The organism is Vibrio sp. 661, assembly GCF_033339315.1.
GTDB lineage: Bacteria > Pseudomonadota > Gammaproteobacteria > Enterobacterales > Vibrionaceae > Vibrio > Vibrio alginolyticus.
Window position 1 is genome coordinate 1 of record NZ_JAWOUJ010000018.1, and the last position, 57,671, is coordinate 57,671.

The 57,671-nt window shown below is 46.6% G+C and carries 61 protein-coding genes (1 of these 61 running past the window's edge); 24 read left to right on the forward strand and 37 right to left on the reverse strand.

Annotated features, from left to right (window positions below; all coding sequences use genetic code 11):
* Positions 1–161: 161 nt before the first annotated feature.
* On the forward strand, positions 162–710 hold the full coding sequence (locus R7P69_RS20880) for a gamma carbonic anhydrase family protein (RefSeq protein ID WP_005379096.1): 549 nt from the start codon (positions 162–164) through the stop codon (positions 708–710).
* Positions 711–717: 7 nt separating this feature from the next.
* On the opposite strand, the gene R7P69_RS20885 is transcribed toward R7P69_RS20880, so the two are convergent.
* From R7P69_RS20885 to R7P69_RS20900, 4 genes are all read right to left on the reverse strand, one after another.
* Entirely contained in the window at positions 718–981 is a 264-nt protein-coding gene (locus tag R7P69_RS20885; protein ID WP_005379090.1) for a DUF1488 domain-containing protein, read from the reverse strand.
* Between the two features lie 3 nt (positions 982–984).
* Complete coding sequence (gene aroE / locus R7P69_RS20890) at positions 985–1,818, reverse strand: shikimate dehydrogenase (protein ID WP_025768913.1); 834 nt, start codon at positions 1,816–1,818, stop codon at positions 985–987.
* 101 nt (positions 1,819–1,919) lie between these two features.
* Positions 1,920–2,837: an oxygen-dependent coproporphyrinogen oxidase gene (gene hemF, locus R7P69_RS20895; protein ID WP_053350839.1), complete on the reverse strand. Its 918-nt coding sequence runs from the start codon at positions 2,835–2,837 to the stop codon at positions 1,920–1,922.
* A 47-nt stretch (positions 2,838–2,884) separates the two neighbouring features.
* The gene (locus R7P69_RS20900) at positions 2,885–3,442 is read right to left on the reverse strand and encodes an L-threonylcarbamoyladenylate synthase (protein ID WP_005379084.1); all 558 of its coding nucleotides are present in this window, start codon (positions 3,440–3,442) and stop codon (positions 2,885–2,887) included.
* Positions 3,443–3,641: 199 nt separating this feature from the next.
* Between R7P69_RS20900 and purE the strand changes: the two genes are divergently transcribed.
* On the forward strand, positions 3,642–4,127 hold the full coding sequence (gene purE / locus R7P69_RS20905) for a 5-(carboxyamino)imidazole ribonucleotide mutase (RefSeq protein WP_005379082.1): 486 nt from the start codon (positions 3,642–3,644) through the stop codon (positions 4,125–4,127).
* 4 nt (positions 4,128–4,131) lie between these two features.
* The gene (locus R7P69_RS20910; protein WP_085570044.1) at positions 4,132–5,265 is read left to right on the forward strand and encodes a 5-(carboxyamino)imidazole ribonucleotide synthase; all 1,134 of its coding nucleotides are present in this window, start codon (positions 4,132–4,134) and stop codon (positions 5,263–5,265) included.
* A gap of 56 nt (positions 5,266–5,321) precedes the next feature.
* Here R7P69_RS20910 and R7P69_RS20915 read toward each other — a convergent pair whose 3' ends face one another.
* The 4 genes from R7P69_RS20915 to R7P69_RS20930 all read right to left on the reverse strand — a co-directional run bounded on the left by R7P69_RS20915 (position 5,322) and on the right by R7P69_RS20930 (position 8,637).
* Entirely contained in the window at positions 5,322–5,891 is a 570-nt protein-coding gene (locus tag R7P69_RS20915) for a type I DNA topoisomerase (protein WP_085570045.1), read from the reverse strand.
* Positions 5,892–5,967: 76 nt separating this feature from the next.
* The gene (locus tag R7P69_RS20920) at positions 5,968–6,447 is read right to left on the reverse strand and encodes a DUF494 family protein (RefSeq protein WP_005379074.1); all 480 of its coding nucleotides are present in this window, start codon (positions 6,445–6,447) and stop codon (positions 5,968–5,970) included.
* A gap of 2 nt (positions 6,448–6,449) precedes the next feature.
* The gene (gene dprA / locus R7P69_RS20925; protein WP_085570046.1) at positions 6,450–7,559 is read right to left on the reverse strand and encodes a DNA-processing protein DprA; all 1,110 of its coding nucleotides are present in this window, start codon (positions 7,557–7,559) and stop codon (positions 6,450–6,452) included.
* Entirely contained in the window at positions 7,543–8,637 is a 1,095-nt protein-coding gene (locus R7P69_RS20930) for a LysM peptidoglycan-binding domain-containing protein (protein ID WP_017821578.1), read from the reverse strand. The genes dprA and R7P69_RS20930 overlap by 17 nt, the downstream gene beginning before the upstream one ends.
* Before the next feature lie 138 nt (positions 8,638–8,775).
* Here R7P69_RS20930 and def point away from each other — a divergent pair, with 138 nt between their 5' ends.
* From def to R7P69_RS20960, 6 genes are all read left to right on the forward strand, one after another.
* Positions 8,776–9,294: a peptide deformylase gene (def, locus tag R7P69_RS20935; RefSeq protein ID WP_005379068.1), complete on the forward strand. Its 519-nt coding sequence runs from the start codon at positions 8,776–8,778 to the stop codon at positions 9,292–9,294.
* Positions 9,295–9,327: 33 nt separating this feature from the next.
* Positions 9,328–10,275, forward strand: coding sequence for a methionyl-tRNA formyltransferase (gene fmt, locus R7P69_RS20940; protein ID WP_005461453.1), 948 nt, complete (start codon positions 9,328–9,330; stop codon positions 10,273–10,275).
* A gap of 80 nt (positions 10,276–10,355) precedes the next feature.
* A complete protein-coding gene (gene rsmB / locus R7P69_RS20945; RefSeq protein WP_017821576.1) occupies positions 10,356–11,639 on the forward strand; it encodes a 16S rRNA (cytosine(967)-C(5))-methyltransferase RsmB in 1,284 nt (427 codons plus the stop codon).
* Between the two features lie 63 nt (positions 11,640–11,702).
* Entirely contained in the window at positions 11,703–13,079 is a 1,377-nt protein-coding gene (trkA, locus tag R7P69_RS20950; protein ID WP_005379062.1) for a Trk system potassium transporter TrkA, read from the forward strand.
* Between the two features lie 9 nt (positions 13,080–13,088).
* Positions 13,089–14,534: a TrkH family potassium uptake protein gene (locus R7P69_RS20955; protein ID WP_017821575.1), complete on the forward strand. Its 1,446-nt coding sequence runs from the start codon at positions 13,089–13,091 to the stop codon at positions 14,532–14,534.
* 26 nt (positions 14,535–14,560) lie between these two features.
* On the forward strand, positions 14,561–15,145 hold the full coding sequence (locus R7P69_RS20960; protein ID WP_005379050.1) for a DUF3157 family protein: 585 nt from the start codon (positions 14,561–14,563) through the stop codon (positions 15,143–15,145).
* A gap of 33 nt (positions 15,146–15,178) precedes the next feature.
* Here the strand turns inward: R7P69_RS20960 and trhA are convergent, their stop codons facing one another.
* Positions 15,179–15,832: a PAQR family membrane homeostasis protein TrhA gene (gene trhA / locus R7P69_RS20965; RefSeq protein WP_025768918.1), complete on the reverse strand. Its 654-nt coding sequence runs from the start codon at positions 15,830–15,832 to the stop codon at positions 15,179–15,181.
* Positions 15,833–15,902: 70 nt separating this feature from the next.
* Positions 15,903–16,709: a sporulation protein gene (locus R7P69_RS20970; protein WP_005379045.1), complete on the reverse strand. Its 807-nt coding sequence runs from the start codon at positions 16,707–16,709 to the stop codon at positions 15,903–15,905.
* A 296-nt stretch (positions 16,710–17,005) separates the two neighbouring features.
* Here R7P69_RS20970 and R7P69_RS20975 point away from each other — a divergent pair, with 296 nt between their 5' ends.
* The 5 genes from R7P69_RS20975 to R7P69_RS20995 all read left to right on the forward strand — a co-directional run bounded on the left by R7P69_RS20975 (position 17,006) and on the right by R7P69_RS20995 (position 21,013).
* Complete coding sequence (locus R7P69_RS20975; protein WP_005379043.1) at positions 17,006–17,173, forward strand: hypothetical protein; 168 nt, start codon at positions 17,006–17,008, stop codon at positions 17,171–17,173.
* Positions 17,174–17,339: 166 nt separating this feature from the next.
* Entirely contained in the window at positions 17,340–17,606 is a 267-nt protein-coding gene (locus R7P69_RS20980; protein WP_033906580.1) for a YihD family protein, read from the forward strand.
* A 308-nt stretch (positions 17,607–17,914) separates the two neighbouring features.
* Positions 17,915–19,336, forward strand: a complete 1,422-nt coding sequence (ccoG, locus tag R7P69_RS20985) for a cytochrome c oxidase accessory protein CcoG (protein WP_017821570.1) — start codon at positions 17,915–17,917, stop codon at positions 19,334–19,336.
* A 53-nt stretch (positions 19,337–19,389) separates the two neighbouring features.
* Complete coding sequence (locus R7P69_RS20990) at positions 19,390–20,376, forward strand: serine/threonine protein kinase (RefSeq protein WP_005379037.1); 987 nt, start codon at positions 19,390–19,392, stop codon at positions 20,374–20,376.
* Positions 20,377–20,410: 34 nt separating this feature from the next.
* The gene (locus R7P69_RS20995) at positions 20,411–21,013 is read left to right on the forward strand and encodes a thiol:disulfide interchange protein DsbA/DsbL (protein ID WP_005379036.1); all 603 of its coding nucleotides are present in this window, start codon (positions 20,411–20,413) and stop codon (positions 21,011–21,013) included.
* A 46-nt stretch (positions 21,014–21,059) separates the two neighbouring features.
* On the opposite strand, the gene R7P69_RS21000 is transcribed toward R7P69_RS20995, so the two are convergent.
* Entirely contained in the window at positions 21,060–21,938 is an 879-nt protein-coding gene (locus R7P69_RS21000; protein WP_017821568.1) for an acyltransferase, read from the reverse strand.
* A gap of 149 nt (positions 21,939–22,087) precedes the next feature.
* Here R7P69_RS21000 and R7P69_RS21005 point away from each other — a divergent pair, with 149 nt between their 5' ends.
* Positions 22,088–23,044 (forward strand): DUF2860 domain-containing protein, encoded by a 957-nt coding sequence (locus tag R7P69_RS21005; protein WP_238952159.1) that lies wholly within the window; start codon positions 22,088–22,090, stop codon positions 23,042–23,044.
* Positions 23,045–23,099: 55 nt separating this feature from the next.
* Here the strand turns inward: R7P69_RS21005 and R7P69_RS21010 are convergent, their stop codons facing one another.
* Positions 23,100–24,623 carry a YifB family Mg chelatase-like AAA ATPase gene (locus R7P69_RS21010; protein WP_238952160.1) on the reverse strand — a complete coding sequence of 508 codons (1,524 nt, stop codon included), beginning with the start codon at positions 24,621–24,623 and terminating at the stop codon, positions 23,100–23,102.
* A gap of 466 nt (positions 24,624–25,089) precedes the next feature.
* Here R7P69_RS21010 and ilvG point away from each other — a divergent pair, with 466 nt between their 5' ends.
* Genes ilvG through ilvA form a run of 5 tightly spaced genes read left to right on the forward strand, consistent with a single transcriptional unit; the run spans position 25,090 to position 31,388 of the window.
* Complete coding sequence (ilvG, locus tag R7P69_RS21015) at positions 25,090–26,736, forward strand: acetolactate synthase 2 catalytic subunit (protein ID WP_005378960.1); 1,647 nt, start codon at positions 25,090–25,092, stop codon at positions 26,734–26,736.
* A gap of 11 nt (positions 26,737–26,747) precedes the next feature.
* Positions 26,748–27,032: an acetolactate synthase 2 small subunit gene (gene ilvM, locus R7P69_RS21020; protein ID WP_005378958.1), complete on the forward strand. Its 285-nt coding sequence runs from the start codon at positions 26,748–26,750 to the stop codon at positions 27,030–27,032.
* A gap of 12 nt (positions 27,033–27,044) precedes the next feature.
* Entirely contained in the window at positions 27,045–27,983 is a 939-nt protein-coding gene (ilvE, locus tag R7P69_RS21025) for a branched-chain-amino-acid transaminase (protein WP_005378953.1), read from the forward strand.
* Between the two features lie 13 nt (positions 27,984–27,996).
* The gene (gene ilvD, locus R7P69_RS21030) at positions 27,997–29,838 is read left to right on the forward strand and encodes a dihydroxy-acid dehydratase (RefSeq protein WP_017635601.1); all 1,842 of its coding nucleotides are present in this window, start codon (positions 27,997–27,999) and stop codon (positions 29,836–29,838) included.
* A 2-nt stretch (positions 29,839–29,840) separates the two neighbouring features.
* Positions 29,841–31,388, forward strand: a complete 1,548-nt coding sequence (ilvA, locus tag R7P69_RS21035) for a threonine ammonia-lyase, biosynthetic (protein WP_017635600.1) — start codon at positions 29,841–29,843, stop codon at positions 31,386–31,388.
* 54 nt (positions 31,389–31,442) lie between these two features.
* Here ilvA and punR read toward each other — a convergent pair whose 3' ends face one another.
* Complete coding sequence (punR, locus tag R7P69_RS21040) at positions 31,443–32,345, reverse strand: DNA-binding transcriptional activator PunR (RefSeq protein WP_238952161.1); 903 nt, start codon at positions 32,343–32,345, stop codon at positions 31,443–31,445.
* Between the two features lie 152 nt (positions 32,346–32,497).
* Between punR and punC the strand changes: the two genes are divergently transcribed.
* Entirely contained in the window at positions 32,498–33,703 is a 1,206-nt protein-coding gene (gene punC, locus R7P69_RS21045; RefSeq protein ID WP_238952162.1) for a purine nucleoside transporter PunC, read from the forward strand.
* A gap of 44 nt (positions 33,704–33,747) precedes the next feature.
* Here the strand turns inward: punC and R7P69_RS21050 are convergent, their stop codons facing one another.
* A complete protein-coding gene (locus R7P69_RS21050; protein ID WP_005378944.1) occupies positions 33,748–34,524 on the reverse strand; it encodes a transporter substrate-binding domain-containing protein in 777 nt (258 codons plus the stop codon).
* A 115-nt stretch (positions 34,525–34,639) separates the two neighbouring features.
* Between R7P69_RS21050 and R7P69_RS21055 the strand changes: the two genes are divergently transcribed.
* Positions 34,640–35,380 (forward strand): amino acid ABC transporter permease, encoded by a 741-nt coding sequence (locus tag R7P69_RS21055; RefSeq protein WP_005383852.1) that lies wholly within the window; start codon positions 34,640–34,642, stop codon positions 35,378–35,380.
* Positions 35,381–35,460: 80 nt separating this feature from the next.
* Here the strand turns inward: R7P69_RS21055 and glmU are convergent, their stop codons facing one another.
* The 23 genes from glmU to R7P69_RS21170 all read right to left on the reverse strand — a co-directional run bounded on the left by glmU (position 35,461) and on the right by R7P69_RS21170 (position 55,710).
* Complete coding sequence (gene glmU / locus R7P69_RS21060) at positions 35,461–36,822, reverse strand: bifunctional UDP-N-acetylglucosamine diphosphorylase/glucosamine-1-phosphate N-acetyltransferase GlmU (protein WP_238952163.1); 1,362 nt, start codon at positions 36,820–36,822, stop codon at positions 35,461–35,463.
* Between the two features lie 149 nt (positions 36,823–36,971).
* Positions 36,972–37,394 carry a F0F1 ATP synthase subunit epsilon gene (locus R7P69_RS21065; protein WP_005378937.1) on the reverse strand — a complete coding sequence of 141 codons (423 nt, stop codon included), beginning with the start codon at positions 37,392–37,394 and terminating at the stop codon, positions 36,972–36,974.
* An 18-nt stretch (positions 37,395–37,412) separates the two neighbouring features.
* Positions 37,413–38,816 carry a F0F1 ATP synthase subunit beta gene (atpD, locus tag R7P69_RS21070; RefSeq protein ID WP_005383849.1) on the reverse strand — a complete coding sequence of 468 codons (1,404 nt, stop codon included), beginning with the start codon at positions 38,814–38,816 and terminating at the stop codon, positions 37,413–37,415.
* Positions 38,817–38,851: 35 nt separating this feature from the next.
* Positions 38,852–39,718, reverse strand: coding sequence for a F0F1 ATP synthase subunit gamma (gene atpG / locus R7P69_RS21075; RefSeq protein ID WP_005378932.1), 867 nt, complete (start codon positions 39,716–39,718; stop codon positions 38,852–38,854).
* A gap of 44 nt (positions 39,719–39,762) precedes the next feature.
* Positions 39,763–41,304 (reverse strand): F0F1 ATP synthase subunit alpha, encoded by a 1,542-nt coding sequence (atpA, locus tag R7P69_RS21080; RefSeq protein ID WP_005378931.1) that lies wholly within the window; start codon positions 41,302–41,304, stop codon positions 39,763–39,765.
* Between the two features lie 13 nt (positions 41,305–41,317).
* The gene (gene atpH / locus R7P69_RS21085; protein ID WP_053350671.1) at positions 41,318–41,851 is read right to left on the reverse strand and encodes a F0F1 ATP synthase subunit delta; all 534 of its coding nucleotides are present in this window, start codon (positions 41,849–41,851) and stop codon (positions 41,318–41,320) included.
* 14 nt (positions 41,852–41,865) lie between these two features.
* Entirely contained in the window at positions 41,866–42,336 is a 471-nt protein-coding gene (gene atpF, locus R7P69_RS21090; protein ID WP_005378929.1) for a F0F1 ATP synthase subunit B, read from the reverse strand.
* A gap of 74 nt (positions 42,337–42,410) precedes the next feature.
* Positions 42,411–42,665 (reverse strand): F0F1 ATP synthase subunit C, encoded by a 255-nt coding sequence (gene atpE, locus R7P69_RS21095; protein ID WP_002540812.1) that lies wholly within the window; start codon positions 42,663–42,665, stop codon positions 42,411–42,413.
* A gap of 57 nt (positions 42,666–42,722) precedes the next feature.
* Positions 42,723–43,535: a F0F1 ATP synthase subunit A gene (atpB, locus tag R7P69_RS21100; RefSeq protein ID WP_005378922.1), complete on the reverse strand. Its 813-nt coding sequence runs from the start codon at positions 43,533–43,535 to the stop codon at positions 42,723–42,725.
* A gap of 8 nt (positions 43,536–43,543) precedes the next feature.
* Positions 43,544–43,933, reverse strand: coding sequence for a F0F1 ATP synthase subunit I (locus tag R7P69_RS21105; protein ID WP_005378921.1), 390 nt, complete (start codon positions 43,931–43,933; stop codon positions 43,544–43,546).
* 189 nt (positions 43,934–44,122) lie between these two features.
* Complete coding sequence (locus R7P69_RS21110; protein ID WP_005383840.1) at positions 44,123–45,004, reverse strand: ParB/RepB/Spo0J family partition protein; 882 nt, start codon at positions 45,002–45,004, stop codon at positions 44,123–44,125.
* A gap of 24 nt (positions 45,005–45,028) precedes the next feature.
* Complete coding sequence (locus tag R7P69_RS21115) at positions 45,029–45,802, reverse strand: ParA family protein (RefSeq protein WP_005383838.1); 774 nt, start codon at positions 45,800–45,802, stop codon at positions 45,029–45,031.
* A gap of 10 nt (positions 45,803–45,812) precedes the next feature.
* Entirely contained in the window at positions 45,813–46,448 is a 636-nt protein-coding gene (gene rsmG / locus R7P69_RS21120; RefSeq protein WP_086047112.1) for a 16S rRNA (guanine(527)-N(7))-methyltransferase RsmG, read from the reverse strand.
* A complete protein-coding gene (gene mnmG, locus R7P69_RS21125) occupies positions 46,448–48,343 on the reverse strand; it encodes a tRNA uridine-5-carboxymethylaminomethyl(34) synthesis enzyme MnmG (RefSeq protein WP_005378901.1) in 1,896 nt (631 codons plus the stop codon). Before mnmG ends, rsmG begins: the two co-directional genes overlap by 1 nt.
* Before the next feature lie 477 nt (positions 48,344–48,820).
* On the reverse strand, positions 48,821–49,255 hold the full coding sequence (mioC, locus tag R7P69_RS21130; RefSeq protein WP_005378900.1) for an FMN-binding protein MioC: 435 nt from the start codon (positions 49,253–49,255) through the stop codon (positions 48,821–48,823).
* A gap of 100 nt (positions 49,256–49,355) precedes the next feature.
* Positions 49,356–50,717, reverse strand: coding sequence for a tRNA uridine-5-carboxymethylaminomethyl(34) synthesis GTPase MnmE (mnmE, locus tag R7P69_RS21135; RefSeq protein WP_005383836.1), 1,362 nt, complete (start codon positions 50,715–50,717; stop codon positions 49,356–49,358).
* A 130-nt stretch (positions 50,718–50,847) separates the two neighbouring features.
* A complete protein-coding gene (gene yidC / locus R7P69_RS21140; RefSeq protein ID WP_005383834.1) occupies positions 50,848–52,470 on the reverse strand; it encodes a membrane protein insertase YidC in 1,623 nt (540 codons plus the stop codon).
* 2 nt (positions 52,471–52,472) lie between these two features.
* Positions 52,473–52,730, reverse strand: coding sequence for a membrane protein insertion efficiency factor YidD (gene yidD, locus R7P69_RS21145; protein ID WP_005378822.1), 258 nt, complete (start codon positions 52,728–52,730; stop codon positions 52,473–52,475).
* On the reverse strand, positions 52,697–53,020 hold the full coding sequence (gene rnpA / locus R7P69_RS21150) for a ribonuclease P protein component (protein ID WP_005394102.1): 324 nt from the start codon (positions 53,018–53,020) through the stop codon (positions 52,697–52,699). Before rnpA ends, yidD begins: the two co-directional genes overlap by 34 nt.
* A 46-nt stretch (positions 53,021–53,066) precedes the next feature.
* Positions 53,067–53,201: a 50S ribosomal protein L34 gene (gene rpmH, locus R7P69_RS21155; RefSeq protein WP_301613575.1), complete on the reverse strand. Its 135-nt coding sequence runs from the start codon at positions 53,199–53,201 to the stop codon at positions 53,067–53,069.
* A 242-nt stretch (positions 53,202–53,443) separates the two neighbouring features.
* The gene (locus tag R7P69_RS21160) at positions 53,444–54,181 is read right to left on the reverse strand and encodes an amino acid ABC transporter ATP-binding protein (protein WP_005378827.1); all 738 of its coding nucleotides are present in this window, start codon (positions 54,179–54,181) and stop codon (positions 53,444–53,446) included.
* Positions 54,178–54,849, reverse strand: a complete 672-nt coding sequence (locus R7P69_RS21165; RefSeq protein ID WP_005378829.1) for an amino acid ABC transporter permease — start codon at positions 54,847–54,849, stop codon at positions 54,178–54,180. Before R7P69_RS21165 ends, R7P69_RS21160 begins: the two co-directional genes overlap by 4 nt.
* A gap of 114 nt (positions 54,850–54,963) precedes the next feature.
* Entirely contained in the window at positions 54,964–55,710 is a 747-nt protein-coding gene (locus tag R7P69_RS21170; RefSeq protein ID WP_005378831.1) for an amino acid ABC transporter substrate-binding protein, read from the reverse strand.
* A gap of 412 nt (positions 55,711–56,122) precedes the next feature.
* Between R7P69_RS21170 and dnaA the strand changes: the two genes are divergently transcribed.
* Both dnaA and dnaN read left to right on the forward strand, forming a co-directional pair.
* Positions 56,123–57,529: a chromosomal replication initiator protein DnaA gene (gene dnaA, locus R7P69_RS21175; RefSeq protein WP_005378835.1), complete on the forward strand. Its 1,407-nt coding sequence runs from the start codon at positions 56,123–56,125 to the stop codon at positions 57,527–57,529.
* Positions 57,530–57,592: 63 nt separating this feature from the next.
* A protein-coding gene (gene dnaN, locus R7P69_RS21180) for a DNA polymerase III subunit beta (RefSeq protein ID WP_005394106.1) crosses the window boundary here: on the forward strand, positions 57,593–57,671 show its 5' portion. The gene runs 1,022 nt beyond the window's last position; only the first 79 of its 1,101 coding nucleotides appear in the window; its start codon is at positions 57,593–57,595; its stop codon lies beyond the right edge, outside the window.

Below are 57,671 nucleotides of genomic sequence, written 5' to 3' on the forward strand. Positions count from 1 at the left end.
TCAGCGAGGTGGCATTATAGAGATTGCGATCACATTGGCAAGCCCTTTTTCTCGTTTTTTTTGATTTTTTTATCGTTTGGGTGTTTTTTATTCTAAAAGGCGAGTTTTCACTACTATTCTACCTCCATACACCCTGTAATCGCCCTGAATAAGGAAAAAAGATGAGCTCAATGAGAAGCTACAAAGGTATAAAGCCTGAACTTGGTGAGCGTGTTTACGTTGACCCAACCTCTGTTTTAGTCGGTGATATCCGAATTGGCGATGATTCTAGCATTTGGCCATTGGTAGCAGCGCGAGGCGATGTAAACCACATTCACATTGGTGATCGAACGAATATTCAAGATGGCAGTGTTTTGCATGTCACCCATAAGAACGCCGAAAACCCAAACGGCTACCCATTGATTATTGGTAATGACGTTACGATTGGCCACAAAGTGATGCTGCACGGTTGTGAGATCCACGATCGTGTTTTGGTTGGTATGGGAGCTATTGTTTTAGATGCTGTTGTAATTGAGTCAGAGGTGATGATCGGAGCAGGCAGTTTAGTGCCACCTGGGAAAGTATTAGAAAGTGGCTACTTATATGTTGGAAGCCCAGTAAAACAAGCTCGCCCTCTATCAGAAAAAGAACGAGCTTTCTTGCAAAAGTCTGCCAACAACTATGTGCAGAACAAAAACGACTACTTAAATGAAGTAAAAGACTTGAACTAAAGCCCTGTTAACCGATGATGATATGGCCTTCTTCGTTGAAGGCTTCATCTTCTATTAGCTCTTCAGCCATTTCTTCTAGGTCGAATCGGTAATCAGTAAAAACTTTAATTGCCGCTTGCTCAGTTTCAATCAGTGAACCACTGAGCTTTTCTAGCTTTTGTTTCGTCACAAAGCACTCTATTAGTGCGCCTGATTGTTGCGCCGAAAAGTTTACCGATTGTGATACTTCATCCCATGATTGAATATCTGGGAATAAGATGGATTGATTCATCGCTTATTGGCCTTCAAGGTTCTTTCTTAGTTCTCTGAGAATTTGTTTGGCACCAGGACGTAAGCCACGCCAGAGCATAAAGCTTTCCGCAGCCTGCCCAACTAACATTCCAAGACCGTCATACGCATGAGCGGCACCATTCTCTTTTGCCCATAAGTTAAAGCTCGTCACCCCTTTGCCATAAATCATGTCATAGCTTGTACTGTTAGCGGCAAAGATGGAGGATGAAATAGTCGGCAGTTCACCACTAAGAGAAGCGGATGTGGAGTTAATGATGACATCATACTCTTTATCAATACTTGCTATCTCTTTGGCGAGGATAGGACCGTGAGAGACAAACAGCTCTGCAAGCTCCTGTGCTTTACTAAAGGTACGGTTGGTAATGGTTAAAGAGGTCGGCTTTTGATCAAGTAGTGGCTTAATAACACCACGAGCTGCACCACCAGCGCCAATAATTAGGATTCGCGCGCCTTCCAATACAACCTGATGCTGAAGCAGATCTTGCACTAAACCTGCACCATCAGTGTTGTCACCGATGATTTCACCATCGTCTAACTTCTTGAGGGTATTTACCGCGCCTGCTAACTGAGCCCGTTCTGTCAATCGACTAGCAAATTGATAAGCATCTTCTTTAAATGGCATAGTGATGTTACACCCCTTGCCACCTTCAGCAAAAAACACCTTCGCCGCGTCAATAAAACCATCAACAGGTGCACTTTCTGCGGTGTACACCAAAGATTGATTAGTTTGACGAGCAAACAAGGTGTGAATGAATGGCGACTTACTGTGTCCGATAGGATTACCAAACACGGCATAGCGATCGATTTGCTGGGTCATTTCCTTACCTTTGTTCCTTACTTAGATATAGAGAAAACAGGGCCACCTGATTACAGATGACCCTATCACTATCTATCTATATAGAAAAGGAGATTCCGTGCTTACCACTCTCGTGGCGTTAGGTATCGCTCGTAAAGTTCAGCTTCTGGCGATCCCGCTTCTGGCTCGTAGCAGTACTCCCAGCGAGCGAGCGGCGGCATTGACATCAGAATCGACTCAGTACGCCCACCACTTTGTAAACCAAATAAGGTACCACGGTCATACACTAAGTTGAACTCTACGTAACGGCCGCGACGATATAGTTGGAATTCACGCTCACGCTCACCATACTCGATCTCTTTACGACGAGAAACGATCGGCAAGTAAGCCTGGCAATAGCCTTCACCGACTGCTTTGATGTAAGCAAAACACTTATCAAATTCCCACTGGTTTAGATCATCAAAGAACAAACCGCCAACACCGCGAGTTTCATTACGATGTGGTAGGAAGAAGTATTTGTCACACCATGCTTTATGCTCTTGGTAAACATCGTCACCAAATGGCGCACAAAGCAGTTTTGCAGTGTCGTGCCATGATTGGCAATCTTCTTCAAATGGATAGAACGGCGTTAGGTCAAAACCACCACCAAACCACCAAATTGGGTCTTCGCCATCTTTTTCTGCAATAAAGAAGCGGACATTGGCGTGTGAAGTCGGTACATAAGGGTTTTTAGGGTGAATAACCAAAGAAACACCCATCGCTTCAAAACGACGACCCGCTAGCTCTGGACGATGCGCTGTCGCAGATGCTGGCATTTCTTTCCCTTCCACATGCGAGAAGTTCACGCCTCCCTGCTCGAAAACAAGGCCATCACGCATAACACGTGAGCGCCCACCGCCACCAAGACGTTCGCCCGGTTCACGATGCCATGCATCCTCGACAAAGACGGCCTTTCCATCTTCTTGTTCTAACTGCTGACAAATGGAGTCCTGAAGTGACATCAAGAACTGCTTTACGGCGTGCTTATCGATCGCTGACATACGTTATTACCTATTACGTGAAACCTAATGATGGCTGGCTAGCAGGGTTAACCCTGTCTTAATATTTGTGAAGTTTTGGCGTCACGAATCTCGCTGGGTTTATCACGACCGCTGGTCTCGCCACGAAGAATGGCGACCAGCTTATCACCCAACTGTTCTTCGACTTCTTCCGTGGTCATACACGGTGGTAAGCCGGAAAGATTCGCGCTGGTAGAGGTTAACGGCTTTCCGAATGCATTACACATTTTTTGCACCAAAGGATGATCAGTCACACGAACCGCAATTGAATCAAACTGCCCTGAAACCCAGTTGGATACTTTATCGCTCGCTGGCATGATCCAAGTGTATGGGCCTGGCCAAGTGGCATGAACAGTCTGTAATTGTTCTTCAGTCAACTGAGATTCATCAATATAAGGCAAGAGCTGATCGTAACTTGCCGCGATGAGAATCAGCCCTTTTTCTACCGGACGCTGCTTGAGCTCTAATAGCTTTTGAATTGCTTCTGGGTTATCTGGATCACATCCGACACCAAAAACCCCTTCTGTTGGATAGGCAATCACTTCGCCTTGCTTGAGTGCGTTGAGCACTTGTTCAAAGTTATCCACCGATTACTTCCTATTTGTTTGACTGTGTTGTTTTCACTAAGTGTACAAATATTCATTCTCAGACACTAAAGCAATTTTTTTATAAAATGTATCAATAGCGCCAACAACAAGACGCAAACGTTTGCTTGAGATAAAAATCCCCGTATAATGCGCACAAATTTATAGCTCACCTAATTTTTGCAGCTTAAAGGAGTTTGAGATGAAAGTCGGTATCATCATGGGTTCTAAATCCGATTGGCCAACCATGAAACTAGCAGCGGACATGCTAGATCAATTTGGCGTGCCTTACGAAACAAAAGTCGTGTCAGCACACCGAACTCCTCAATTACTGGCTGACTACGCCAGTGGCGCAAAAGAACGCGGCATCAAAGTTATCATCGCAGGCGCAGGTGGTGCAGCCCACCTACCAGGTATGGCGGCGGCGTTTACTAGTTTGCCAGTGCTTGGGGTTCCCGTTCAGTCTCGTGCACTGAAAGGTATGGATTCACTACTTTCTATTGTACAGATGCCAAAGGGAATTGCGGTTGGTACATTGGCGATTGGCGAAGCGGGCGCAGCAAACGCCGGTATCCTAGCTGCGCAAATCCTAGGCACTCATGATGAAAACATCATGGCGAAGGTAGAAGCATTCCGTAATGAGCAAACGGAAACAGTTCTCGCAAATCCAAACCCTGCAGAGGATTAATCAGATGCATGTACTGGTTCTTGGTGCGGGTCAGTTGGCTCGTATGATGTCTCTGGCTGGTGCGCCACTGAATATTCAAATTTCAGCTTACGATGTCAGCAGCGGTGATGTCGTTCACCCTTTAACTCAACAGGTACTTGGCCATGGCTTGGAAAATGCGATTACGCAAGTTGATGTGATTACTGCCGAGTTCGAGCATATTCCACATGACGTGCTCAAGGTTTGCGAAGCGAGCGGCAAGTTCCTACCAAGTACGCAAGCCATCAAAGCAGGTGGTGATCGCCGTATTGAAAAAGCACTGCTTGATGATGCTGGCGTGCGCAACGCGAAATACTACGTCATTGAAACTCGTGAAGACTTTGAGCGCGCAATTGAACACGTTGGTATGCCAATGGTTCTGAAAAGTGCATTGGGTGGCTACGATGGTAAAGGCCAATGGCGCTTAAAAGAAGCTTCTCAAGTCGACGACATTTGGACTGAGATGGCAGAGTGCATCGCGGCAACACCAACTCAAGCGATTGTTGCTGAAGAGTTTGTTCCTTTTAACCGCGAAGTATCACTAGTTGGTGCTCGAAGCAAAGATGGAAATGTGGAAGTGTACCCTCTGGCAGAGAATGTTCACACCAACGGTGTATTGAGTCTTTCTACTGCGATTGATGCGCCAGGGTTACAGGAACAAGCAAAGCAAATGTTCACGGCAGTCGCAGATAGCCTAGATTACGTTGGCGTATTAGCGCTTGAGTTCTTTGATGTCGATGGGGCACTTTTAGTGAATGAGATTGCTCCACGCGTGCACAACTCTGGTCACTGGACACAGCAAGGTGCAGAAACGTGTCAGTTTGAAAACCATCTGCGCGCAGTGTGCGGCTTACCATTAGGTAGTACGAAATTGGTTCGTGAAACCTCAATGATCAATATTCTTGGTGAAGACACACTACCAGATGCATTGTTATCAATGGATGGTTGCCACCTTCATTGGTATGGCAAAGAGAAACGTGCAGGTCGCAAGATGGGACACATCAACGTGTGTGGCGACTACCCAGGAGAATTGCACCGTAGGTTGTGCGCCCTGGCAGACATCTTAGACCCAATAGCTTTCCCAGCCGTGCAAGCGTTCGCTAAACAGTCTCAACACTAACGTTTGGCAGCAAAAAAACAAAAAAGGGTCGCACGATGCGACCCTTTTCAATTCATTTAACCTTGCTGGGTGTGCTGACACTTACGATTAGCACATTGCAATTTCACACCACTGGCAAGTTTCTTCTCCACCAACAGAGTAAAACCACACTCTTCGCATCGCCCCTTGACCGGAGCAAGGTTCACAGCAAATTTGCATTTAGGGTAGTTATCACACGCGTAGAATGTTTTGCCAAATCGGGTTTTACGCTCAACCAAATGTCCTTTGCCACATTCAGGGCAAGCGTGTTGTTCTTGTGACTGCGCCTCTGGCTCTGGTTGATTAATCGACTCAATATGATGACAAGCCGGGTAGTTACTACAACCGACAAACATGCCGTAGCGCCCTTGGCGGAGTACCAACTCATTGCCACACTCAGGACAAGGCACACCCAACTCTTTCACGATGTGCCCATCATTGCTGTGTAGCGGTTTAATGTAATCACAGCTTGGGTAATGGTTACAGCCGAGAAATGGGCCATGTTTTCCGTGCTTGAGAGCTAGCTCACCACCACATTTTGGACACGGCTCGTGTTCCAAAGCGTGTTCATGGGCAGAGAAAAGGGTGTTGTCGATTTTACTACTCATACTTACCGTTTCGTGAAAAACACACAAAAAGACAAGCTCGCGTTTATTCTAGCTAAACTCGAGCTTGCCCAGATGGTTAGTGAAGAATCCCTTGTTCCTTGGTGTACAACAGCTCTTCCATTAGCGTGTAAGCGTTTTCGTTACCAGGCACATTGAACAGCACCATCAGAATGATCCATTTGAGGTCTTCAAGCTCAAACTCACTCGTTTCTAATCCCATCACTCGGTCAATCACCATTTCGCGAGTTTCTGTGGTTAACACATTTATTTGCTCGAGAAACAATAGAAACCCTCGGCATTCCAAATCTAAACGCTGCATCTCTTTCGCTGTGTAGATACGAGTTGATGACGAAGCCATGCAAGTCGAGATTGCAGAAGAGGTGTCACTTTGCTGCAATGCGGCAAGCTCTTCTAACCAGACAAGGGCTTTGTAGATATCTTTTTGTTGGAAGCCTGCACGGAGCAATTCTTCTTCCAACTCGTCTTGTTCGACCTGTAACTCTGCATCGCTATGGATGTAGGTTTCGAATAGATACATCAGTATATCCATCATCATAGCTAGCCCCTCCCCTTTCGAATATAGCCACCTGAAACCGCAACGACATGCCCAGAGAGTTCTAACTCTAAGAGCTGCATCATGACTTCTTGGACAGGTATATTGGTCCTGTTTGCAAGAATATCAACCGGTGTAGCTTCACTTCCTACGTTAGCTAACAGCTGAGGAAATGGCAATTCTTCTTCATCATTTAACGTAGAAAATAAATCGGTACTCTGATTAATAGACCAATCAAGCAAGGACTGTATTTCATCTAAGACATCTTTCGTCTTTTCTACTAGGCAAGCGCCATGACGTATCAACTGGTTTCCACCGCAGGCATTGGGGGCATTGATTGACGCTGGCAGCGCAAATACTTCTCGACCTTGCTCAAGCGCGTAACGAGCTGTAATTAACGAGCCACTCTTTTTCGCCGCCTCGACGACCAGCACACCAAGCGATAATCCACTAATAATACGATTACGACGCGGGAAGTTTTCTGGGCGCGGCTTGGCATTAGGCCGAAACTCAGACACCAAAGCCCCATGTTCAATAACACGTTGCGCTAAACCACGATGACGTGCCGGATAAATATTTTCTAAGCCAGATCCTAGCACCGCAATCGTCTTACCACCCGCTTGCAACGCACCATCATGCGCATGACCATCAATGCCTAAAGCGAGACCACTGGTGACAATAAAATCGTGCTGAACAAACTCTGCAGCAAACTGACGTGCATGCTGTAATCCATCAATACTCGCATTTCGACTGCCAACCATCGCGATTTGTGGCTGAGAGAGACAAGTAGGGTTTCCTTGAACAAAAAGTAGAGGTGGCGGTGCAACGATTTGTTTGAGTTGAGGTGGATAACGCGGGTCAGTCAGTGTCAGGATATGATGATTTGTAGAAGCCTCAAGCCAGCTTAAACAAGCATCGACTTCTTTATCTGTTGAAGCCCAAGCTTGAATTTGCTTAGTTGTTAACCCAAGTTGTTGTAGCTGTTCGGGAGAGAAGTTTACGATGTTACGCGGCGTGTCTCTTGCCAGTAGCTTATTCATTTTGACGCCGCCAATGCCTGGCAAACAACTCAGTTTTAACCAGGCAGCGAGATCATCGTTATTTCGTAGATTCATCGATGGTTAATTCGTCCGCCAACGGTGACACCACCGAAATATCTTGGTTAATGGGTTTCGTACTGTTAGTGATCAGTGCCAAGCTAAAGTACTCATAAGGACGAATGACCAGCAACTCACCAACTTTGCTTTGAGGCAAAGTAATTTTCTTATCAAGCACGCCAAACTCTTTCTTGAACTCATCGCCGTCTTTGTAAACTGGGTGCGCGTCTTCTTTTAAATCAAACACACTGCCTTGCTTGAGATTGTCTGACGTGCCTTTATCAATCACCACGACTTGGTTAGTTGAACTAAAGCGAATACCTTCGATATTACCTAGCAACTTTGCAGAACTGCCTTGTGGCGACGGCAGCGGATAGAACGTAGTCGTGAAGTCAGTATTCTCAACCGATTGATTTGGCAACGCGATATCGTTACGTAGGATTTCTTGCATTTGCGATGTAAGCTTCAAACCTGAATAATCACTCGAAGCTTCAACGAGCTCGCCTTTGGCAATCAAACGCAGCGCGGTAATCTCTTCGGACACATCGTCACGCGAAAAGGTAGCTACTGGTCGGTAAATAGCCCAACCTGTCGCGGTCTGATTGCCATTGATATACAGCACATCTTCTGCAGTCAGATACTTACTGCCTTTGCTGCTACCCATCACTTTTGCTGCTCTGTTCAACGAATCTTTATCTAGCAACCGATCCGATTTAAGGTAAGGCATCACCAAACCTTCCGCGACCGTTGGTACGGCTTTCTTTTCTGTGATGCGAGCTTTCGGGCTCAGCTTCTTAACCGGTTTTAGGCTCAACACGGGCTGACCGTTAATCCACACCAAAGACAGCTTGTCACCGGGATAAATTAAATGAGGGTTATCGATTTCCGGGTTTACTTGCCATAAACGAGGCCACAACCACGGGCTATCTAAGTACATGGCCGAAATATCCCATAGCGTATCGCCCTTCACAACTACATATGTTTGTGGCGCATCATCTTTAACAGTCAGTGGGTTCGCATCCACATTTGCTACAGCGTTGAAAGAGAAAAGTAACGGCAACGTAACACTGGCAACGTTGCGGAAAATTCGATTCATGACCCTCGTCCTTGGTCTATTAAGCAGGAACCAGAATGGAAATTGGTGCAAGGATGCTGTCATTTAGGCTATAAAATGTCTAGAATTGAGCCAACAAGGTTTGTGCTGTTTCGGCACAGTTCAATATTTCGAGTGAATATGTCTGTATTACAAGTATTAACATTCCCGGATGATCGCCTGCGCACAGTCGCAAAGCCTGTTGAAGCGGTGACACCTGAGATTCAAAAAATCGTCGATGACATGATTGAAACCATGTACGACGAAGAAGGTATTGGCCTTGCTGCAACGCAGGTTGATATCCACAAACGTATCGTAGTGATTGATATTTCAGAAACTCGCGATGAGCCGATGGTGCTAATCAACCCTGAGATTCTGGAAAAGCGTGGCGAAGATGGCATCGAAGAAGGCTGTCTGTCGGTACCAGGTGCGCGCGCACTTGTGCCTCGCGCTGCAGAAGTTACCGTTAAAGCACTGGATCGTGATGGCAAAGAGTTCACCTTTGAAGCCGACGACCTGCTAGCGATTTGTGTTCAACACGAGCTTGATCACCTACAAGGTAAGCTGTTCGTGGATTACCTATCACCACTGAAACGCAAACGCATTCAGGACAAGCTAGCGAAAATCAAACGCTTTAACGAGAAGCAGCAAAACGCTTAATCTCGAACCATACCAATTAGAAGGAAGTCTACCTTGAGTCAGTCTTTACGAATTGTCTTTGCAGGTACTCCGGATTTCGCCGCCCGTCACTTGGCGGCGTTGTTGTCTTCGGAGCATGAAGTCATCGCGGTTTACACAAACCCAGATCGTCCAGCGGGTCGTGGCAAAAAATTGGCTGCGCCACCGGTAAAACAACTGGCGCTAGAACACAATATCCCGGTTTACCAACCTGAAAGCTTTAAGTCCGACGAAGCGAAACAAGAACTTGCCGATCTGAACGCCGACCTCATGGTTGTCGTGGCGTACGGTATGCTGCTGCCACAAGCGGTTCTTGATACCCCTAAACTGGGTTGTATCAACGTACATGGTTCTATCCTACCTCGTTGGCGTGGTGCGGCTCCAATCCAACGCTCTATTTGGGCGGGCGATGCAGAAACTGGCGTGACCATCATGCAGATGGACATCGGTCTCGACACTGGTGATATGCTGAAGATTGCAACTCTGCCAATCGAAGCGACAGATACCAGCGCTTCAATGTACGAAAAATTGGCTGAGCTTGGTCCAGAAGCCCTGATTGACTGCCTAGCAGACATTGCTGCGGGTAAAGCAGTGCCAGTGAAGCAAGACGATGAGCTAGCGAACTATGCGAAAAAACTCAGCAAAGAAGAAGCACGCATCAACTGGAACGACGATGCGGCGCACATTGAGCGCTGCGTTCGTGCATTTAACCCATGGCCAATGAGCCACTTTGAGGCGGCAGAAAACAGCATCAAAGTATGGCAAAGCCGTGTGGCAGAGCAAACCAGTGACAAGCCAGCCGGCACCATCGTGCAAGCAGATAAAACCGGTATTTATGTTGCGACAGGCAACGGCGTACTGGTGCTAGAGCAACTGCAAGTTCCTGGCAAAAAAGCCATGTCAGTTCAGGATATTCTGAATTCGCGTGCGGCTTGGTTTGAAGTTGGCACTCTGCTGGTTTAAGCCATACTAGGGGTTATTATCCCCGATTATACGAACTTTTAGAGGGCAGAGATGCCCTCCTTTACTTTAAGGTACTCATCATGAATGTTCGCGCTGCGGCTGCTAACGTCCTGTATCTTGTCGTCGACAAGGGCCACTCACTTTCAAGCGCTCTTCCAGCGGCTCAACAAACGGTACGACCTCGTGACCACGCTCTGTTACAAGAGATCTGTTACGGTGCGCTACGTTACCTACCTCGCCTAGAAATGATCGCAAACCAATTGATGGATAAGCCGCTAAAAGGCAAACAACGTGTATTCCATCACTTAATTCTGGTTGGTATTTACCAACTGAGCTTCATGCGCATTCCTGCGCACGCAGCTGTCGGTGAAACGGTTGAAGGCACTAAAGAGCTGAAAGGTCCTCGTCTGCGTGGTTTGATTAACGCGGTATTGCGTAACTACCAGCGCAACCAAGAAGAACTCGACCAAATGGCCGTCAGCAACAACGCTGGCAAGTACGGTCACCCAAGCTGGTTACTAAAACTGCTGCAAGAGGCCTACCCACAGCAATGGGAAAGCATTGTTGAAGCGAACAACCAAAAAGCACCAATGTGGCTGCGTGTGAACCATCAACACCACACTCGTGATGAATACCTTGCGCTGCTCAAAAATGAAAACATTGATAGCACGCCACACACAGAAGCAATGGACGCCATAAAATTGGCCGCACCATGTGACGTGATGAAGCTACCTGGTTTTGAAAAAGGTTGGGTTTCGGTCCAAGATGCGGCGGCGCAGCTTTCGATCAACTACCTAAAACCACAAGACGGCGAACTGATTTTAGATTGCTGTGCAGCGCCAGGTGGCAAGACGGCGCACATTCTAGAGCGCACGTCAGGCAGTGAAGTGGTCGCGATTGACTGCGACGACACACGCTTGAAACGTGTGCATGAAAACCTGAAGCGTCTCAACCTTCAGGCAAAAGTGGTTTGCGGTGATGCGCGTAATCCACAAGAATGGTGGCAAGGCGAGCAATTTGATCGCATTTTGCTGGATGCCCCATGTTCTGCGACTGGCGTGATTCGTCGTCACCCAGACATCAAATGGCTACGTCGTGCAGACGACATCACCGCATTAGCAGAGCTGCAAAGTGAAATTTTTGATGCCATGTGGACGCAACTGAAGCCCGGCGGCACCATGGTTTACGCGACTTGTTCAATCACACCGCAAGAAAACGTGGAGCAAGTAAAAGCGTTTTTAGCACGTACCGCGGATGCGCAACTGCTGGATTCTGATCCCGACCAGCCTGGTCGTCAAATTCTACCAGGCGAAGAAGATATGGATGGTTTCTACTACGCAGTGCTAACTAAAACACACGCGTAACAGCATGCTAAATAGGGCGATTGAAGTGATTTCAATCGCCTTTTTCAGATACGAGAAAAGAGTATGAAGATCATTATTCTTGGTGCAGGTCAGGTTGGCGGCACACTGGCAGAAAACCTAGTGGGTGAAAACAACGACATCACCATCGTCGACAATAATGCCGACCGACTGCGTGAATTGCAGGACAAATACGACCTACGTGTGGTCAATGGCCATGCGAGCCATCCAGACGTGCTACACGAAGCTGGCGCGCAAGACGCCGATATGCTCGTCGCAGTAACCAACACTGATGAAACCAACATGGCCGCCTGTCAGGTCGCGTTCACTCTATTCAATACCCCAAACCGCGTTGCGCGTATTCGCTCTCCAGAATATCTAGCCGAAAAAGAAGCCCTGTTTAAATCTGGTGCTATTCCTGTTGATCACCTTATCGCACCAGAAGAACTCGTTACGAGCTACATCGAACGTCTGATCCAATACCCAGGCGCGCTGCAAGTGGTGAGCTTTGCTGAACAGAAAGTCAGCCTAGTGGCGGTAAAAGCCTACTACGGTGGCCCGTTGGTGGGTAACGCGCTGTCTGCTTTACGTGAGCACATGCCGCACATCGATACCCGTGTGGCAGCGATTTTCCGTCAAGGCCGTCCGATTCGCCCACAAGGTACCACCATTATTGAAGCCGACGATGAAGTGTTCTTCGTTGCAGCAAGTAATCATATTCGCTCAGTGATGAGTGAGCTTCAGCGCCTAGAAAAACCGTACCGCCGCATCATGATTGTTGGAGGGGGTAACATTGGCGCAAGCTTGGCAAAACGCCTAGAGCAAACTTACAGCGTGAAGCTGATTGAGCGTAACTACCAGCGTGCAGAAAAGCTCTCTGAGCAACTAGAAAACACCATCGTGTTCTGCGGTGATGCGGCAGACCAAGAGCTTCTCTCGGAAGAGAACATCGACCAAGTCGACGTCTTCATCGCGCTGACCAACGAAGATGAAACCAACATCATGTCTGCAATGTTGGCAAAACGCATGGGCGCTAAAAAAGTGATGGTGCTGATCCAACGTGGCGCTTATGTAGACCTGGTACAAGGCGGCGTAATTGATGTAGCAATCTCACCTCAGCAAGCCACTATTTCAGCCTTGCTAACGCACGTTCGTCGCGCTGATATCGTAAACGTGTCCTCACTTCGCCGCGGCGCTGCGGAAGCGATTGAAGCCGTCGCTCACGGTGATGAAAGTACATCTAAAGTGGTTGGACGTGCGATTGGAGATATAAAACTTCCACCTGGGACCACCATTGGTGCTATCGTTCGTGGCGAAGAAGTCCTTATTGCCCACGACCGTACGGTCATCGAGCAGGATGACCATGTTGTGATGTTCCTCGTCAACAAAAAATACGTATCAGACGTCGAAGCGCTATTCCAGCCGAGTCCATTCTTCCTCTAGGATTTTCCTATGGTCAACTTACGTCCCGTACTGTTTGTTATCGGGCTAGTTTTATCCAAACTGGCCCTGTTTATGTACGTGCCGACTTTGGTCGCTTTCTTTACCGGTACGGGGGGATTCCTCGATTTCGCCCAAGCCGTTGTGATCACGCACCTTGCCGCCTTCATCTGCCTGACGATAGGTCGAACCGCCAAGTTCAAACTCAGCGTACGCGATATGTTCCTCATCACCAGTTTGGTTTGGACCATCGCGAGTGCGTTTGCCGCTTTGCCATTTGTGTTTATCAACCACATCAGCTTCACCGACGCCTACTTCGAAACGATGTCGGGTATCACCACGACGGGCTCAACGGTGCTCAGTGGCCTAGACAACATGGCGCCGAGCATATTGTTGTGGCGCTCTATTTTACAGTGGCTTGGTGGCATTGGTTTTATCGTGATGGCGGTAGCAGTGCTACCTATGCTGAATGTCGGTGGTATGAAGCTATTCCAAACCGAATCATCAGATTGGTCGGATAAAAGTAGTCCAAGAGCGAAAACGGTCGCCAAAAACATCGTAGCGGTATATTTAATGCTAACGGGCCTATGTATTTTGGGCTACTTGATCACCGGCATGAACCTGTTCGAAGCAATCAACCATGCCTTTACTACGCTATCGACGGGTGGATACTCTACATCTGATGGGTCAATGAACCACTTCTCTAATGGCGCACATTGGGTGGCCACTACCTTTATGTTCTTAGGTGGTTTGCCGTTTTTGCTCTTTATCGCCGCGTTACGTAAACGCCGTATTGATGTGTTGGTTAACGACGCTCAAGTTAGAGGATTTGCGTACCTGTTCGTATTCTCAAGCTTAGTGATTTCAGCTTGGTTAGTGATTCGAGATGGGTACACCATTTTGGATGCCCTGCGAGTGTCGATGTTTAATATTGTCTCTGTCGTCACCACAACTGGCTTTGGCTTAGAAGACTTCACCGCATGGGGCGCATTACCCACCACTCTTTTCGCATTCTTAATGATGGCGGGGGCATGCTCAGGATCAACGTCTGGCGGGATCAAAATCTTCCGCTTCCAAATTGCGATGACGCTGCTAAACAAACAAATGATGAAGTTGATTCACCCTTCAGGGGTGTTTGTACAGCGTTATAACCAGCGACCGGTGAATGATGATATTGTTCGCTCAGTGGTGGCATTTGGCTTGATGTTTTTTATCACCATTATCTTTATCGCGGGTTGTTTAAGTGCACTTGGCCTCGACCCTGTGACCAGTATTTCTGGCTCAATCACCGCCGTTGCCAATGTTGGCCCAGGTATGGGCAGTGTGATTGGCCCGACAGGCAACTTCGCGCCTCTGCCCGATACTGCCAAATGGCTCTTAAGCTTTGGGATGTTAATGGGCCGCTTGGAAATTCTGACTATTCTTGTACTGTTCTTTCCTGCGTTTTGGCGCCGCTAAGCAGACTCTAATTAAAAGGTATAACAATGAAAACATGGATTACTCTGGCGACCCTACTTGCCGCCTCATCCACATACGCCGCCGAGGTCATCACTTTAGCCGATGGTCGAGAAGTGAAGTTGAACGATGACTTTACCTGGGAATACGTCATGAAAAAACCGGCGCAGCAAGCGACGGAGACACAAACAACAGCAAGCGTAGTTGAAACAATCGCAGCTCCTGCGATTGCGACAATTCCAGTGGTAACGAAAACCGTTGGCACGACCGTGGTGGTAAACGCCAAAAAGCCAACCATGCAGCTATCAGATTCAGGTGTGGATGTATTGATTGGTTCAGCAAGCTATCAAAGCGGTGAGCTTATTTTGCCTACATCAATCACTAACCAAAGCTCTCAATCTGTCATTCAAGTGGAAGTTGAGGTGCAAGTGTTTGATATGTCTGGTCAGCAACTGGCAAAAGAAAACGTGACGGTTTGGCAATCCATCAAGCGCATGGCGGATACCTACCTGCGACCACAGCAAGCGGAACAAGGTAAGAGCATTAAATTGGCTGTACCGCAATCACAGCAATACCAGTTTTCTGCCAAAGTGCTAGAGGTAAAAACTCGCTAATACGTGTTTAATATTCTTTGTTGAGCCTATCGGCTAGATAGGCTCAACAAAGTAATAAATCGCAAAGAAATGGCACACGCAGCCAGCCAAAACAAAGCCGTGCCAAATCGCATGGTTAAAGGGAATGCGCTTCGCAACGTAGAAAATCACGCCCAGTGAATACACAACTCCACCAGCAGCAAGCAGTGTAAGTCCGCCGACATCCAAGTTAATAGCTAATTGATAAATCACAATCAGCGATAACCATCCCATCACCAAATACGTCATCAAAGAAAGCTTTTTAAATCGATAGACGAATGCAACTTTCATGATGATGCCAATCAACGCAATGCTCCAAATAACGATCATCAACCCAAATGCTAGAGGTGTTCTTAAGCTGACTAACAAGAAAGGGGTATAGCTGCCTGCTATCAAAAGATAAATAGCACAATGGTCGAAGGTTTTTAGCCAACGTTTCGCTTTGGGATGAGGGATCGCATGATAGAGCGTCGAGGCCAAAAATAGCACGATAATACTCGCTCCATAAATCGCCATACTGGTAAGCGTTAAAGTGTCAGCTTGATGGTCTATGGCTTTAACTAACAGCAGTATCAAGCCAACAATACCAAAAATCATCCCTATACCGTGGGTGATGGTATTGGCCAGTTCTTCACGTTGACTGTATTGAGGTTTCTGCAGCTCGGACATCAATGCGCCTATACTAGAGTTTGAAATTTGCTCTAGTATGGCACATTAGGCTTACACGTGTAAGCTTAAATTAAGACTCATGAACGGCAGTAGTTTGATCGAGATAATTGAGTACCAGTTCGCCAACTTGATCTGGCTTAGTCGTGGCAGGAATGGTCAGCTCTCGCTTGAGTTTGCCACTACCCAGTAAGCTCGCGAGCATGCCACCTTGCCCCTTGCGTGTGCGGTCAACTTCAAACCACAACTTGAGCTCTTGCTCACTGCGGTGGGCAACAAATTCTAATTCGCGCCACACGCCGTGGTAAGGTCCGTCGGTTGGCACCAGTTCAAACTCTTGTACAAATGGTAGATCGAATCCTTTCACTTCCTCGCATTCCACCTGGCGAATTCGTAAACCTTGCGCTTCAAATGCAGATAGTACCGCATCCATCAGAGGATCAGGTCGGACGGTGAGGATGTCTTTATCAGTCGGATCCAAAGCAGCAGCAACGTCTAAGCCAGTTTCTAACCATACTTTGGCATCACCAATGGTGACAGGCGTGTTCCAAGGCACATCGAGCTTAACATCGAAGGTACGCTCTTCGCCGGAATGGATGGTAAATGCGTAAGGGAGACTCCACTTAGCAAGCACATGAGTTTGAGGTACTCGGCGCATGCTGTGTCCTTCTCGCGCACCACGGTCATCAGGGGCTTCGGCGATGTAGCGGCAACAGAGTTTTAAATCAATGTTGTCGATCGCTTGTTCAGTCGCACCACCATATACATGGATCGACACATCCACACTTTGACCTGGGTATAGCACGTCTTGGTTTAAGATTGAGTCGACCTTCGCGCTCCCAATCCCAAAACTGGCAAGTGTCTTCTTCAAAAATGACATAGGCACCTCCTTCATCGAGATCTCATACTACTACTGCTGATCGTGGGATCAAACAAAAATTGCCTCGAACATCGCGACAAAATGACAAAATCTAAACAATTCAATTGCTCAACTATCGACCAATTATTACAAGGATGCTAATCTTACACTTGATATGCATGCATATCGGTATTCCTGACTCATTAACTGGATTGGCGAGAGCCAGAAGAGTGATTCTTCAATCTTGTTGGAGCCTAGCTCATAATGATTCAGGCCATTACATCGGCAATGGATATGCCTGACAGTTAGGTAAATTAATGCGCCCAACAACAGTCAGGTTCGCACACACTAATACTAGTGCAATGCGCCGCCGCAGTGGCTTTACTACTGCACCAAAGGCAAAGCAAGTTGCGCCAGCAATGACATTGGTTGAGAAGACAGCAATGATGTCGAGTGTTCCGGCCAAAGTTATCAAAGCAGCTTAATCAAAAGCGCGGCGCCAGCTGCGCTTTTTTCTTTGCACGAGACTCATAAAGCTTCAAAGACTTAGAACAAACCACGGTGAAAGAGATAGTTTTTCCTATTTGGTCTTCGCAAAGCAATTTGGTACCTTTACTGCTAATTACACCTATAAATTCTGTGGAGAAAGAAATGAAGTGTCATCGCATTGAAGAGCTGCTTGAGCTACTAGAGCCTGAATGGCATAAAGAGCAAGAGCTGAACCTATTGCAGTTCATCGTTAAGCTGGCAAAAGAAGCAGGCTATGAAGGAAAGCTAGAAGATCTGACCGACGATGTACTGATCTACCACCTTAAAATGCGTAATAGCAGCAAAGATGAAATGATCCCTGGACTCAAAAAAGACCAAGAGGACGATTTTAAAACGGCGATCCTACGCGCTCGTGGCATCATCAAATAACCAGCTCAACAGCCAGTATTCTTTAAGCGACTCTCTCTATGAGTCGCTTTTTTATAACCAAAGTTTTTAGTCCCACAATTGGTTATAACTGTTCAGCCAATTATCAGGTTAACTGTACTGATTTTTGTTGTTAAACATTGACTGCGTTAAAGAAACGGAATTGTTATTGATTGTATAATCGCCGTTCATCAGTATTTACTAAAATAATTATGTTCGGTCATCTTTATGACGGAACGAGCAGCAATGTCATCGAGCGACATCAATAGAAATGACGCCGTACATTATAAAAGCCTAAGAAGGATGAGTGCATGAGTCAGGACAAGATCGATATCAAAGATGTGACTCCTAAAACCTATAATCCCAAAACCCATAAAGGAAACGGGGATCGGTTCAACCCAAGTAATCGCATCTATGTACGCGAAAGCAAAGGGACTTACCAGAAACTGCGTCGTTACGGTGGTTGGTTTTTACTGCTTCTCTTCGCTTTGATACCGTGGATCCCTTACGGTGAACGTCAAGCGATCTTGCTTGATATTGGCAACCAGCAGTTCAACTTTTTCGGTACCACGTTGTACCCACAAGATCTTACCCTACTCGCCTTGCTGTTTGTGATCGCGGCGTTTGGGTTGTTCTTTATTACCACCTTCTTAGGTCGAGTCTGGTGTGGCTACCTCTGCCCACAAACCGTCTGGACCTTCATGTATATCTGGTTTGAAGAGAAGCTCGAAGGTAGTGCCAATAAACGCCGTAAACAAGACTCCAATAAGCTGACGGCGAATTTAGCGATGCGTAAAACCGTCAAACATATAGCTTGGTTTGCCATTGCACTCGCCACTGGTTTTACTTTTGTTGGCTACTTCGTGCCAATGAAGCAATTGGTTATCGACTTTTTCACCTTTAACGCCAACTTCTGGCCCGTCTTTTGGGTAATGTTCTTTGCCATTTGTACCTATGGTAATGCTGGTTGGATGCGTTCCATCATGTGTATTCACATGTGTCCTTACGCGCGCTTCCAGTCTGCCATGTTTGATAAAGACACCTTCATCGTTGGCTACGATGCAAAACGTGGGGAAAAACGTGGCCCACGTCCGCGTAAAGCCGATCCAAAGCAACTTGGTTTGGGTGATTGTATTGATTGTGATTTGTGTGTGCAGGTGTGCCCAACAGGTATCGATATTCGTGACGGCTTGCAGTATGAATGTATCAACTGTGGCGCCTGTATTGATGCGTGTGATAACACCATGGATCGCATGGGCTACGAGAAAGGCTTAATTAGTTACACCACCGAGCATCGCTTATCGGGTAAGAGTACCAAAGTCATGCGTCCGAAGCTGTTAGGCTATGGTGCCGTACTACTCGTCATGGTCGGTCTTTTCTTTGCCCAAATTGCAGCGGTAGACCCAGCCGGCATGAGTGTTATTCGCGACCGTAACCAACTGTTCCGCGTTAATGGCTCGGGAGAAGTAGAAAACACCTACACCCTCAAGGTGATCAACAAAACTCAGCAAGTGCAAGAGTACTCGTTGGATGTTGAAGGGCTATCCGATGTAAGCTGGTATGGTAAGCAGACAATTCAGGTCCAGCCAGGTGAGGTATTGAACCTGCCAATGAGTCTTGGTGCCGATCCTGACAAGCTAAACTCTGCGATTACGACAATTCAGTTTATACTCACCGATAAGAGCAACGAATTCACTATTGAAGTAGAAAGCCGTTTTATTAAAAAACTATAGCGCTACTTCAGTGACTAACGGAAAAAGGCTCAGTAATGAGCCTTTTTGTTTATATGTCCCAAAGTATGTTTAACTTTGACGCCCTTACCCCAGACTTTATGTGGTACGCGTTAGAAAGCATCGGCGTTCGCGCAGAATCAGGCTTTCTTCCCCTCAATAGCTACGAAAACCGTGTTTATCAATTTACTGACGAAGAGCGTCGTCGTTATGTCGTCAAGTTTTACCGTCCTGAACGTTGGAGCAATGAACAGATCCAAGAGGAGCACGACTTTACTTTAGAGCTGATTGGCAATGAGATACCCGTCGCACCACCTGTGCGCATCAACGGTGAAACCCTGCATCACTATCAAGGCTATGCTTTTGCGCTGTTTGATAGCGTGGGTGGTCGCCAATACGAGGTTGACAATTTAGATCAGCTCGAAGGTGTAGGGCGTTTCCTTGGCCGCATCCATAAAGTCGGCAGCCGCCAAGCGTTCCAACATCGCCCTACGATCGGCTTACAAGAATACCTGTATCAACCAAGAGAGATTCTGCAAAACGCCAATATGATTCCAATGCACTTGGAGAACAGCTTCTTCAATGACTTGGATATGCTGATCAAATCAATTGAAAGCCACTGGCAAGAAGGCTTCAATATGATTCGTTTGCATGGCGATTGCCACCCAGGCAATATTTTGTGGCGAGATGGCCCTATGTTTGTTGATTTGGATGACGCTCGTAACGGCCCTGCAGTACAAGACTTATGGATGCTATTGAACGGTGAACGCCAAGACAAACTGATGCAGTTGGATATTGTTTTAGAGGCTTACCAAGAGTTTTGCGACTTTAATCCTGCAGAATTGAAACTAATCGAGCCACTTCGCGGTCTACGAATGGTGCACTATATGGCATGGCTAGCAAAACGTTGGCATGACCCTGCATTTCCTCTCGCTTTTCCATGGTTTAATGAGCCAAAATACTGGGAAGGTCAGGTCCTTGCATTTAAAGAGCAGATCGCCGCTTTAGAAGAAGCACCGCTGTCTTTAATGCCTCAATGGTAAGTCAGGCCAAAAATTCAAAAATGGAGATATTTCGATGAAAAAACTGTTCGCACTGTTTTCTATGCTGATGTTAAGCCTGTCGGCACATGCAGCGCAATTCAAAGAAGGTGAACATTACAAAGTATTGGATCTTGAGGCATCAAAAAAACCTCTTGTGACGGAGTTTTTCTCTTTCTACTGCCCGCACTGTAATAGCTTTGAACCGGTTATCCAGCAACTGAAAAAGCAGTTACCAGAAGGTACTAAGCTATTAAAAAACCACGTTTCTTTCATGGGTGGCAACATGGGCCCATCAATGAGCAAAGCCTACGCAACGATGGTTGCATTAAAAGTGGAAGACAAAATGGTGCCAGTGATGTTTAACCGCATCCACAATCTAAAGAAAGCACCACGTAATGATGAAGAACTTCGTCAAATCTTCCTTGATGAAGGTGTAGATGCGAAAAAATTCGATTCTGCATTCAAAGGCTTCGCGGTTGATTCAATGGTTCGCCGTATGGACAAGCAATTTGAAAACAGCGGTCTAACCGGCGTTCCTGCGGTTATCGTTAACAACAAATACCTAGTTCAAGCACAAAGCATCAAAACGATGGATGAGTACTTCTCTCTGGTGAACTACTTGCTGACACTAAAATAAGCACATCGATATCAATCAAAAGGGGAGCACGTCGCTCCCCTTTTGTTTACTTGTAAATCTCTTGTAGTAACCGATCTTTTTCTTGCCACACATCACTCAGCCATTGTTGAAATTGCCGCTTATAGGGCTTATCGTTGAAGTAATCACCAAGCACTCTTTCATCAACGGGTAACACATTTACACGCACAACCACCTTGCTCATGCGGCCCATCAATAAATCCTTGAACGGTTTATGCGTATTTTCTGGGTACGCCAACGTAACGTCGATAATGCTCTCGAACTGTTCCCCCATCGCCGCTAACGTGTACGCAATCCCGCCCGATTTTGGTTGCAGCAAATATTGATAGTTTGCTTTACTCTTACGCTGCTTTTCTTCGGTAAATCGGGTTCCTTCGACATAGTTAACCACTGTGGTTGGAGTGTGTTTGAATTTAGCGCACGAGCGACGTGTCGTTTCTAAATCTTGACCTCGCTTATGAGGATTGCGGATCAGATACTCTCGCGAATAGCGACGCATAAATGGCATGTCGAGCGCCCAACACGCCATCCCGATGAAAGGCACATACAGCAGTTGTTGCTTGAGGAAAAACTTCGGCATGGGAATACGGTCTTTAAACACGCAGCAAAGCACAACAATATCTGTCCAACTGAGATGATTACTGATCAGCAGATACCACCCGTCTTTTTTAAGCGCTTCACCGCCCTGAACATCCCACTCAACACGGTTAGATACCGCCAGAATGCACGCATTAACGGTAGCCCATAACCACATCACCTTATTGGCACAAACGGTCGCTATCGCTTTTAGCTTTACGCCAGGAAGCAATATTTTAAATACAGCGATAACACAAATTGCGAGTGAACAAACCGCAGAATTGAGAATCACAAAAGAAGCGTTAAAAAAAAATAACAAATATGCCAACATGATAGTCAAACAACAGTGATAATGTGTGAAGAATAAAACAGCGTGTAATTATACTGCGCCTTTGCCACATTGGAACATGCGTGGGAATGGTCAGATTTGTTACCGTAACCAATATGTGCACCACTCATTCGACAACAAGGAGATAACGAATGAAACCAAGGCTACTTCTCTTGCCTTTGGCCTTTGTCGTCAGTTCTGCTCAGGCTCAACTCGCTGAAACCGCAGGTTTTGGCGGTGAAATTTCGCTGAATGCCGGATTCATATCATCAGAATCCAATTTCAATACAGAAAATAGTAACACCATCGATTCTCTCGATAAGCGTGCCGATCGTGACAGTTCCGTTATCGCTGCACCGCTAGGGAGTGTGACATACACCTTTGGTAGCCGACTCAACCACCAAGTTTACGCCGGTACCACACGCTCAGATGTCGCGGTAGGTACACTCGCTTTTCAGTTGGGCTATCAACACGAGCTACAATCTGGCACCGTGCTCGATGTTTCCTATCTGCCGACGGTACTCAAAGGCGAAACTTGGCGCAACCCTTATCAAGTAGGAACCGCACGTAAAGAGACGGATGTTGACGGCAATGCGTATCGCTTTCAGATCAAAGGGTTGATTGATAAGAACTTCAACCTTGATCTTGCTTATGCTGATAAAGACATCGAGCAGGAGGAAGTGACAGACCGCTCACTTGCTCGCGATGCTAACCTTTACTATGTCAAAGGCGACTATCGCATTCCACTCAACCAAACGTCTATGTTGCAACCCGCTTTCACCTACATCAATCAAGATGCCGACGGTAAGGCGGAATCATTTGATTCGTACGGGTTTGACATCAGCTGGTTTAAATTTATCAACCGCCATCGATTGGCCCTCACCGCGGGTTATGCATGGAAAGACTATCAAGCCGCTAGCCAAACTTTTGCTAAAACACGAAATGACGACACCATCAGCCTATTTGCGGCCTACGAATATCAAAACGTATTTGACTGGCAAGACTGGTCGTTCATTTCTTTAGCCGGCTATAGCCAAACTGACTCGAATATCACGTTTTATGAAGAGAAAGAGTACCTATTGTCGCTTGGTCTCAACTACACCTTCTAACGCCCTTCATCGCAACAAGGTGCTTACAACACTTGTTGCGATGACACTTTGCTGTCTATACCGCTTGCGCCGTAAGCTGTTTCAGTAAACGGTCCATCGCTCGATACCCAAGTGCCTCGGCCAAGTGTGTTCGTTCAATTTGCTCCGCCCCATCCAGATCGGCGATTGTTCGCGCCACTTTGATAATACGATGATATGCACGAATCGAGAGTCCTAAACGATGCAAAGCGGTTTCAAGAAACTCAGCATCACTCTTATGCAAGGGACAAAACGCCTCAATTTCTCGACTACCTAGCAGTGCATTGACCTTACCACTGCGGTTTAGCATATTGTTACGCGCATGGCTCACACGCGCTTTTACGATAGCAGTCGGCTCACCGCGATCACCACCTTCTGCTAATGTCCCTTTGGGCAAAGCTGGGATTTCTAAAGACATATCAAAGCGATCTAACAGTGGTCCAGATAATCGACCAAGGTAGCGCAAAATAGCTTGTGGATTGGTGCGCGCTTGATTGCCTTCGTAATATCCTGTCGGGCTTGGGTTCAAGGCTCCAACTAATTGGAAGCGAGCCGGAAAGCGTGTTTTACCTTGCGCTCGAGAGATAATTATCTCACCAGATTCGAGCGGTTCGCGTAACGAGTCTAGAACTTTACGATCAAATTCGGGCATTTCATCGAGAAACAATAACCCGTTGTGGGCTAAAGAGATCTCCCCTGGTCTGGGTACCGAACCACCGCCGACTAATGCCGCCATTGAACTTGAATGATGCGGAGAACGAAACGGACGCGACTTCCAGTTATGCTCATTAATTTCACTCTGAGTCAACGATGCCACCGAAGCGGTTTCCATTGCTTCTTCGTCACTCATTTCCGGTAATAAGTCACACAAACGCGAAGCCAACATCGTTTTTCCAGTACCTGGCGGGCCAAGGAAAAGTAAGTTGTGGTTTCCAGCGGCAGCAATCTCCAGTGCTCGCTTACCTTGTTGTTGGCCAATAATATCTTGTAAGTCTCGACCATGTTTTTCGATCGTTTTTCGCTTAGGCGTTTGAAAAAGATTCAGTCGATGTTGACCACAAAGCTCGGCACATACTTCCAGTAATGATTGGGCCGATTTATGTTGTTCCTTCCCCACCAGCGCCGCCTGATCGCCATTCACATGTGGGACGACCAAATGACGTTGAATCTTACTGGCTTCCAGCGCAGCAGGCAGCACACCTTTTACAGGTCTCAGACCACCAGATAGTGCTAACTCACCCACAAATTCGTAGTTTTTGAGCCTATCTGTCGCGATTTGCTCCGAAGCGGCCAAAATCCCCAATGCAATAGGAAGATCAAAACGCCCTCCCTCCTTGGGTAGATCTGCCGGAGCCAAGTTCACGGTGATCCGCTTAGCAGGAAATTGAAAGTTAGAATTAATGATCGCACTGCGTACGCGATCTTTGGACTCTTTTACCGTTGTCTCTGGCAAGCCTACTAAGGTAAACCCTGGCATGCCGTTGCTGATATGAACTTCTACACTAACCGATGGCGCTTGCACCCCGACGCTTGCTCGACTATGAATGATTGCCAGCCCCATACGTTCCTCAATTTTTTTGAACACTCTGTAAACAAATGTTTTATCTAGTTGGTTATGTTATATACCGCGTCCCAATTGAGAGTTAATGTGAAAAAAGAATGACTTTTTGCTTGTCATGCAGCGGAATTGTGTGATACCACTAATGACGCAAACAATTTCGTAGAACATTACACAACATTTTTTTAACGAAAAAAGAACGACAGACAGATGAACCTTTTCGCTCATATCAACGCACTACTAGCCCTGATTATCGTGGTCATTATTGGCACCGCGCGGGGTATTGTGGGCGAAAGGTAACCACAAATTACAAAAAACCCCCGCACTGAAAAGTCCGGGGGTTTTTTTACAACTACAAGTTGTCATCTGTCTAACCCTCGGACAGTTTAACGGGAAGAATGGGAGTGCACATGAAGTGCAATAAATATGGCAATCGCTACGAGCCACAACGTAGCAAAGGAGGTTTACGATGACTGGTGCACAACTTGTCGTAGCCGCTTTAAGACAGCAAGGCATCGAAACCGTTTTTGGCTACCCCGGCGGGGCCATCATGCCAATCTATGATGCTTTGTATGACGGTGGGGTGGAACACATCCTATGCCGTCACGAGCAAGGGGCCGCTATGGCAGCTATCGGGATGGCTCGTTCCACTCAAGACGTTGCTGTGTGCATGGCAACTTCTGGCCCAGGAGCCACTAACCTTGTTACCGGCCTTGCCGACGCTTTCCTTGACTCCGTACCTCTAGTTGCCATCACAGGCCAGGTTGCTAGCTCTCATATCGGTACCGATGCATTCCAAGAAATGGATGTGATCGGAATGTCCCTAGCCTGTACTAAGCACAGCTATCTCGTGACCGAAATTGAAGATCTAGCTCCGACACTTGCCGAAGCCTTTGAGGTCGCAAAAACCGGTCGTCCGGGTCCAGTCATTGTCGATATCGCCAAAGACGTTCAACTCGCTCAAGCACCCACAGACCTTCTTCCTCCATACATAGCACCAGCAATCGAAGATGTCAGCGCTGAAGATATCAAACGTGCGCAAGATGTGCTGGCAGCATCTACTCGCCCAGTGTTGTATGTTGGTGGTGGCGTGCAACTTGCGAAAGCAACCGATGCAGTACGCGAATTTCTTCGCTTAAACCCAATGCCTGCAGTTAGCACATTAAAAGGCCTCGGTACCATTGAACGCCATGATCCCCACTATCTTGGTATGTTGGGTATGCATGGCACCAAAGCCGCTAACCTAGTGGTTCAAGAAGCCGATCTATTGATTGTGGTTGGCGCGCGTTTTGATGACCGTGTGACGGGTAAGCTCGATACGTTTGCACCAAATGCGAAAGTGATTCACATCGACATTGATGCTGCGGAGATTCATAAACTGCGCCACGCCAACGCACCATTACGTGGCGACATCAACACCATTCTCCCTCAGCTAGAGCTGACTCAAGATATATCACCGTGGGTTCATCACAGTGAAAGTCTGCGCAGCGGCTTTAAGTGGCGTTACGACCACCCGGGCGAGTTAATCTACGCACCGCTATTGCTTAAACAGCTGTCTGACATGATGCCAGATAGCTCAATTGTCTCGACCGACGTCGGTCAGCACCAGATGTGGGCAGCGCAACATATCCAGCCACGCGAACCACAAAATTTCATCACTTCTGCTGGCCTTGGCACCATGGGCTTTGGCTTGCCAGCGGCGATGGGTGCTGCAGTCGCACGTCCTGATGATCAGTCTATCCTTATTACAGGTGACGGTTCATTTATGATGAACGTTCAGGAATTGGGCACGCTGAAGCGTCGTCAGATTCCAGTGAAGATTGTCCTTCTTAATAACCAACGTCTTGGCATGGTTCGCCAATGGCAGTCATTGTTCTTTGACGGTCGCCACAGTGAAACCATTCTTGATGACAACCCAGATTTCGTGATGTTAGCAAAAGCGTTCGATATCCCGGGCAAAACCATCACCAAGAAAGAAGAAGTCGAACCTGCTCTCAAAGAGATGCTAGCGAGTGAAACTTCTTACATGCTTCACGTTTTGATTGATGAAGAAGAAAACGTGTGGCCATTGGTGCCACCTGGCGCATCAAACAGTGATATGTTGGAAAATACATAGGAGACAATCGCATGGACAGATATTTACTCGACATCAAAGCCGATGACAAACCGGTACTGTTGGAGCGCGTTCTACGTGTGATTCGTCACCGAGGCTTCGTGATCAAACAAGTCGCTGCTACGCAAAACCACGAAAGCAAAGTAGCCAGCGTCGAGATCATCGTCGACAGCGATCGACCAATCTCGTTTTTGATCAATCAAATAGAGAAGTTGTGGGACGTTCGTAAGGTTGAGGTGCTAAAAATCCGCAACGATGAACTGCCAAATCACAACTTACAACAACACGTAAGTGCATAAGGAAGGCAACAAATGGCAACGAAAACTGCAGATTTCATTTGGTTTAATGGTGAGATGGTTCCATGGGCAGAGGCGAACGTTCACGTTCTGACTCACGCAATGCACTATGGTACATCCGTGTTTGAAGGCGTGCGCTGTTACAACACACCAAAAGGCCCAATTGTCTTCCGTCACCGTGAGCATGCACAACGTCTAAAAGATTCTGCCAAGATTTACCGCTTTCCGATCCCTTTTTCTGTAGAAGAAATCATGGAAGCGACCCGCGAAACACTGCGCCAAAACAAACTCGACAGCGCTTACATTCGTCCATTGGGTTTTGTCGGTAATGTTGGCTTAGGCGTATGTCCACCAGTTGGCACTGAGATGGATCTAATCATTGCAGCATTTCCTTGGGGCTCTTACTTAGGCGAAGAAGCGCTAGAAAAAGGTGTCGACGCGATGATTTCAAGCTGGAACCGCGCTGCGCCAAACACCATCCCAACTGCGGCTAAAGCAGGCGGTAACTACCTATCTTCACTACTGGTTGGTGGTGAAGCCCGTCGTCACGGTTACGACGAAGGTATTGCGCTAAGCGTAGATGGTTACCTATCGGAAGGGGCTGGTGAAAACATCTTCGTTATCAAAGATGGCGTAATCACCACACCACCAGCAACTAGCGCGATTCTACCGGGCATCACTCGTGACTCGATCATGACAATTGCACGCGATAAAGGCTACGAAGTACGTGAAGCGAACATTGCTCGTGAAGCCCTTTACCTTGCCGATGAAGTCTTCATGACAGGTACTGCGGCTGAGATTGTACCAGTGGCAACCATCGACAAGATTGAAGTGGGCACTGGTAAGCGCGGCCCTATCACTAAAGAACTACAAGCAGCCTACTTTGGCCTATTTGACGGCACCACGGAAGATAAGTGGGGCTGGTTAGACTATGTGTACCCAGAACAGAAGTAAGAAGGATTAGGAAATGCCAAAATATAGATCAGCTACCACCACACATGGTCGTAACATGGCGGGTGCACGAGCACTGTGGCGTGCAACGGGTGTGAAAGAAGAAGACTTCGGTAAACCAATCATCGCCGTTGTAAACTCGTTTACTCAATTTGTTCCGGGTCACGTACACCTGAAAGACATGGGCCAGCTTGTAGCGCGTGAAATCGAAAAAGCCGGCGGCATCGCAAAAGAATTCAACACCATCGCGGTTGATGATGGTATCGCAATGGGTCACGGCGGCATGCTGTACTCACTGCCTTCACGCGAACTGATCGCAGACTCTGTGGAGTACATGGTCAACGCGCACTGTGCCGATGCCATGGTATGTATCTCTAACTGTGACAAAATCACTCCGGGAATGTTGATGGCATCTATGCGCCTCAACATCCCGGTTATCTTTGTTTCTGGTGGTCCAATGGAAGCGGGTAAAACCAAGCTTTCTGATCAGATCATCAAACTAGACCTTGTAGATGCGATGATCCAAGGCGCGGACCCAAAAGTGTCTGATGAGCAAAGCGAGCAGATCGAACGCAGCGCATGTCCAACGTGTGGATCGTGTTCAGGCATGTTCACTGCAAACTCGATGAACTGTCTAACAGAAGCACTGGGTCTTTCTCAGCCGGGCAACGGTTCTATGCTGGCAACGCACGCTGACCGTGAACAACTGTTCCTTAATGCAGGCCGTCGTATCGTTGAACTGACTCGTCGTTACTACGAGCAAGATGACGAATCAGCACTGCCGCGCAACATCGCTACGTTTGATGCGTTCGAAAACGCAATGGCACTGGACATCGCAATGGGCGGTTCAACCAACACCATTCTGCACCTACTTGCCGCGGCGCAAGAAGGTGAAGTGGATTTCGATATGGAAGATATCGATCGCCTATCACGTCAAGTACCACACCTATGTAAAGTGGCACCATCTACCCAGAAATATCACATGGAAGACGTACACCGCGCAGGTGGCGTCATGGCGATTCTTGGTGAGTTAGATCGTGCAGGTCTTCTACACAATGATGCGCGCACCGTGCTTGGCCTTTCGATGAAAGAGCAGCTGGCGAAATACGACATCATCCAAACTGAAGACGAAGAAGTACTTAAGTTCTACCGCGCAGGTCCTGCGGGTATTCGTACTACTCAAGCGTTCTCACAAGATTGCCGCTGGGATCGCCTTGATGACGACCGTGCGGAAGGTTGTATTCGTACTATCGATCATGCCTTTAGCCAAGAAGGTGGCCTAGCCGTTCTATCAGGCAACATCGCATTAGATGGTTGTATCGTTAAGACTGCTGGTGTGGATGAGAGCATTCATAAATTCACTGGTCCAGCTGTGGTATTTGAAAGCCAAGAAGACGCCGTAGAAGGCATCTTGGGTGGCAAAGTAAAAGCTGGCGACGTGGTTGTTATCCGTTACGAAGGCCCTAAAGGTGGTCCGGGCATGCAAGAAATGCTTTACCCAACCACTTATCTAAAATCGATGGGCCTTGGCAAAGAGTGTGCACTTCTGACTGACGGCCGTTTCTCTGGCGGCACATCAGGTCTGTCTATCGGCCACGCCTCTCCTGAAGCAGCAAACGGCGGTGCAATTGGTCTGGTAAAACAAGGCGATATGATCGCAATTGATATTCCAAACCGTTCAATTTCACTCCAAGTGTCTGAACAAGAACTTGCTGAGCGCCGTGCAAAACAAGACGAACTAGGCTGGAAACCAGTTGACCGCCAACGTGAAGTTTCATTTGCACTCAAAGCGTACGCGAGTATGGCAACCAGTGCTGACAAGGGTGCAGTACGAGACAAGTCGAAGCTAGAGGGCTAGCAATGATGGAAGCTCAACCCGAAAAACAAGTGAACCAAACTGGCGCAGATTATCTGCGCCAAATCCTTCGCGCACCTGTTTATGAAGTAGCAACAGTGACGCCACTGCAAGAAATGCCTCGTTTATCTGCACGTATCGGGAATAACGTGCAGATCAAGCGTGAAGATCGCCAACCCGTACACTCGTTCAAATTGCGCGGTGCATACAACATGGTGGCGAGTTTATCTGAAGCACAAAAAGCCGCTGGTGTCATTGCAGCATCGGCAGGTAACCACGCTCAAGGCATGGCGCTCTCTGGTACTAAGCTAGGCATCAAAACCACCATCGTGATGCCTAAAACCACACCAGACATCAAAGTCGATGCGGTACGTGGCTTCGGTGGCAATGTAGTGCTGCACGGCAGCAACTTTGATGAGGCAAAAGCGGAAGCGGAACGCCTTTCTGATCTGCATGGGTACACATTTGTCCCTCCTTTCGATCACCCACTGGTGATTGCAGGTCAAGGCACCATAGGCATGGAAATGCTGCAGCAAAATGGTCACCTTGATTACATCTTCGTCCCTGTCGGTGGTGGCGGTTTGGCTGCCGGTGTTGCGGTACTCGTGAAGCAGCTCATGCCAGAAATCAAAGTCATTGCGGTCGAGCCAGAAGATTCTTCATGCCTCAAAGCGGCATTGGATGCAGGTGAACCAGTAGTATTAGACCAGGTCAGCATGTTTGCCGATGGCGTTGCAGTAAAACGCATTGGTGAAGAGACGTTTCGTCTATGCCAAAAGTACATTGATGGCCATATTGCCGTCTCTAGCGATGAAATCTGCGCAGCAGTAAAAGACATCTTTGAAGACACCCGTGCGATTGCAGAGCCTTCGGGGGCGCTTGCTCTGGCGGGTTTGAAGAAGTTTGCTGAGCAAAACAAACTGCAAGGTAAGAATTTAGGTACTGTGCTGTCAGGTGCCAACACTAACTTCCATGGTCTGCGTTATGTTTCTGAGCGCTGTGAGCTTGGTGAGAAACGTGAAGGTCTGCTTGCCGTTACTATTCCTGAGCGTCAAGGTGCCTTCTTTGAGTTCTGTAACCTCATTGGCGGCCGCGCCGTAACGGAATTTAACTACCGCTACAACGATGACGCATTGGCAAATATCTTTGTTGGTGTTCGTTTGCAAGGCGGTCAGGAAGAGCTAGAACATATCATTCACGACTTACGTGATGGTGGCTACCCAGTGGTTGATTTGTCTGATGATGAAATGGCGAAGCTGCACGTGCGCTACATGATTGGTGGTAAGCCGTCTAAGCCGCTTAAAGAGCGCCTATACAGCTTTGAATTCCCAGAATATCCGGGAGCGCTACTTAAGTTCTTAAGCACACTCGGTACTCATTGGAATATCAGCTTGTTCAACTACCGTAACCACGGCGCTGACTACGGACGCGTTTTATGTGGTTTCGAGTTAGATGAAAGCGATTTAGCTCAGTTTTCTGCACATTTACGTGAACTTGGCTATCAATGCAAAGACGAGACAGACAACCCATCGTATAAGTTTTTCTTGTCATAAAACGCCACATTTTAAACATATCAATGAAAACACCTCGCTAATGCGAGGTGTTTTTTATGACTGTAACCAATCTTTATGTAGCTGATTAGGCGACCCAAGATAGTCCACCATCCACTGGATCAATTTATGATTATCATCTTTGCGCCATACTAAGCAGCAGTGACTGAGCGGTTTATCATCCGGCATGACCTTCTCCACCAGCACACCATCATTGATTAAGGGTGTTGCAATATGACGTGGCATGTAACCCACGCCCACCCCATTTTTTAAACATTCAATCGCACTATACCAATTGGGCAATAATAATCGGCGCTGTTGCGGATAATGGCCAGTATGGCGTTTTGGCAGCACGTTCGAAGTATCATCAAGACAGATCGCCGGAAATTGACTCACAAACGCTTCAGTAAGCACTTGTTGTCGAACGCAAGGATGAGCGGGTGACATTACAAATGCCCAATCTAATACGCCCATATCTTTGACTTCAAAATCTCCCCCAACGGGAACCGCAGATGTCGCGCCAACGACAATGTCGGCTCGACCTTGTGCTATGGCTTCCCAAGAACCATTGAAGACCTCCATATTGATCTGCAATTCAGCAAATTCAAACTCGCGATAGAAATCTTCCACCAAAGGTTTGATTTTTTCTAACTTCACCACGTTATCTAAGGTCAGCTTTAACGTGCTTTTCCATCCTTGAGCCGCTCGCCGCGTTTGTGCTTTCACCTCTTCCATTTGACGCAGCAAAGAGCGCGCCTCGGCCATAAAAAGTTCACCCGCTGGAGTTAGCTCGACTTTCCTTGGTAAACGTCGAAACAGCACCACATCTAAATCTTGCTCGACCTGCCTTACTCCATAGCTGATGGCTGAGGGGACTTTATGCAATACCTCAGCCGCAGCGGTGAAACTGCCTAAACGGGCAACCGTATCCAGCATTTCCAAAGACGCTTTAGAGAACATGATTTAACCTTTCAAAAAATTTGATTGATAACCAACAATTTTAGCGTTTTATTTTCTCAAAATCGAAAAATAGAATAATAAGGTAAATAAATCAGGGTTGGCGCCAACTGATGTTGATTAAAAAATGATTAAATAATTTGACTGGTTGAATCATGAAAATCTCAAAACTACAGCTCATTTATCTGGCAGCATTATCGATGCTTGGCTTCGTTGCTACCGATATGTATCTGCCAGCATTCAAAGCGATGGAAATCGACTTTGCAACAGGCCCTGAGCAAATTGCGCTCTCTTTAACGGTATTCCTCGTTGGTATGGCGATTGGCCAGCTAATGTGGGGATTGGCATCCGATAAATTTGGCCATCGTAATACACTCGCAGCCGGGTTGGTGCTATTTACTATCGCGTCATTCGGTTTGGCTTTCTGTGATCAAGTATGGCAACTACTCACACTGCGCTTTATCCAAGCTATCGGTGTGTGTGCACCAGCCGTGATCTGGCAGGCTATGGTCATTAAGCGCTACTCAAGCAGTAGCCAACAAATTTTTGCGACAATCATGCCACTCGTCGCGCTATCACCAGCACTAGCACCTCAATTAGGGGTTGTGTTGGCAGATAACTTCGGCTGGCACAGTATCTTTATTACGCTAACACTGGTTGGTGTCTTTTTGGTCTTTGCGACCATGGCACAAAAAGACGAGAAAGCAGAAATCAAACAAACCAGTATGTCTGCCGACATCAAAGCGCTACTGAGTTCTAAAAAATACCTTGGCAACGTGTTTATGTTTGCGACGGCTTCAGCTGCATTCTTTGCTTACCTAACTGGGATGCCAGAAATCATGGCGCAACTGGGCTACGAAGCAAAAGATATTGGTTTGAGCTTTATCCCACAAACCATCGCGTTTATGGCTGGTGGCTACTTAGGTAAAGTAGGCGTTCGAAAATTTGGTGATGAAAAGGTTCTGCGCCAACTGATTGGCCTATTTAGTGTCGCGGCATTAATGATTTTCATTGCTTCACAGTGGGAGCTGTCATCGATTTGGCCTATTCTTGCGCCATTCTGTTTGATTGCCGTTGCTAACGGCGCACTGTACCCAATCGTGGTAAACCGTGCACTGGCCAGCGCACAACAGAGCCCTGCAACAGCAGCAGGTCTGCAAAACAGCCTGCAAATCTGTGTAAGTAGCTTCTCAAGTGCATTGGTAGCCACAATGGCAAGCCAAGCTCAGATGGTTACTGGCATCGCAATCATCATCTGTATGGGTGGGCTGTGGATGGGATACATTCTGTCGAATCGCGAATTATCCAAGCACTTTACGACTCCTGACAACGCCCGAGTCGTGAGTGAAGACGAACTTTAATCGTTCAGATAATAAAAAGAGCCGCGCAATGCGGCTCTTTCTGTTTATAAGCTTTTCAACCCCCATTTCTTGGCAGTCTGCTTAAAAAAGCCTTGAGTCTTTTTCAACTCTACCCAGTGATTGATGTAATTAATCCATACTTGATCGTCTTGCGGCAACAACATAGCAATTGGGGTTGGTTTACGCGGTGCGGTCACTGGCACTATCGCCAACTGTTTAAACTTATCCACCAACGTCGCTGCTTCCACATTGGACGTCACCGATACATCGGCCCTGCGAGCTAGTAGTTCTTGGAAGTCGCGCGCTGGCGCTTCAATAACAATATGCTGAGCAGACGGGAAGAACTCTTTCACCATTTTTTCTTGTACCGTACCTAACGTCGCTGCGACTTTTACTTCTGGTTTATTAAAATCCGCCCAATCAGAAAATTTGGCGAGATCTTTCTTTTGCACCACAGGTACAAAGGCAAGGTAGAAATACGGCTGGCTGTATCCAGCTACTTTCGCGCGCGACATGTTCAGAGATGCGCTGCCAGTAATATCGTATTTGTTGGCGGTAATGCCATTAACTAGCGTCTTCCAATCCGTGGGCACATACTCCACTTTTACACCGAGATCTTTAGCAAGTTCTGTTGTTACATCGATATCGAAGCCACGATAACTGTTTGTCGCGGGGTCTTTCATCGTCATCGGATTCCAATCTCCCGTCGTTCCAACTCGGAGTACGCCATTGTCTAAAATGGATTGAAGACGGCTTTCAGCGTGAGCGACTTGAGTCGCAGCAAGCAAACACATTCCTAGCACTAGTAAAATCTTTCTCATTTTTATTCCCTTAAAAATAATGACCTTATACGGTTTAATAATTAACCTTTATTAGAGCTCTACTGATAACATAGCAGCAACAAAGGAAGTTTTTTAGTTAATTCAGGGAGTAAATGTGACGTTTCGAACTCTATGGCTATTTTCACTACTATTACTCACTGGTTGTTCAGATTATCAATGGGGCTGGTATGTACTTGACCCTTCGACGGATCAAGGGCTCACCAATCTAAAGTTTTTAATCGCTGGGTTTAACGACACCATCCAAGTATCACTCCTTAGTATGTTATTTGCGATGAGCTTGGGCCTAATCGTTGCGTTACCCGCTCTGTCGGACTCAGCCTCTCTGAAGTGGATAAACCGTATTTATGTCGAGGTGATCCGTTCAGTGCCAGTTTTAGTCTTACTACTTTGGGTGTATTACGGCATGCCTACACTATTGGATGTCTCACTCAATCACTTTTGGGCGGGTGTTATTGCACTGACTATCGCTGAGAGTGCGTTTATGGCGGAAGTGTTTCGCGGTGGGATACAAGCTATCAGCCGTGGCCAACATGAAGCGGCTGAATCTTTGGGCTTAAGCTATTGGCAAAAAATGCGCTTGGTAATTCTTCCCCAAGCGTTTCGGCAAATTCTCCCACCACTGGGTAATCAATTTGTCTACATCCTCAAGATGAGTTCTTTAGTCAGTGTGATTGGTTTAAGCGATCTCACTCGCCGTGCTAATGAGCTGGTGGTGAATGAGTACTTACCCTTAGAGATTTATACCTTCCTCGTTTTGGAGTACTTGTTACTCATCCTATTTGTATCTCAAGCCGTTCGTTGGCTCGAAAAACGTATTGCCATTCCTAGCTACTAGCGATGAAGCCTTAGCTAGAAACAACAAAGCCGCTCTTGTTGAGCGGCTTTGACAATATTGAGACAGAGTGTAGGTAATGCTTATTTCTGTTTTACAGGACGCTGCCAGCCAGTAATTTTGCGCTCTTTGACGCGAGTAATTACTAACTCACCTTCTTCAACATCTTTTGTTAGTGTCGTGCCTGCACCGATGGTTGCGCCATCAGCGATAGTGACAGGCGCCACCAGCTGGCTATCAGAACCAACAAAAACATCATTACCGATGATGGTTTTAAACTTGTTCGCACCATCGTAGTTACAAGTGATAGTACCTGCACCGATGTTAGTACGTTGACCGATCTCTGCATCACCTAAGTAAGTTAGGTGGTTCGCTTTTGAACCTTCTCCGATGCGCGCATTTTTCACTTCAACGAAGTTACCCACATGGGAATCGTTACGCATTTCAGCACCAGGACGAAGGCGAGTAAATGGACCAACCGTACATTCTTCACCAACCGTTGCACCTTCAATCACACTGTAAGGGCGAACGATGGTGTTGTCGTCGATTTCACAATCTTTCAGTACACAACCCGCACCGATAACCACGTTATCACCCAGTGAAACTTTACCTTCGACGATAACATTCACGTCGATTTCACAGTCCATACCGCACTGTAACTCACCACGCAAATCAAAGCGTGCTGGATCGCGTAGCATGACACCTTGCTCTAGTAGCTTCTGAGCTTGCATTGACTGGAAAGCACGCTCTAGACGAGCAAGCTGTGCGCGGTCGTTGACCCCTTCCACCTCAATGGCATTGACTGGGTGTACTGCCTCAACGGCACGACCTTCATCGTGTGCAGCTGCAATAACGTCAGTTAGGTAGTATTCGCCTTGTGCGTTGTTGTTGTTTAAGCCAGACAACCAACGCTTAAGATCCCCACCAGTCGCAACCATCACGCCAGTGTTGATCTCTTTAATTTGTTTTTGTTCTTCTGTTGCATCTTTTTGCTCAACGATCGCCACAACAGGACCATTCTTACGGATAATACGACCATAGCCTGTCGGGTTATCTAGAATCACTGTTAGTAGTGCAATACCGCCAGTTGGCTGTGCATCTAATAGGTTTTCAATCGTTTCATCTGAAATCAGTGGAACATCACCGTAAAGCACCAGTACTTTTTCATCGTCTTCAAACTTCGGAGACGCTTGATCAACCGCATGACCTGTCCCTAACTGCTCCGCTTGCAGTACCCAATTTACAGGCTCTTCTGCAAGAGTGGTTTGCATTTGATCACCACCGTGACCAAAGACCAAGTGGATGTTTTGTGCGCCAAGACCTGTACATGTATCGATAACATGTTTTGCCATTGGCTTGCCTGCCAAAGTGTGTAGCACTTTAGGCATGTTCGAATGCATACGGGTACCTTTACCCGCTGCAAGAATCACAGCACTGAATTTCATTGATAACCTATTGACGTTTTATGTTAATTGGCCGTTATTTTAAACAGCTCTTTTAAAATAGTTAATGGAGTAAGGTAAATTTCCAACTAAAATTAATCAAAAAGGCGACCAATTGGCCGCCTTTTTTCATGCAACGTTGCTAATTGAGCTTAGCGACGCTTTTTTGTCAGCTCGATAACTCGTAGCTGAGCAATGGCTTTAGCCAGTTCACTGGCCGCTTGTGCGAAGTCCATGTCACCATGCTGATTCTGGATTTGCTCCTCAGCGCGGCGTTTGGCTTCTTCTGCCTTCGCTGCGTCTAGCTCTTCACCACGGATAGCTGTATCAGCTAGTACAGTCGCTGTACCAGGCTGAATCTCTACCATACCACCAGAAACATAAATAATTTCTTCGTGGCCGTGCTGTTTCACAATACGCACCATACCAGGCTTGATAGCGGTCAGCAGCGGTGTGTGACCATGGAAAATACCAAGTTCACCTTCGCTACCGGTCACCTGAAACGTTTCAACACGACCAGAGAAGATTTTCTTCTCAGCGCTTACTACGTCTAGGTGAAAGGTTATTGCTGCCATATCGCCTCCTAGTTAGCCTTATAGCTTCTTCGCATTCTCAATAGCATCGTCGATGCTACCGCAGTACATAAATGCCTGCTCAGGAATGTCGTCGTATTCACCAGCTAGTAGACCTTTAAAGCCACGTAGAGTCTCTTTTAGAGGTACGTAAATACCAGGGTCACCTGTAAATACTTCTGCTACGTGGTAAGGCTGAGTTAGGAAACGCTCAATCTTACGTGCACGAGATACAACTTGCTTATCTTCTTCAGATAGCTCGTCCATACCTAGGATAGCAATGATATCTTTCAGCTCTTTGTAGCGCTGAAGAGTCTGCTGAACACCACGAGCAACTTCGTAGTGATCTTGACCAACGACTAGTGGATCAAGCATACGAGATGTTGAATCTAGCGGGTCGATCGCAGGGTATAGACCCATTGCAGCGATGTTACGGTTAAGTACAACCGTTGCATCCAAGTGCGCGAACGTTGTTGCTGGAGACGGGTCAGTCAAGTCATCCGCTGGTACGTATACCGCCTGTACAGACGTGATAGAACCTGATTTCGTTGACGTGATACGCTCCTGAAGTACACCCATCTCTTCTGCAAGAGTTGGCTGGTAACCTACCGCAGAAGGCATACGACCTAGTAGTGCTGATACCTCTGTACCTGCAAGTGTGTAACGGTAGATGTTATCAATGAACAGTAGTACGTCACGACCTTCGTCACGGAAACGCTCTGCCATTGTTAGACCAGTCAGTGCAACACGTAGACGGTTACCTGGTGGCTCGTTCATCTGACCGTAAACCATCGCTACTTTTGATTCTTCAGGCTTCTCAACGTTTACAACGCCCGCTTCCTGCATCTCGTAGTAGAAATCGTTACCTTCACGAGTACGCTCACCAACACCAGCAAATACTGATAGACCGGAGTGCTGTAGTGCGATGTTGTTGATAAGTTCCATCATGTTAACGGTCTTACCTACACCTGCACCACCGAATAGACCGATTTTACCACCCTTAGCGAATGGACAAATTAGGTCGATTACTTTAACGCCCGTTTCTAGAAGTGCAATTTCGTTTGATTGCTCTTCGTAGCTTGGTGCACTACGGTGGATAGAGTAAACCTCTTCCGCACCCACTTCACCACGCTCGTCAATCGCGTCACCTAGGACGTTCATGATACGACCTAGAGTTTTAGTACCTACTGGTACTGAAATTGGAGCGCCAGTGTTAACCACTTCTACTCCACGACGTAAACCATCAGAGCTACCCATTACGATACAACGAACTACGCCACCGCCTAGCTGTTGTTGAACTTCAAGAACTAGACGCTCTTTTGAGTCCGTTACGTTTAGAGCGTCATATACACTAGGTACATTGCTCTGTGGGAACTCTACGTCGACTACCGCACCGATGATCTGTACGATCTTACCTGTAGCCATCGTTAATCCTCTAAACTATTTCGTTTTACCTAAGCTTAAACCGCAGCTGCACCACCAACGATTTCTGATAGTTCTTGTGTAATCGCAGCCTGACGGGCTTTGTTGTACACAAGTTCCAAATCGTCAATCAAACTGGTTGCGTTATCCGTTGCAGCCTTCATCGCAATCATTCGAGCCGCTTGCTCACAAGCAAGGTTCTCAACCACACCTTGGTATACCTGAGACTCTACGTAACGCACTAATAGCGTATCCAGTAGAGGTTTTGGTTCAGGCTCATAGATGTAGTCCCATGAATGCTCACGCTGCATCTCTTCGCTGTCCGATTTAGGCAAAGGTAGCAATTGATCGATCGTTGGTTGCTGAACCATAGTATTAACAAACTTGTTGAATACTACATATAGACGGTCCAGTTCACCTTCATCGTATTTCTTCAGCATTACGCCAACAGAGCCGATTAGGTCTTGTAGGCTTGGATTATCTCCAAGACCAGAAACCTGTGCCGCAACTTTTGCGCCACCATGTTTAAAGAAAGCTGTTGCTTTTGAGCCAACAACGGCTAGCTCAATCTCAGCACCTTTCTCTCTCCATGCTTGCATGTCTGTAACGGCTTTTTTGAACACGTTAATGTTCAAACCACCACACAGACCACGGTCTGTCGAAACGATGATGTAACCAACACGTTTAGCTTCACGCTCTTCTAGGTACGGATGACGGTACTCTAGGTTTGCGTTAGCCACATGACCGATCACTTTACGCATTGTTTCAGCGTATGGACGAGAAGCTTCCATTGCATCTTGAGAACGACGCATTTTTGAAGCTGCTACCATTTCCATCGCTTTCGTAATTTTCTGAGTGCTTTTAACACTACCGATTTTATTACGTATCTCTTTTGCGCCGGCCATCGTTACTCTCCGTTAGTTGGTGGCAGAAACTGCCACCGACCTAATTACCAAGTTTGGGTTGCTTTGAAGTCGTCAGTCAGTTTCTTCAACTGAGCTTCGATTTCATCGTTGTAAGCGCCAGACTTGTCGATCTCAGCTGCTAGTTCAGCGTATTGACCGCGAGCGTACGATAGTAGAGCCGCCTCGAAATCTAGAACTTTGTTAAGTTCTACATCATCAAGGTAACCGCGCTCTGCCGCGAAGATAGTTAGAGCTTGGTCAAATACAGACATTGGAGCGTACTGCTTCTGCTTCATTAGTTCTGTAACTTTTTGACCATGGTCTAGCTGTTTCTTCGTTGCGTCATCAAGGTCAGAAGAGAACTGAGCAAATGCCGCTAGTTCACGGTATGCAGCTAGTGCTGTACGGATACCACCTGATAGTTTCTTGATGATTTTCGTCTGAGCTGAACCACCTACACGAGATACTGAGATACCAGGGTCAACAGCAGGACGAACACCAGCGTTGAATAGCTCAGTTTGTAGGAAGATCTGACCATCGGTAATCGAGATTACGTTAGTCGGTACGAATGCTGAAACGTCACCTGCTTGAGTTTCGATGATAGGAAGAGCAGTCAAAGAACCAGTCTTACCTTTCACTTCACCGTTAGTGAAACGCTCTACGTACTCTTCGTTTACACGAGCTGCACGCTCTAGTAGACGCGAGTGTAAGTAGAATACGTCACCTGGGAATGCCTCACGGCCTGGTGGACGTTTAAGTAGTAGAGAGATCTGACGGTAAGCTACCGCTTGCTTAGATAGATCATCGTAAACAATCAGTGCGTCTTCACCGCGATCGCGGAAGTATTCACCCATCGCACAACCTGCGTAAGGCGCTAGGTATTGAAGCGCTGCAGATTCAGAAGCTGATGCAACTACAACGATAGTATTTTGTAGTGCGCCGTGCTCTTCTAGTTTGCGAACAACGTTAGCGATAGTCGATGCTTTCTGACCGATTGCTACGTAGATAGAGAAAATACCAGAGTCTTTCTGGTTGATGATCGCGTCGATCGCCAGTGCTGTTTTACCAATCTGACGGTCACCGATGATAAGCTCACGCTGACCACGACCGATTGGGATCATTGAGTCAACTGACTTATAACCAGTTTGCACAGGTTGGTCTACCGATTTACGGTCGATTACACCTGGTGCGATCACTTCTACAGGCGAAGTCATTTTCGCTTCGATTGGACCTTTACCATCGATAGGCTCACCCAGCGTGTTTACTACGCGGCCTAGTAGTTCTGGACCAACTGGCACTTCAAGAATGCGGCCAGTACCTGTAACTTTCATGCCTTCCTTAAGGTCAGCATATGGGCCCATTACAACCGCACCAACCGAGTCACGCTCAAGGTTAAGTGCCAGTGCATAACGGCCACCCGGTAATTCAATCATTTCACCTTGCATCACGTCCGCTAGGCCGTGGATGCGGATGATACCATCGCTTACCGATACGATAGTACCCTCGTTGCGAGCTTCACTAACAACTTCGAAAGATTCGATACGTTGTTTGATCAGATCGCTAATTTCCGTGGAATTAAGTTGCATGCTCCAATCCCCATTAAGACTGCAATGCATCGCTCAGGCGGTTCAAACGACCACGCGCTGAGTCATCGATGACTAGGTCTCCGGCTCGAATAATAACCCCACCAAGTAGGGTCTCATCTACACTGCAATTCAGCTTCACTTTGCGTTCAAGACGCTTTTCAAGTTTGCTGCCAATGTTTGCAAGTTGTTCATCAGAAAGCTCTGTTGCTGAAATTACTTCAACATCAATTTCTTTCTCATGTTCTTTTTTCAGAGTAAAAAACTCCGTACAAACATCAGGAAGGGCCGATAAACGACCATTCTCAGCCATTACCTTCAAAAGGTTTTGACCGTGCGCATCAACTTGTTCGCCGCAAACTGCAACAAAAATTTCTGCCATTTTGTCAGCAGAAACCGAACCCGTTAGTAGTTCGTTCATTTGTTCGTTTTTGGCCACTTCAGCAGCAAAAGATAACATTTGGCCCCATTGGTCCAACTGGTCTTTCTCTAAAGCAAAGTCGAAGGCTGCTTTAGCATAGGGGCGTGCGATAGTAGTCAAATCAGACATATGCGCCCCCAGACTTAAAGTTTTGCAGTAATGTTGTCGAGAATATCTTTTTGCGCATCTTTATCGATAGAACGCTCAAGGATTTTCTCAGCACCAGCTACAGCCAGAGTAGCAACTTGTTTGCGCAGCTCATCGCGTGCACGATTGCGTTCAGCTTCAAGTTCTGCTTCTGCTTGCGCTAGGATTTTCTGGCGTTCTGCCTGAGCTTCCTCGCGAGCTTCATCAAGAATTTGAGACTTACGCTTGTTCGCTTGTTCGATGATCTCAGTTGCAGTGCGCTTCGCTTCTTTCAATTGATCAGAAGCGTTGGCTTGTGCTAGATCCAAGTCTTTCGCAGCACGTTCTGCTGCTTGAAGACCATCAGCAATTTTCTTCTGACGCTCTTCGATCGCTTGCATCAATGGTGGCCATACATACTTCATGCAGAACCACACAAATAGTGCGAACGAGATTGCTTGACCTAGCAGAGTTGCGTTTATGTTCACAACAGCTACCCCTCTATTTGGACTTAGTGTTAATCAGTGACAAGCGATAATCGCCCGTCCCGAGTTAAAGGTGATTAACCTAGTTGACCAACGAATGGGTTTGCGAAAGTGAATAGTAGCGCGATTACGATACCGATCATTGGAACCGCATCAAGTAGACCCGCGATGATGAACATCTTAACTTGTAGCATAGGAGCCATTTCTGGTTGACGTGCAGCACCTTCTAGGAATTTACCACCTAGCAGTGCGAAACCAATCGCTGTACCAAGAGAAGCAAGACCGACGATAATACCTACGGCGATTGCAGAAAAGCTCAGTAAAGTTTCCATTACTATCTCCAATTTATAGTTGTTGGCTTAGTGCCCAAATAAAAAGCTTTAAAAAAATTAATGATCAGGATCTTCGTGTGCCATTGACAGGTAAACAATTGTCAACATCATGAATACGAAGGCTTGAATCGTAATAACCAAGATATGGAAGATTGCCCACGGTAGTGAACCCATCCATTGTAAGTACCATGGTAGCATTGCCGCACAAAGAATGAATACAACCTCACCCGCGAACATGTTACCGAATAGACGCATACCAAGTGATAGAGGTTTCGCTAATAGCGATACCACTTCAATTAGTAGGTTAAACGGAATCATCAGTGGGTGATTGAATGGATGTAGTGCAAGTTCTTTTGCGAATCCACCTAGACCTTTTACTTTGATGCTGTAGTAAATCATCAATGCAAAAACGCCTAGAGCCATAGCCATGGTGATATTCACATCAGCAGACGGTACAACCTTAAGGTAAGGAATACCTAGCCAATGCTCTGCTGGGTATGGTAAGAAGTCGATAGGAACTAAGTCCATCACGTTCATCAAAAATACCCAACAAAAGATAGTCAGTGCTAAAGGCGCGATCAGTGGGTTGCGTCCATGGAACGTGTCTTTGACGTTATCGGCGACAAATTCAACGATCATTTCTACAGCACACTGAAGCTTACCCGGTACACCCGCTGTTGTTCTCTTTGCTACTTTGTAAAAAATTCCGAGGAAGATTAAACCAGTAAACCAAGAAAAAAACAGGCTATCGATATGTACGTTCCAGAAACTTGTCTCCGACCCTACTAAACCCAACTTGTATAGCGATAGGTTAGAAAGGTGGTGGGCAATGTAACCGGACGATGTTAGCGCTTCACCTGGCGCAGCCATAACTCATCCTATTTTTTGTTGTTAATGAATAGCACTGGTGCACAGATATTAATACCTAGTACCAGCAAATAGGTTAGTTTGAGGGGAACAAGTTCCACCTGCATATACATGTAGGCAACATAGAACAGTGCAACCGTGATGAGAATTTTCAGTACTTCACCCGTATAGAAGGAAGCAGCGATGCGCTTGGCAGCGCGAGCTCCACTAAACATGAAAGCACACAGCGCGAATACTGCATTGGCAACAACAAAAATGCCTCCGCCAATCAGCGCTGAAAATCCCCAGTCAGGATTTATGGCTACCGCCATTCCTGCTGCCACAAAAATAACCGCGCCAGACTGGATCATTAACAATTGCCTTGCGAGCTCTCGTCCTGGTCTAGCTAACGCAGCTACCATGTATTCGTACCTCTAGTAATATCCACTTCGCACTTAACTCTCTGTGCTGGGAAATTGGCGAAAATTATACGTTCAGTTCAACGTAAAGCAATTCGATTGCATCAAAAACTTACAGTTTTGTTTACAAAACGACAACTTTCGCACAAAATTCGATTAATTAGATTAATTGACCTAAATCAATTATCTCATCTAGGCCTCAAGCTTGGCAATTAGTTGGTCCAATTTGTGAGGCTCATCAAGACTTATCGTCAATTTCGCTTTTCCGTTTGCAGAACGGGTAAGAGAAACTTTTGCATCAAGCAGCTGACTCAATTTATGCGACATTTGCTCGGCTTCGGTATCCTCTTGTTGCCCTTTTTGCTCATTTTGTGGGGCTAAGCACTTTTTTACTAACTGTTCGGTTTGGCGAACAGTCATTTGCTTCTTAGCCACTTGTTGAGCTACTTCGACTTGCTGTTCACCTTCTAACGCTAACAGAGCTCGAGCATGACCCATTTCCAATTTTTTATCTGCAACCAGACCTTTTACATCAACTTCCAACTGATTCAGACGTAATAGGTTACTCACCGTCGTTCTTGATTTACCAATCACATCGGCCACTTGCTGATGTGTCAGCGTGAATTCATCTTGTAGACGTTCAAGCGCTTGGGCTTCCTCAATCACATTCAAGTCTTCACGCTGAATGTTTTCAATCAACGCCATGGCGATGGCGGCACGATCTTCAACTTTTTTCACCAAACACGGCACGCGTTTTAAACCCGCCTGCCTTGCAGCACGCCAGCGGCGCTCACCTGCGATGATCTCAAACTGACCATTTTCGACCTGGCGAACCACGATTGGTTGAATAATGCCTTGTGATTGAATCGAAGCCGCTAGTTCTTCTAGCGCTTCAGGCGCCATATCTTTACGCGGTTGGTATACGCCCGGTTGCAATTGACCAATCGCTAAATCGGTTAACTCACCGTCTGCCGATAATTCTTGGCTATGCGATGCAATATGCTGTTTTTCACGAGCAAACGAACTGGTCGACAATAACGCATCCAGTCCTTTTCCGAGACCACGCTTAGACATGGGATTGAATTCCTTAGGTTAGAGTTAAACTGGGATTTCTTCGCGGCGGAGCATTTCGCCCGCTAGAGCAAGATACGCTTTGGCACCTGCGGAGTACTTATCGTAGTACATTGCTGGCTTACCGTGGCTTGGCGCTTCAGCCAAACGAACATTACGCGGAATGACAGTACGGTAAACTTTATTCCCAAAGTGTTTTTTAAGTTGATCGGATACTTCATTCGATAAGCGGTTGCGTGGGTCGTACATGGTACGCAATAAACCTTCGATTTTTAGGTTTTCATTCACAACAGCCGCTAACTTGCTGATTGTATCCATAAGAGCAGTTAAACCTTCTAACGCAAAGTATTCACATTGCATCGGCACCAGCACAGAGTCAGCTGCCGCCATCGCATTGATTGTAAGAAGGTTTAGAGAAGGAGGACAATCAATAAAGATGAAATCATAGTTATCGCGAACTGACGACAATGCATTTTTTAGACGCACTTCACGAGCGAAAACTTCCATCAATTTGATTTCTGCCGCGGTTACATCTCCGTTCGCCGCGATCAAATCATACTTCCCTGTTGTTTGGGTACAAACGACTTGATCGAACGGTGTATCTTCGACCAAAAGATCGTATGCGGTGGCGTCGACCATATACTTATCCACGCCACTGGCCATCGTAGCATTGCCTTGCGGGTCGAGATCGATCACCAAAACCTTGCGCTTTGTTGCCGCCATCGAAGCCGCTAAGTTAATGCACGTTGTTGTTTTGCCGACCCCACCTTTCTGGTTGGCGATTGCTACAATTTTACCCACGATTACCTCGCTAATTTTCCTTGCGCGATAAGATTACTAGATGACGATCACCTTCCAACTCAGGAACAGCCAAAGATATGATCTCTGTCACACTGAACCATTCAGGAAGCTGATCCATTTCATCTTTAGGGTGCTGTCCTTTCAGCGCTAGAAACACCCCGTGCTCTTGTTTCGGCAAATGGTGGCACCATTCCACCATGTCTGTCATTGAAGCAAAAGCTCGACTCAAAACGCCATCAAATTTTTCTTCAGGCTGGAATTCTTCGACGCGACTTTGAATTGGTGTCACGTTTTTCAGCCCTAATGTGTGCACAACTTGCTTGATAAAACGGATGCGTTTGCCAAGACTGTCGAGCAAAAAGAAGGTTTTCTCAGGGTTCATGATTGCCAAAGGGATGCCCGGTAACCCCGGACCAGTACCAACATCAATGAAGCGCTCACCGGGCAGGTGTGCGCTTACAACGATACTATCAAGAATATGTTTCACTAACATATCAAGCGGATCACGTACCGATGTTAAATTGTACGCTTTGTTCCATTTGTCGAGCAGTTCGACATAACCAACTAACTGCTCTCGTTGCTGTTCTGACACTTCCAAATCGGTTTTCGCGATCAGTGAATCCAGCTTTGTTCGCAATGCGCTCATTATTCTTCCTCACCTTTCTTCAGCAAACCATGCTTTTTTAAGTGAACAAGTAGAATAGAAATTGCAGCAGGCGTAATACCAGAAATGCGTGATGCAATACCGATGCTCTCTGGTTTGGCCTCGCTCAGTTTAGCAACGACTTCGTTTGATAAACCTTTTACATCGCGGTAATCCAAATCAGCAGGTAACTTGGTATTTTCGTGACGCAGTGATTTTTCGATCTCTTCCTGCTGACGCTTGATGTAACCATCGTATTTCACTTGAATTTCAACTTGCTCAGCCGCTTGCTGATCTTCAAGTGCAGGAGCAAACGCTTCAAGTTGCGTCAGTTGCGAATAAGTGATCTCTGGACGACGCAGAAGATCCTCACCACTCGCTTCACGGGCCATTGGGGTTTTCAGCAGCTTGTTCAACTCATCAACACCCTCTGACTTCGGATTCATCCACGTTGCTTTCAAACGCTGACGCTCCGTTTCCATATTGTTGATTTTCTCGTTAAAGCGAGCCCAACGAACATCATCAATCAAGCCTAGCTCGCGCGCTTTTTCCGTTAAACGTAAATCGGCGTTATCTTCACGAAGTAGCAGGCGGTATTCCGCACGAGAAGTGAACATGCGGTACGGCTCTTTGGTACCCATGGTCGATAAGTCATCAATCAACACGCCCATGTAAGCTTGGTCACGACGTGGGCTCCAGCCTTCTTTGTCTTGACTAAACAAGCTTGCGTTTAGGCCCGCCATCAAGCCTTGCGCTGCGGCTTCTTCGTAGCCAGTCGTACCATTAATCTGGCCAGCAAAGAACAAACCATGGATGAACTTCGTCTCGTACGTTTGCTTCAAATCACGTGGATCGAAGAAATCGTATTCAATCGCATAACCTGGGCGAACGATGTGTGCATTTTCAAACCCTTTCATTGAGCGCACGATTTGTACTTGCACATCAAATGGCAAGCTGGTCGAGATACCATTAGGGTATAACTCGTGCGTGGTTAGGCCTTCTGGCTCAATGAAGATTTGGTGGCTGTTTTTGTCAGCGAAACGCATCACTTTGTCTTCAATAGACGGACAGTAACGCGGACCAATACCTTCAATCACACCTGCGTACATTGGACTGCGATCCAAGTTACTACGGATCACATCGTGAGTTTGTTCATTGGTGTGGGTGATGAAACATGGAATCTGACGCGGATGCTGTTCACGTTTGCCCATGAACGAGAATACAGGCGTTGGGTTATCACCGTGCTGAGCTTCTAGCACTGAAAAATCAACAGTACGAGCATCAATGCGCGGTGGAGTACCTGTTTTTAAACGATCCACACGGAACGGCAGTTCACGCAGTCGATCCGCTAATGCGATCGATGGTGGATCCCCGGCACGACCACCAGACGAGCTTTCCATACCTATGTGGATCTTACCACCAAGGAAGGTACCCACGGTTAGCACAACGGCTTTTGCATGGAAGCGAAGTCCCATTTGAGTTACCACACCAACTGCGCGATCTTGTTCAACAATCAGATCATCAACTGATTGCTGGAACAACGTTAAGTTAGGCGCATTTTCTAATGCATTACGAACGTACGCTTTGTACAGAGCGCGATCGGCTTGAGCTCGAGTTGCTCGTACTGCAGGACCTTTGGAGGCATTTAGTGTACGAAACTGAATACCTGCATGGTCGATGGCTTCAGCCATCAAACCGCCCATAGCATCTACTTCTTTTACTAAGTGACCTTTACCAATACCACCGATCGCCGGATTACAAGACATCTGGCCTAATGTATCGATGTTATGGGTAAGGAGAAGCGTTTTTTGTCCTGTGCGTGCAGATGCGAGCGCGGCTTCCGTTCCTGCGTGTCCGCCACCGACAACAATGACGTCAAAGTTTTCGTGATAAAGCATGAACTGACCTCAGGTATTCAAAGGGATTTAATGGACAGATAAAGGAGCCGTATTTTACCTGCTTTATGCCAGAGAGAAAAACGTTTTCTCGTTTTATCCGTTTTAAGCTTCAAGATAAATATATATAAGATCTATATATATGATCTTTTATTAGATCTACTATTAGGATCGACCGTTTCTGTGGATAACCTAAAAATGATCAACAAGATCATGGATCTTCTTTGGATCATATCTTGTGATCATGATTGGATCAGATCGAGGATTACCTGGGATCAAAAGTGGTAGTTATACACAGGAGGTAAAATTGATCAAAGTTGTTATTGGGATAACTAAAGGAAAATCACTGGATCTTATTGTAGTTATCCACAGTCTGTTTGGTTAGTTTTTGAGCGGTTAAACAAAATAATTTGGTGGGAGTTATTCACATGGGAGAAAACAGAGCCGAATTTCGACTCTGTTGAAGGGAAAGTCGTGAGTTTAAAAACGTTCGATATTCTCTTTTAACCACATCTCTGCGGCGTCTTCTGGCACATCATGGCTCAGTACATCGATTTTAAAGCAATCTGCGAGAGGGGTTGCACCAATATCCTCTAATAAATCATAAGCGTGTTGACCAGCGGCACAGAACGTATCGTAGCTAGAGTCACCAATCGCAATCACCGCAAATTTTACATCAGTCATTTTTGGCGGTGTATTTTGTAATGCTGCGATAAAAGGTTGGATATTATCAGGATACTCACCAGCTCCATGTGTAGAGGTGATCACCAACCACGTACCTTGATTTTCGATATCACTGAGGGAAGGCTGGTTGTGGATCGTTGTTTCAAATCCATTCTCGTTGAGTAGATCACTCAGGTGATCCCCTACGTATTCTGCGCCACCTAACGTGCTGCCTGTAATAATGTGGATCATACTTCTTCCTTATTGAATGCGACGGCTAAAGCTCATGGATGGCTTGCCGTACAAAAAGAAACGCGGTGTGAGTTAAGCTCAGCACCGCGCGTTCGATTATTTACTTCCCTATACAGAATGAAGAGAAGATTCGTCCCAGTAAGTCGTCAGAACTGAACTCACCGGTAATCTCATTGAGATGTTGTTGGGTGATACGTAGCTCTTCAGCCAATATTTCACCTGCCATATAGCCTTCAAGCTGCTCCTGGCCTATTTGAAGGTGCTGTGCGGCACGTTCTAATGCATCGAGATGACGACGACGAGCCATAAACCCACCTTCACTGTTGCCAGAGAAGCCCATACACTCCTTGAGATGATCGCGCAGAGCTTCAACCCCTGCACCAGTCTTCGCTGACAAACGGATAAGAGTAGGGTTATTGACGTGGCAGATCCCCATATCTTCACCCGTTTGATCCGCTTTATTACGGATCACAGTTATGCCAATGTTGTCTGGTAGGCGATCCACAAAATCTGGCCAGATATCTTTCGGATCGGTGGCATCGGTTGTCGTGCCATCCACCATGAACAACACGCGGTCTGCTTGGGCTATTTCATCCCACGCGCGTTCGATACCGATTTTCTCTACTTCATCGGAAGCATCACGCAAACCTGCTGTATCAATGATGTGTAGTGGCATGCCATCAATATGGATATGCTCACGCAGTACATCACGCGTGGTTCCTGCGATGTCGGTTACGATTGCAGATTCTTTACCCGATAGCGCGTTCAGTAGGCTTGATTTGCCCGCATTTGGACGACCCGCAATCACGACTTTCATCCCTTCACGCATAATAGCGCCTTGGTTAGCTTCTTTGCGCACCGCATCTAGGTTGTCGATGATGGCTTGTAGGTCACCAGCCACTTTACCGTCGGCCAAAAAGTCGATCTCTTCTTCAGGGAAGTCGATGGCTGCTTCAACATAGATACGCAAATGAATCAGCGACTCAACTAAGGTATTAATGCGGCCTGAAAATGCGCCCTGTAAGGATTGCAGTGCCGATTTTGCTGCTTCTTCAGAACTGGCATCAATGAGGTCTGCGATCGCCTCGGCTTGAGCGAGGTCGAGTTTATCGTTCAGAAATGCGCGTTCAGAGAACTCACCAGGGCGAGCAGCTCGAATACCATCTATACCTAGAATGCGTTTTATCAGCATATCCATCACGACAGGGCCGCCATGGCCTTGCAGCTCAAGTACGTCTTCACCGGTAAATGAGTGTGGGTTAGGGAAGTACAGTGCGATGCCCTGATCAAGCACAGTGCCATCTTCTGACTTAAACGGCAGGTACTCTGCGTAGCGGGGCTTTAGTGTTTTGCCAGTGACTTCTAACGCCACTTGGTTGGCTTTAGGGCCAGAAACTCGAATAATACCGACACCGCCACGACCAGGCGCGGTCGCTTGAGCGACAATCGTATCTGTAGTCATAATTTTGCCTTTTGAGCTGGGCTATAGGGAAGATACCTAGGGAGCCATCACAATTAATTAGCTGAATTGTAATCAGCCAAAAACAAAAAGGCGACCTTTTGGCCGCCTTTCTCAATCATTTCCTAAAAGGTTACTTGCTGTGTAAGCCTTTTTTCTCTAATCCTTTGTAGATCAGAGTTTGCTGGATAAGCGTTACGATGTTCGACACCAACCAGTACAGAACGAGACCTGATGGGAAGAACAAGAAGAAGAAGGTAAACATAACCGGCATAAAGGTCATGATCTTCTGCTGCATTGGATCCGTTACTGTTGTCGGGCTCATCTTCTGGATTAGGAACATTGACGCACCCATCAGTAGAGGCAGGATGTAGTAAGGGTCCTGCGCTGAAAGGTCATGAATCCAACCGAAGAATGGAGAGTGACGTAGCTCAACCGATTCCATTAGTGCCCAGTAAAGCGCGATGAAGATAGGCATCTGTAGGATAAGAGGTAAACAGCCACCTAGTGGGTTCACTTTCTCTTTCTTGTACAGTTCCATCATTTCTTGGCTCATGCGCTGACGGTCATCACCGATACGCTCACGCATTGCTTGCAGCTTAGGCTGTAGCATGCGCATTTTCGCCATAGACGTGTATTGCGCTTTTGTTAGTGGGTACATTGCACCACGAACGATGAAGGTCAGACAGATGATTGCCACACCCCAGTTGCCAACAAAGCTCTGGATGAATGAAAGCAACATATGAAGAGGCTTCGCAATGAACCATAACCAGCCGTAGTCCACTACTAGGTCTAGGTTAGGTGCCACTTCTGCCATTTCATCTTGCAGTTTTGGACCAACCCAAAGTGTTGCTTCAAACTTAGCCTGATCGCCTGTTGCGATAGTTTTGTTCGGCATACGAACGCCGATGTCGCCGAGGTTGCCAATTACACGAGTGTATAGGTTAGTACCTGGTTCGTTACGTGGGATCCAAGCTGCGGCAAAGTAGTGCTGAATCATTGCTGCCCAACCTTGGCCATCGGCTAGGTTAAGAGACAGGTTGCGATCCTGCATATCATCAAAGCTGTACTTCTTGTAACGCGTATCTTCTGTTGAGTATGCGCCACCACGGTAAGTAGGCATTGTGATGCTACCACCATCGTCCATTAGGTTTTGACGTAGGTGAGCGTACATACCAAATGTTGCGTTGTTGCCTGAGTTGTTCACTACATCGTATTCAACATTAAGCGCGTAGCTGCCGCGTTTAAAGATGTAAGTTTTGGTGTATTCGATGCCGTTTGCAGTGAATGTCATCGGAACGCGAAGTTCATCTTGACCGTCAGCCATTGTGAAGCTGTCTGCACTTACGTTGTAGTGAGGGCGATTTGTGCTGCTCAAGTCGATACCTTGAGGACCCACTAGACCGCTTTGAGCGATAAATTGGTGACCTTGAGCGTCTTTAAGCAGAACAAAGGAATCTGATGAATCTAACTCAGCAGAGTATTCGTTAAGGTTGGCATGTACCACATCGCCACCAACGGTGTCGATCGACAGAGTTAAAACATCAGTCGTTACTGTGATAGTTTTTGCAGAAGCTTGCTGTTGACCAGGAACTGGGTCAAGTTCATCAGCAAAAGATGGTGCAGGTAGAGTGCTGCTTGATTGAGCCTGTTCAACTGCTTGAGGTTCTGGATTCTTTGCAACTTGCCATTGTTGAAACAGCAAAAAAGAAACCAGGGCCAAACCGATGAGCAGGATATTACGTTGAGAATCCATCGTTAGTTATCTCTGTCTTGTTTTTGGACTGGTGGAACGGGGTCATACCCCCCTTCATTCAAAGGGTGGCATTTTAATAGACGTTTGCCTGATAACCAACATCCTTTTACAAAACCGTGAGCTCTCAAAGCTTCTAGCGCGTAAGTGGAACAGGTTGGTGTGAACCGGCAACGAGGACCAATCAAAGGGCTGATAAACCAGCGATACAGATAAACGAGCCCAATGGCTATCCACGTGAAGGGCGAGACAGGCGTTGCCATAGCTTATCAAACAACTTAAAAATTTCCTCATTGCTTAAATCTTGCGCGCTTTTCTTCGCAATCACAACAAAATCTTTGTTTGGAAGCTGATGTTGATTGTTACGAAAGCTTTCACGAGCCAAACGCTTAAATCGGTTACGACCGACAGCCGTTTTGATTTGCTTTTTGGGAACCGCTAAACCTAATCGTGGGTGAGAAAGTTTGTTATTGCGAGCAATGATGGTGAAATGAGGCGAGCCAGCTCGATGAGCTTGCTGGAAGACGTTTTGATAATGCTCGGGAGTTAACAAACGTAACTCCCGATTAAACGCGTACGTGTTCAAAATAAACTAGCGATTATTTTGATAGGCGCACACGGCCTTTTGCACGACGTGCGTTGATAACTTTACGACCGTTCTTAGTTGCCATGCGAGCACGGAAGCCGTGAGTACGCTTGCGCTTTAGAACTGTAGGTTGAAAAGTGCGTTTCATGATAATTACCTTTACTGATCAGTAGTTTTAGGTTCTTGTTAAACCCGGCGTGGGTATTTGCTTTCTTATATAAAGAAGCTCTTTATATAGAGAAGGACAACCGACGCCTCTCAACAAAGAGGCGGAATTGTAATCACACTCACATAATGTGTCAATGACTCAATGAGTACGAAATTCCGGCCGGGCGATTATACGTAGTGTGAGTAAAATCTCAAGGATCAATCGATCCTGATGCTTGATCGTTACTCTATTCCTACTTGGTTAAGGAATTTTTTCAAACGAGGATCTTGTGGATTATCGAAGATATCCTGTGGAGAACCTTGCTCTACGATATTGCCTTCCGCCATGAAGATCACTCTATCAGCGACTTCTTTCGCGAATTGCATTTCGTGCGTCACCACCAGCATGGTTTGATGCTGATTAGCTAACTTCTTCATTAATGAGAGAACTTCACCGACCCATTCAGGATCCAGCGCAGAAGTTGGTTCGTCAAATAACAGCAGTTCTGGTTGCAGCGCCATCGCTCGGCCGATACCCACACGTTGTTGTTGGCCGCCAGACAATGCCGCTGGATAACTATCGCCTTTATCCCCAAGGCCGATGTCATCCAGAATTTGTTGCGCTCGTTTGAGAGCATCGGCTTTTTTCCAGCCTCGAACGGTCACTAGACCTTCGGCAATGTTCTGGCGCGCATTCATGTGGGCAAACAGGGCATAGTTTTGGAACACAAAGCCAGTTCGACGACGCAGCGCTAATACTTCGGCTTTAGTGTGTTTTTGAGTATCAACGGAGATGTCATCTATCGTGATACGACCTTCATCTGCTTGTTCTAGAAAGTTCACCGTACGCAGCAAGGTTGATTTACCCGTGCCACTTGAGCCGATAATCACGATGATCTCACCTTGCTTAATATCGAGGTCGATGCCTTTCAGCACTTCAGTCTCACCAAAACGTTTGTGAATATTTTCTAACTTAATCATCGTACGTACGCCTTATTCAGTTTTGCTTCTGCCCAGATTTGTACGCGAGTCAGAATCACCACCACTCCCCAGTAAATAAGAGCAACCGCAAGGAAAGCTTCAAAGAAACGGAAACTTGATGAGGCTTCCATCTGTGCTTTCGCCATGATTTCGGCCACACCAAGCGTGAAAGCGAGAGACGTTGACTTGATCATATCGATGAAATAGTTCATCAATGAAGGCAGTGCGACACGCGTTGCTTGAGGTAAAATCACTCGGCGCATTGCTTGGGATGTCGTCATACCGACCGATAAGCTCGCTTCCATTTGGCTGCGATCAATGCCAATAATGGCGGCACGAATACTTTCCGCCATATAAGCGGCAAAGTGCAGCGTTAAACCGATCACCGCTGCTGAAAAGGCGTCGATACCGACCATCAATGGAAAAATTTGCGGTAAGCCGTAATAAAGCAGGAAAAGCTGAACCAACAGTGGGGTGCCACGGAAGAAGCTGATGTACAGTTGGCTTAATTGATCCAGAACTGGCAGTTTAAATACGCGAATATTGGCTAAAATGACGGATAAAATCAGCGAAAACACCAATCCCCATGTCGCCATTTCCATGGTTGTGCCAAGATATTTCAGCAATATCGGCAGCAGTTCCAACATGTAATTAAAGTCAAATCCCATACGGCTTACCTAAAGGCTAGAGAAAAGAAAAGGTGGAAAACAAGTTCCACCTTTACGTAAGTTTATTTTAGTCCGAGAGTGATACCACTTTGCGGCCTAAAGTACAAAGAGTTCTTATTTCGTGATGTCAGCGCCAAACCACTTCACGGAAATTTTCTCTACTGTACCATCTGCGCGCATCTCAGCCAGTGCTTTGTTTACTTCTTCTTGCAGCTTACGACCTTTCTCGTTGTCAACGAAAGGCCATGCGTTTTGAATGGTCTCAAACGGTTCGCCTGCCAATTCCAGAGGAAGGCCAGTTTTCTTAATCAGCTCTAACGCAGAAAGACGATCCATTACAAACGCGTCTGCACGACCGAGCGCCACGTCATGTTCGATACCTGTGTCGTACGTTTTAATGTTGATCTTGCCGTCTTTGTCGTATTGACGCAGCAGTTGCTCAAAGTTAGAGCCTAGGTTCACCGCAACGGTTTTGCCCGCAAGATCGTCAACACCTTTGATGCTGTCGTTGCCTTTACGCACGGTAATTTGTGCGCCATCTACAACGTAAGGGTCAGCAAATAGGTATTTAGCTTTACGCTCATCAGTCATGGTGATTTGGTTGGAGATCGTATCGATACGACCAGTTTCTAAAAGACCAAATAAACCAGAGAAGTTGGCTGTTACGTATTCGATTTTGTAATCGTTACGTTTACCGATTTCATCCCACATGTCGACTTCAAAGCCTTGTAGCTTGTCTTGCTTTACAAAAGTAAACGGGAAGTAGCGACCTGACATACCAACTTTGACTTCAGTAGCGGCTTGTACGGTTGCTGCCGACAGTGCAATGGCTGCAACGGCAACCTTAATCCAGTTTTTCATAATACATCTCCATAATTTTATGGTTGGAAATACTACTGTTAGTTAGCTCAATTAAATAAATAACCAAGAGCAATAACCTAGACCTGTGAGTTATTAGATAATAGAAGAAGAATGTTAAATGTGACGAAAATGCGAACTGAACCTAGCGAAATGATCGACAAAATCAGCATTGGGAATAAAATAATACACAGACTTATCACCAATCGCTCGATCTTGTGAATTTTGCCCAATTGTGGATCGTTGTGTGGGCAAATTTGGGGCAAGGTGTGTTGATCTCATCAAGTTTGCAGAAATAATTGTGAATAACTTGGATCTTATTCACTGGATCGTCGATCAATCGCTGGCGATCTTGGTTATCAACAGGTAAAATTGCCAGTCTTTTCCGATAATTCAATTACTCAGTGGGGGCACCGTGTCATCTTCGCTTTGGCTGCAATGTTTGCAGCAGCTTCAAGAAGAGCTACCAGCTACAGAATTCAGCATGTGGGTTCGTCCGCTACAAGCGGAGCTCAATGACAATACTCTCACTCTATTCGCGCCAAACCGCTTTGTGTTGGACTGGGTGCGTGATAAGTATCTGAACAATATTACTCGCTTACTGCAGGAATACTGCGGTGGCGATATTCCTAACTTACGTTTTGAAGTGGGGAGCCGACCTGTCTCTGCACCAAAACCAGCGCCGACACGTACGCCTGCAGATGTGGCTGCCGAGTCATCTGCACCTGCGCAATTACAGGCGCGTAAGCCAGTACACAAAACCTGGGATGACGACGCTCAAGCGATTGCGGCTATCAATCACCGCTCAAACATGAACCCAAAACACAAGTTCGATAACTTTGTTGAAGGTAAGTCGAACCAACTGGGTTTGGCTGCGGCGCGTCAGGTATCGGATAATCCTGGTGCAGCATACAACCCGCTGTTCCTATACGGCGGCACGGGCTTGGGTAAAACGCACTTGTTGCATGCGGTGGGCAACGCGATTGTGGATAACAACCCGAACGCAAAAGTGGTCTACATGCACTCAGAACGTTTTGTGCAAGACATGGTAAAAGCGCTGCAAAACAATGCGATTGAAGAATTCAAACGCTACTACCGCAGCGTGGATGCGCTCCTTATCGATGACATCCAATTCTTTGCTAATAAAGAACGTTCACAAGAAGAATTCTTCCATACCTTCAACGCACTATTGGAAGGTAATCAGCAGATCATTCTAACGTCTGACCGTTATCCTAAAGAAATTAATGGCGTTGAAGATCGTCTTAAATCTCGCTTTGGTTGGGGTCTTACTGTTGCGATCGAGCCGCCTGAGCTTGAAACACGTGTGGCGATCTTGATGAAAAAAGCTGAAGATCACCAAATCCACCTTGCTGATGAAGTGGCATTCTTCATTGCCAAGCGTCTGCGTTCGAACGTTCGTGAGCTAGAAGGTGCACTGAACCGTGTTATCGCGAACGCGAACTTTACTGGCCGTCCAATTACGATTGATTTTGTTCGTGAAGCGCTGCGCGATCTGCTTGCTCTACAAGAGAAGCTTGTGACAATCGATAACATTCAAAAGACCGTGGCGGAATACTACAAGATTAAAGTAGCGGACTTGCTGTCTAAGCGTCGTTCTCGTTCTGTAGCGCGTCCTCGTCAGCTGGCTATGGCGTTAGCAAAAGAGCTAACCAACCACAGTTTGCCTGAAATTGGCGATGCGTTTGGGGGCCGCGATCATACGACCGTACTTCATGCTTGTCGCAAGATTGAGCAGCTGCGTGAAGAGAGCCACGACATTAAAGAAGATTACTCTAACTTGATTCGCACCCTGTCTTCGTAATCGGTTAGAATAACGGTATTCTAAGCAAATCATTTATTGAGCTGACAGCGTAAAGAGCCAAGCATGAAATTTACCATTGAACGTAGTCATTTAATCAAACCGCTACAGCAGGTTTCGGGCGCTTTAGGTGGCCGACCAACCC

Coding starts and splice junctions, on each gene's coding strand:
- R7P69_RS20970 (WP_005379045.1), bottom strand. CDS start 16,709: ATGTCATTTTTGAAGAAGACACTTGCCAGTTTTGGGATTGGGAGCGCG.
- R7P69_RS21050 (WP_005378944.1), bottom strand. CDS start 34,524: ATGAGAAAGATTTTACTAGTGCTAGGAATGTGTTTGCTTGCTGCGACT.
- R7P69_RS20915 (WP_085570045.1), bottom strand. CDS start 5,891: ATGAGTAGTAAAATCGACAACACCCTTTTCTCTGCCCATGAACACGCT.
- ilvA (WP_017635600.1), top strand. CDS start 29,841: ATGATGGAAGCTCAACCCGAAAAACAAGTGAACCAAACTGGCGCAGAT.
- ccoG (WP_017821570.1), top strand. CDS start 17,915: ATGAGTCAGGACAAGATCGATATCAAAGATGTGACTCCTAAAACCTAT.
- atpG (WP_005378932.1), bottom strand. CDS start 39,718: ATGGCCGGCGCAAAAGAGATACGTAATAAAATCGGTAGTGTTAAAAGC.
- R7P69_RS20955 (WP_017821575.1), top strand. CDS start 13,089: ATGGTCAACTTACGTCCCGTACTGTTTGTTATCGGGCTAGTTTTATCC.
- yidD (WP_005378822.1), bottom strand. CDS start 52,730: ATGGCAACGCCTGTCTCGCCCTTCACGTGGATAGCCATTGGGCTCGTT.
- def (WP_005379068.1), top strand. CDS start 8,776: ATGTCTGTATTACAAGTATTAACATTCCCGGATGATCGCCTGCGCACA.
- R7P69_RS20910 (WP_085570044.1), top strand. CDS start 4,132: ATGCATGTACTGGTTCTTGGTGCGGGTCAGTTGGCTCGTATGATGTCT.
- R7P69_RS21160 (WP_005378827.1), bottom strand. CDS start 54,181: ATGATTAAGTTAGAAAATATTCACAAACGTTTTGGTGAGACTGAAGTG.
- R7P69_RS20990 (WP_005379037.1), top strand. CDS start 19,390: ATGTCCCAAAGTATGTTTAACTTTGACGCCCTTACCCCAGACTTTATG.
- mnmG (WP_005378901.1), bottom strand. CDS start 48,343: ATGCTTTATCACGAAAACTTTGACGTCATTGTTGTCGGTGGCGGACAC.
- hemF (WP_053350839.1), bottom strand. CDS start 2,837: ATGTCAGCGATCGATAAGCACGCCGTAAAGCAGTTCTTGATGTCACTT.
- R7P69_RS21170 (WP_005378831.1), bottom strand. CDS start 55,710: ATGAAAAACTGGATTAAGGTTGCCGTTGCAGCCATTGCACTGTCGGCA.
- atpB (WP_005378922.1), bottom strand. CDS start 43,535: ATGGCTGCGCCAGGTGAAGCGCTAACATCGTCCGGTTACATTGCCCAC.
- rsmG (WP_086047112.1), bottom strand. CDS start 46,448: ATGAGCGCATTGCGAACAAAGCTGGATTCACTGATCGCGAAAACCGAT.
- R7P69_RS21005 (WP_238952159.1), top strand. CDS start 22,088: ATGAAACCAAGGCTACTTCTCTTGCCTTTGGCCTTTGTCGTCAGTTCT.
- atpE (WP_002540812.1), bottom strand. CDS start 42,665: ATGGAAACTTTACTGAGCTTTTCTGCAATCGCCGTAGGTATTATCGTC.
- dprA (WP_085570046.1), bottom strand. CDS start 7,559: ATGAATCTACGAAATAACGATGATCTCGCTGCCTGGTTAAAACTGAGT.
- aroE (WP_025768913.1), bottom strand. CDS start 1,818: ATGACCCAGCAAATCGATCGCTATGCCGTGTTTGGTAATCCTATCGGA.
- yidC (WP_005383834.1), bottom strand. CDS start 52,470: ATGGATTCTCAACGTAATATCCTGCTCATCGGTTTGGCCCTGGTTTCT.
- R7P69_RS20960 (WP_005379050.1), top strand. CDS start 14,561: ATGAAAACATGGATTACTCTGGCGACCCTACTTGCCGCCTCATCCACA.
- mioC (WP_005378900.1), bottom strand. CDS start 49,255: ATGATCCACATTATTACAGGCAGCACGTTAGGTGGCGCAGAATACGTA.
- R7P69_RS21065 (WP_005378937.1), bottom strand. CDS start 37,394: ATGGCAGCAATAACCTTTCACCTAGACGTAGTAAGCGCTGAGAAGAAA.
- purE (WP_005379082.1), top strand. CDS start 3,642: ATGAAAGTCGGTATCATCATGGGTTCTAAATCCGATTGGCCAACCATG.
- R7P69_RS20880 (WP_005379096.1), top strand. CDS start 162: ATGAGCTCAATGAGAAGCTACAAAGGTATAAAGCCTGAACTTGGTGAG.
- ilvD (WP_017635601.1), top strand. CDS start 27,997: ATGCCAAAATATAGATCAGCTACCACCACACATGGTCGTAACATGGCG.
- R7P69_RS20975 (WP_005379043.1), top strand. CDS start 17,006: ATGCGCCCAACAACAGTCAGGTTCGCACACACTAATACTAGTGCAATG.
- R7P69_RS21165 (WP_005378829.1), bottom strand. CDS start 54,849: ATGGGATTTGACTTTAATTACATGTTGGAACTGCTGCCGATATTGCTG.
- R7P69_RS21110 (WP_005383840.1), bottom strand. CDS start 45,004: ATGTCTAAGCGTGGTCTCGGAAAAGGACTGGATGCGTTATTGTCGACC.
- ilvG (WP_005378960.1), top strand. CDS start 25,090: ATGACTGGTGCACAACTTGTCGTAGCCGCTTTAAGACAGCAAGGCATC.
- atpD (WP_005383849.1), bottom strand. CDS start 38,816: ATGGCTACAGGTAAGATCGTACAGATCATCGGTGCGGTAGTCGACGTA.
- punC (WP_238952162.1), top strand. CDS start 32,498: ATGAAAATCTCAAAACTACAGCTCATTTATCTGGCAGCATTATCGATG.
- mnmE (WP_005383836.1), bottom strand. CDS start 50,717: ATGACTACAGATACGATTGTCGCTCAAGCGACCGCGCCTGGTCGTGGC.
- trhA (WP_025768918.1), bottom strand. CDS start 15,832: ATGTCCGAGCTGCAGAAACCTCAATACAGTCAACGTGAAGAACTGGCC.
- ilvM (WP_005378958.1), top strand. CDS start 26,748: ATGGACAGATATTTACTCGACATCAAAGCCGATGACAAACCGGTACTG.
- R7P69_RS20980 (WP_033906580.1), top strand. CDS start 17,340: ATGAAGTGTCATCGCATTGAAGAGCTGCTTGAGCTACTAGAGCCTGAA.
- R7P69_RS21105 (WP_005378921.1), bottom strand. CDS start 43,933: ATGGTAGCTGCGTTAGCTAGACCAGGACGAGAGCTCGCAAGGCAATTG.
- rsmB (WP_017821576.1), top strand. CDS start 10,356: ATGAATGTTCGCGCTGCGGCTGCTAACGTCCTGTATCTTGTCGTCGAC.
- R7P69_RS20920 (WP_005379074.1), bottom strand. CDS start 6,447: ATGATGATGGATATACTGATGTATCTATTCGAAACCTACATCCATAGC.
- R7P69_RS20885 (WP_005379090.1), bottom strand. CDS start 981: ATGAATCAATCCATCTTATTCCCAGATATTCAATCATGGGATGAAGTA.
- trkA (WP_005379062.1), top strand. CDS start 11,703: ATGAAGATCATTATTCTTGGTGCAGGTCAGGTTGGCGGCACACTGGCA.
- R7P69_RS20995 (WP_005379036.1), top strand. CDS start 20,411: ATGAAAAAACTGTTCGCACTGTTTTCTATGCTGATGTTAAGCCTGTCG.
- atpA (WP_005378931.1), bottom strand. CDS start 41,304: ATGCAACTTAATTCCACGGAAATTAGCGATCTGATCAAACAACGTATC.
- ilvE (WP_005378953.1), top strand. CDS start 27,045: ATGGCAACGAAAACTGCAGATTTCATTTGGTTTAATGGTGAGATGGTT.
- punR (WP_238952161.1), bottom strand. CDS start 32,345: ATGTTCTCTAAAGCGTCTTTGGAAATGCTGGATACGGTTGCCCGTTTA.
- rpmH (WP_301613575.1), bottom strand. CDS start 53,201: ATGAAACGCACTTTTCAACCTACAGTTCTAAAGCGCAAGCGTACTCAC.
- R7P69_RS21010 (WP_238952160.1), bottom strand. CDS start 24,623: ATGGGGCTGGCAATCATTCATAGTCGAGCAAGCGTCGGGGTGCAAGCG.
- atpH (WP_053350671.1), bottom strand. CDS start 41,851: ATGTCTGATTTGACTACTATCGCACGCCCCTATGCTAAAGCAGCCTTC.
- R7P69_RS20930 (WP_017821578.1), bottom strand. CDS start 8,637: ATGAATCGAATTTTCCGCAACGTTGCCAGTGTTACGTTGCCGTTACTT.
- R7P69_RS21000 (WP_017821568.1), bottom strand. CDS start 21,938: ATGTTGGCATATTTGTTATTTTTTTTTAACGCTTCTTTTGTGATTCTC.
- glmU (WP_238952163.1), bottom strand. CDS start 36,822: ATGAAATTCAGTGCTGTGATTCTTGCAGCGGGTAAAGGTACCCGTATG.